The 57,671-nt window shown below is 58.2% G+C and carries 46 protein-coding genes and 1 tRNA gene (2 of these 47 cut by a window edge); 11 read left to right on the top strand and 36 right to left on the bottom strand.

Annotated features, from left to right (window positions below):
• Window positions 1–46: the 3' portion of a site-specific integrase gene (locus WMO46_RS02950; RefSeq protein WP_118065239.1), read on the top strand. It extends 1,178 nt beyond the left edge of the window; 46 of the gene's 1,224 nt are visible here — the last part of the coding sequence; the start codon falls outside the window, past its left edge; the stop codon is at window positions 44–46.
• Entirely contained in the window at window positions 43–417 is a 375-nt protein-coding gene (locus tag WMO46_RS02945; protein WP_118065237.1) for a hypothetical protein, read from the top strand. The genes WMO46_RS02950 and WMO46_RS02945 overlap by 4 nt, the downstream gene beginning before the upstream one ends.
• 1,163 nt (window positions 418–1,580) lie before the next feature.
• Here WMO46_RS02945 and WMO46_RS02940 read toward each other — a convergent pair.
• The 12 genes from WMO46_RS02940 to WMO46_RS02885 form a co-directional block, all read right to left on the bottom strand.
• Window positions 1,581–2,198, bottom strand: a complete 618-nt coding sequence (locus WMO46_RS02940; protein ID WP_118065235.1) for a radical SAM protein — start codon at window positions 2,196–2,198, stop codon at window positions 1,581–1,583.
• A gap of 1 nt (window position 2,199) precedes the next feature.
• Complete coding sequence (locus tag WMO46_RS02935) at window positions 2,200–3,282, bottom strand: energy transducer TonB (protein WP_118201777.1); 1,083 nt, start codon at window positions 3,280–3,282, stop codon at window positions 2,200–2,202.
• 689 nt (window positions 3,283–3,971) lie between these two features.
• Window positions 3,972–4,232, bottom strand: coding sequence for a membrane protein insertion efficiency factor YidD (yidD, locus tag WMO46_RS02930; protein WP_044118777.1), 261 nt, complete (start codon window positions 4,230–4,232; stop codon window positions 3,972–3,974).
• Window positions 4,189–4,497 (bottom strand): ribonuclease P protein component, encoded by a 309-nt coding sequence (locus WMO46_RS02925; protein WP_019151747.1) that lies wholly within the window; start codon window positions 4,495–4,497, stop codon window positions 4,189–4,191. The genes yidD and WMO46_RS02925 overlap by 44 nt, the downstream gene beginning before the upstream one ends.
• Window positions 4,498–4,582: 85 nt before the next feature.
• Window positions 4,583–5,377, bottom strand: a complete 795-nt coding sequence (locus WMO46_RS02920; protein WP_019151746.1) for a uroporphyrinogen-III synthase — start codon at window positions 5,375–5,377, stop codon at window positions 4,583–4,585.
• Between the two features lie 102 nt (window positions 5,378–5,479).
• Window positions 5,480–6,463 (bottom strand): DUF4271 domain-containing protein, encoded by a 984-nt coding sequence (locus WMO46_RS02915; RefSeq protein WP_349093752.1) that lies wholly within the window; start codon window positions 6,461–6,463, stop codon window positions 5,480–5,482.
• Window positions 6,463–7,638: a sensor histidine kinase gene (locus WMO46_RS02910; protein ID WP_019151744.1), complete on the bottom strand. Its 1,176-nt coding sequence runs from the start codon at window positions 7,636–7,638 to the stop codon at window positions 6,463–6,465. Before WMO46_RS02910 ends, WMO46_RS02915 begins: the two co-directional genes overlap by 1 nt.
• 9 nt (window positions 7,639–7,647) lie before the next feature.
• Complete coding sequence (locus tag WMO46_RS02905; RefSeq protein ID WP_276714908.1) at window positions 7,648–9,309, bottom strand: S41 family peptidase; 1,662 nt, start codon at window positions 9,307–9,309, stop codon at window positions 7,648–7,650.
• Window positions 9,302–9,772: a hypothetical protein gene (locus tag WMO46_RS02900; RefSeq protein WP_019151742.1), complete on the bottom strand. Its 471-nt coding sequence runs from the start codon at window positions 9,770–9,772 to the stop codon at window positions 9,302–9,304. Before WMO46_RS02900 ends, WMO46_RS02905 begins: the two co-directional genes overlap by 8 nt.
• A gap of 19 nt (window positions 9,773–9,791) precedes the next feature.
• Window positions 9,792–10,658: a 4-hydroxy-3-methylbut-2-enyl diphosphate reductase gene (locus WMO46_RS02895; RefSeq protein ID WP_349093751.1), complete on the bottom strand. Its 867-nt coding sequence runs from the start codon at window positions 10,656–10,658 to the stop codon at window positions 9,792–9,794.
• 81 nt (window positions 10,659–10,739) lie between these two features.
• On the bottom strand, window positions 10,740–11,441 hold the full coding sequence (gene cmk, locus WMO46_RS02890) for a (d)CMP kinase (protein WP_349093750.1): 702 nt from the start codon (window positions 11,439–11,441) through the stop codon (window positions 10,740–10,742).
• On the bottom strand, window positions 11,428–12,105 hold the full coding sequence (locus WMO46_RS02885) for a LysE family translocator (RefSeq protein ID WP_019151739.1): 678 nt from the start codon (window positions 12,103–12,105) through the stop codon (window positions 11,428–11,430). The genes cmk and WMO46_RS02885 overlap by 14 nt, the downstream gene beginning before the upstream one ends.
• 361 nt (window positions 12,106–12,466) lie before the next feature.
• Here WMO46_RS02885 and WMO46_RS02880 point away from each other — a divergent pair, with 361 nt between their 5' ends.
• Window positions 12,467–12,772, top strand: a complete 306-nt coding sequence (locus tag WMO46_RS02880; RefSeq protein WP_019151738.1) for a DUF3467 domain-containing protein — start codon at window positions 12,467–12,469, stop codon at window positions 12,770–12,772.
• 57 nt (window positions 12,773–12,829) lie between these two features.
• On the opposite strand, the gene WMO46_RS02875 is transcribed toward WMO46_RS02880, so the two are convergent.
• Window positions 12,830–14,119, bottom strand: a complete 1,290-nt coding sequence (locus WMO46_RS02875; protein WP_196016857.1) for a bifunctional folylpolyglutamate synthase/dihydrofolate synthase — start codon at window positions 14,117–14,119, stop codon at window positions 12,830–12,832.
• A gap of 12 nt (window positions 14,120–14,131) precedes the next feature.
• Entirely contained in the window at window positions 14,132–15,721 is a 1,590-nt protein-coding gene (lnt, locus tag WMO46_RS02870; RefSeq protein ID WP_349093749.1) for an apolipoprotein N-acyltransferase, read from the bottom strand.
• A 95-nt stretch (window positions 15,722–15,816) separates the two neighbouring features.
• Between lnt and WMO46_RS02865 the strand changes: the two genes are divergently transcribed.
• Window positions 15,817–17,214 (top strand): Gfo/Idh/MocA family protein, encoded by a 1,398-nt coding sequence (locus WMO46_RS02865; protein WP_349093748.1) that lies wholly within the window; start codon window positions 15,817–15,819, stop codon window positions 17,212–17,214.
• Window positions 17,215–17,274: 60 nt separating this feature from the next.
• Here the strand turns inward: WMO46_RS02865 and WMO46_RS02860 are convergent, their stop codons facing one another.
• From WMO46_RS02860 to WMO46_RS02840, 5 genes are read right to left on the bottom strand one after another with little or no spacing between them, the layout of a single operon-like run.
• The gene (locus WMO46_RS02860; RefSeq protein WP_302590084.1) at window positions 17,275–18,780 is read right to left on the bottom strand and encodes a hypothetical protein; all 1,506 of its coding nucleotides are present in this window, start codon (window positions 18,778–18,780) and stop codon (window positions 17,275–17,277) included.
• A gap of 15 nt (window positions 18,781–18,795) precedes the next feature.
• Entirely contained in the window at window positions 18,796–19,701 is a 906-nt protein-coding gene (locus tag WMO46_RS02855; RefSeq protein WP_195497244.1) for a DUF4843 domain-containing protein, read from the bottom strand.
• A gap of 13 nt (window positions 19,702–19,714) precedes the next feature.
• Entirely contained in the window at window positions 19,715–21,181 is a 1,467-nt protein-coding gene (locus WMO46_RS02850; RefSeq protein ID WP_349093747.1) for a RagB/SusD family nutrient uptake outer membrane protein, read from the bottom strand.
• Window positions 21,182–21,194: 13 nt separating this feature from the next.
• The gene (locus WMO46_RS02845) at window positions 21,195–24,518 is read right to left on the bottom strand and encodes a SusC/RagA family TonB-linked outer membrane protein (RefSeq protein WP_349093746.1); all 3,324 of its coding nucleotides are present in this window, start codon (window positions 24,516–24,518) and stop codon (window positions 21,195–21,197) included.
• Between the two features lie 52 nt (window positions 24,519–24,570).
• Window positions 24,571–27,243: a zinc-dependent metalloprotease gene (locus tag WMO46_RS02840; RefSeq protein ID WP_349093745.1), complete on the bottom strand. Its 2,673-nt coding sequence runs from the start codon at window positions 27,241–27,243 to the stop codon at window positions 24,571–24,573.
• 380 nt (window positions 27,244–27,623) lie between these two features.
• Here WMO46_RS02840 and WMO46_RS02835 point away from each other — a divergent pair, with 380 nt between their 5' ends.
• Both WMO46_RS02835 and WMO46_RS02830 read left to right on the top strand, forming a co-directional pair.
• The gene (locus WMO46_RS02835) at window positions 27,624–28,673 is read left to right on the top strand and encodes an endonuclease/exonuclease/phosphatase family protein (protein ID WP_195497242.1); all 1,050 of its coding nucleotides are present in this window, start codon (window positions 27,624–27,626) and stop codon (window positions 28,671–28,673) included.
• A gap of 192 nt (window positions 28,674–28,865) precedes the next feature.
• Complete coding sequence (locus WMO46_RS02830; protein WP_349093744.1) at window positions 28,866–30,815, top strand: sensor histidine kinase; 1,950 nt, start codon at window positions 28,866–28,868, stop codon at window positions 30,813–30,815.
• Between the two features lie 142 nt (window positions 30,816–30,957).
• Here the strand turns inward: WMO46_RS02830 and WMO46_RS02825 are convergent, their stop codons facing one another.
• The 3 genes from WMO46_RS02825 to WMO46_RS02815 form a co-directional block, all read right to left on the bottom strand.
• Complete coding sequence (locus WMO46_RS02825; protein WP_349093743.1) at window positions 30,958–31,608, bottom strand: lysozyme inhibitor LprI family protein; 651 nt, start codon at window positions 31,606–31,608, stop codon at window positions 30,958–30,960.
• 24 nt (window positions 31,609–31,632) lie between these two features.
• Window positions 31,633–32,340, bottom strand: coding sequence for a hypothetical protein (locus tag WMO46_RS02820; protein ID WP_242493145.1), 708 nt, complete (start codon window positions 32,338–32,340; stop codon window positions 31,633–31,635).
• 896 nt (window positions 32,341–33,236) lie between these two features.
• Window positions 33,237–33,308: transfer RNA gene (locus WMO46_RS02815), tRNA-Thr, on the bottom strand.
• A 128-nt stretch (window positions 33,309–33,436) separates the two neighbouring features.
• Here WMO46_RS02815 and WMO46_RS02810 point away from each other — a divergent pair.
• Window positions 33,437–34,909 carry a carbon starvation CstA family protein gene (locus WMO46_RS02810; protein WP_129651250.1) on the top strand — a complete coding sequence of 491 codons (1,473 nt, stop codon included), beginning with the start codon at window positions 33,437–33,439 and terminating at the stop codon, window positions 34,907–34,909.
• The gene (locus WMO46_RS02805) at window positions 34,890–35,582 is read left to right on the top strand and encodes a tetratricopeptide repeat protein (protein ID WP_349093742.1); all 693 of its coding nucleotides are present in this window, start codon (window positions 34,890–34,892) and stop codon (window positions 35,580–35,582) included. The genes WMO46_RS02810 and WMO46_RS02805 overlap by 20 nt, the downstream gene beginning before the upstream one ends.
• 6 nt (window positions 35,583–35,588) lie before the next feature.
• On the opposite strand, the gene WMO46_RS02800 is transcribed toward WMO46_RS02805, so the two are convergent.
• The 12 genes from WMO46_RS02800 to murA form a co-directional block, all read right to left on the bottom strand.
• Window positions 35,589–37,259, bottom strand: a complete 1,671-nt coding sequence (locus WMO46_RS02800; RefSeq protein ID WP_349093741.1) for an arylsulfatase — start codon at window positions 37,257–37,259, stop codon at window positions 35,589–35,591.
• Complete coding sequence (locus WMO46_RS02795; protein ID WP_349093740.1) at window positions 37,256–38,449, bottom strand: sialidase family protein; 1,194 nt, start codon at window positions 38,447–38,449, stop codon at window positions 37,256–37,258. Before WMO46_RS02795 ends, WMO46_RS02800 begins: the two co-directional genes overlap by 4 nt.
• Window positions 38,450–38,474: 25 nt before the next feature.
• On the bottom strand, window positions 38,475–39,191 hold the full coding sequence (locus tag WMO46_RS02790; RefSeq protein WP_129651256.1) for a FadR/GntR family transcriptional regulator: 717 nt from the start codon (window positions 39,189–39,191) through the stop codon (window positions 38,475–38,477).
• A gap of 87 nt (window positions 39,192–39,278) precedes the next feature.
• Window positions 39,279–40,835 carry a calcineurin-like phosphoesterase family protein gene (locus WMO46_RS02785; protein ID WP_349093739.1) on the bottom strand — a complete coding sequence of 519 codons (1,557 nt, stop codon included), beginning with the start codon at window positions 40,833–40,835 and terminating at the stop codon, window positions 39,279–39,281.
• Window positions 40,836–40,906: 71 nt separating this feature from the next.
• Window positions 40,907–43,147 carry a fimbrial protein gene (locus WMO46_RS02780; RefSeq protein WP_349093738.1) on the bottom strand — a complete coding sequence of 747 codons (2,241 nt, stop codon included), beginning with the start codon at window positions 43,145–43,147 and terminating at the stop codon, window positions 40,907–40,909.
• Between the two features lie 12 nt (window positions 43,148–43,159).
• Window positions 43,160–44,443 carry a sialidase family protein gene (locus WMO46_RS02775; RefSeq protein ID WP_278818072.1) on the bottom strand — a complete coding sequence of 428 codons (1,284 nt, stop codon included), beginning with the start codon at window positions 44,441–44,443 and terminating at the stop codon, window positions 43,160–43,162.
• Window positions 44,444–44,456: 13 nt separating this feature from the next.
• Window positions 44,457–45,926: a RagB/SusD family nutrient uptake outer membrane protein gene (locus WMO46_RS02770; protein ID WP_349093737.1), complete on the bottom strand. Its 1,470-nt coding sequence runs from the start codon at window positions 45,924–45,926 to the stop codon at window positions 44,457–44,459.
• 23 nt (window positions 45,927–45,949) lie between these two features.
• Window positions 45,950–49,177 (bottom strand): SusC/RagA family TonB-linked outer membrane protein, encoded by a 3,228-nt coding sequence (locus WMO46_RS02765; protein WP_349093736.1) that lies wholly within the window; start codon window positions 49,175–49,177, stop codon window positions 45,950–45,952.
• Window positions 49,178–49,271: 94 nt separating this feature from the next.
• On the bottom strand, window positions 49,272–51,827 hold the full coding sequence (locus WMO46_RS02760) for a sodium:solute symporter family protein (protein WP_242493147.1): 2,556 nt from the start codon (window positions 51,825–51,827) through the stop codon (window positions 49,272–49,274).
• A 26-nt stretch (window positions 51,828–51,853) separates the two neighbouring features.
• Window positions 51,854–52,768 carry a dihydrodipicolinate synthase family protein gene (locus WMO46_RS02755; protein ID WP_276714936.1) on the bottom strand — a complete coding sequence of 305 codons (915 nt, stop codon included), beginning with the start codon at window positions 52,766–52,768 and terminating at the stop codon, window positions 51,854–51,856.
• Between the two features lie 150 nt (window positions 52,769–52,918).
• Window positions 52,919–53,488 carry a thymidine kinase gene (locus tag WMO46_RS02750; RefSeq protein WP_129651269.1) on the bottom strand — a complete coding sequence of 190 codons (570 nt, stop codon included), beginning with the start codon at window positions 53,486–53,488 and terminating at the stop codon, window positions 52,919–52,921.
• A gap of 20 nt (window positions 53,489–53,508) precedes the next feature.
• On the bottom strand, window positions 53,509–54,846 hold the full coding sequence (murA, locus tag WMO46_RS02745) for a UDP-N-acetylglucosamine 1-carboxyvinyltransferase (RefSeq protein ID WP_019151722.1): 1,338 nt from the start codon (window positions 54,844–54,846) through the stop codon (window positions 53,509–53,511).
• A gap of 47 nt (window positions 54,847–54,893) precedes the next feature.
• Between murA and WMO46_RS02740 the strand changes: the two genes are divergently transcribed.
• The 3 genes from WMO46_RS02740 (at window position 54,894) to WMO46_RS02730 (ending at window position 55,956) form a co-directional block, all read left to right on the top strand.
• Window positions 54,894–55,070: a hypothetical protein gene (locus tag WMO46_RS02740; RefSeq protein WP_349093735.1), complete on the top strand. Its 177-nt coding sequence runs from the start codon at window positions 54,894–54,896 to the stop codon at window positions 55,068–55,070.
• A gap of 37 nt (window positions 55,071–55,107) precedes the next feature.
• Window positions 55,108–55,269, top strand: a complete 162-nt coding sequence (rpmH, locus tag WMO46_RS02735) for a 50S ribosomal protein L34 (protein ID WP_010261331.1) — start codon at window positions 55,108–55,110, stop codon at window positions 55,267–55,269.
• A 189-nt stretch (window positions 55,270–55,458) separates the two neighbouring features.
• Window positions 55,459–55,956 (top strand): GNAT family N-acetyltransferase, encoded by a 498-nt coding sequence (locus tag WMO46_RS02730; RefSeq protein WP_129651271.1) that lies wholly within the window; start codon window positions 55,459–55,461, stop codon window positions 55,954–55,956.
• Window positions 55,957–55,980: 24 nt separating this feature from the next.
• On the opposite strand, the gene WMO46_RS02725 is transcribed toward WMO46_RS02730, so the two are convergent.
• On the bottom strand, window positions 55,981–56,544 hold the full coding sequence (locus tag WMO46_RS02725) for a DUF4924 family protein (RefSeq protein ID WP_019151720.1): 564 nt from the start codon (window positions 56,542–56,544) through the stop codon (window positions 55,981–55,983).
• Window positions 56,544–57,671 carry the 3' portion of an inorganic phosphate transporter gene (locus WMO46_RS02720; RefSeq protein WP_129651273.1) on the bottom strand. Its footprint extends 1,098 nt past the window's final position, so only the last 1,128 of its 2,226 coding nucleotides appear in the window; the start codon falls outside the window, past its right edge; it ends in the stop codon at window positions 56,544–56,546. Before WMO46_RS02720 ends, WMO46_RS02725 begins: the two co-directional genes overlap by 1 nt.

The raw sequence follows: 57,671 nt of genomic DNA, 5'->3' as shown, positions 1-57,671 counted from the left end.
AAATCGAATCAAGGGGCATTTGCCAACAATGGGAGGAATGGCATGAAAAGAACTGTAATCACTATGGACGGAAATGGAGAGTTTTCCATTCCGTCCAACTTGCAAGACTTGTGGATGATTGAGGGTGAATTGGTTGATATGCTTCATGTCACCGCCCCGAAACTCCATGCTGTGATAAGGTCAATGTACAAGGAAGGCTTGTTTTTGGTGTCGGATGTCCAACAGAAAAAGGAAACTTCCAAGGGCATTTGGCAAACGCAGTATGGCTTCCCGATGATTGTTGCCCTTTGTTTCCGTATAAATTCATACGGTGCTGTTCGATTTCGTGACACAATCATAAAGAGGTTGTACGGGGCAAAAGAGAAAGGTAGTGTCATTATCCTACAACTCAATGGAGGGACAAACGCTATTAACTGAATGTCCTCTTGTCGTTGGCTTAATGCTGTCGTTCTGTCACGAAGAAGTACAGAAGCATTGGTATGAAGCAGCTTATTTGATGGGGATAGTCCTAAGCCATTAAAAGGGCGGACTAATCCCCTTATTTTTGTTGATTTGTTGAATATACAGAAAGTAGTGTTGAATATCAAGTATTTACGGCTCTACATACTCTCAACAAATATCTCAACAAAAGAAAGAGAATGATGAAAAGAGAAATCCTCAATGTTCATGCCTATGTTTCTCTTTTGCCCAGTGAAGTGTTGTGTAGAAACTTTTGTTGAGAAATTGTTGATAAGTTAAGTCTTTGATTTTCATTACCATACAACATATTCTCAACTACTCAACTGAAAAATACCCATCACTTGGTCTGCCGTAGAATGTACTTGTGGATTTATTGGCAACCGCTCTATTCTCCGAAATGGTTGCAGCAACGTTCCTTGGAGGCTTTGCGCCTCCAGCCACTTGGGCAAACCTCCGCAGTGTTTTAGCATGGCATTAGATTTATGCAGACTATACCGAGGACACACAGCGCATATAACACACTCGGCATAGTTCACAAAGTAAAACGACAAAACACAATTACTACACTTGGCAAGTTGCGCACTGAATATTATCACCTTGTCCTTTGCACACTTCAATAACAAGGTAGTTTGTATCTGTGACCTTATTCTTCAATGTGGCAGCTTTGATTTTTGGTGCAAATTGCGAGAATTAAGGTCTGCAACCTTGGGCATGGAGAGCTGAAAGGCAAATGTCTCGTCTTTTGTTCTTAGAGGAGGGAGCGAGGTTATGTTTTGGGAACCCCAAAACTCCTCGCTCCACCATAAGGGCGGAGAATTTTTGTTCCCAACGGTCGCAGAAAGTGAGTGTACCAACTATAAACAGTATGTCGAATTACAAGCATGCATGAACAAGCCAGGAGAAAGGGTGGAAAACTGCCCACTAAAAGGATTCGCAAGCTGTCAAAGTTTGACACGAAGAAATTCTCTCTGCCAAGCTACGAGGTATTGAAATTGATGGCGAGAAAAACCAATCGCAAGTTGGCTGAGTATATCCGTGAGTCCACCTTGAACGGCAAGATAGTCCGTAGAAACAACACTGAAATGAGACCATAGTCTCGGTAGGGCATAGATTTAACCAGTTTATCCTCTAATCACATATTCAAATTCATCAAAATTCTCATACCCTAATTCTTCTAAGACTTGACGACTGTGTTTTCTGTCCTCTTCAGTGTTGAACTTGGGTATAATGGGGAGACGGAGGGTGATTTTATCTTTATGTTTGGCATGGGAGTAGAGCCAGACAAGGTTCTCAATAACTTGCTGATTGCCCTTGCCGGTATAGGCTTGGTAGATGGCAGGTGTCATGTCCTTGATGTCGATGATGAAGGAGTCGATGAAGGAGATGACTTCCTCCAAGTGATGGCGAGGCACGTTGAGGCTCGTCTCCATCGTAAACTGCCATTCCTCAGGACATTGCTCGCAAAATTCCTTGATGAATGCGCTTCGCAAGAGTGGTTCGCCTCCACCAAAGCAGATGCCGCCTCCTGTCGCCAAGAAATAAAGATTGTCCATCTCCACGTTCATCATCAGCAGTTCCGTGTCCATCTCCTGCCATACGCCGTCGGCTTCGAGGCATTGGGGATTGAGGCAATACTTGCAATGGAGAGGGCATCCGTGGAATGCCACGAGGGTGGTGACACCCTCGCCGTCTATCGTAAGGCGGTGGCGGTCGATGCAAATGAGTGGGGCGGTCTTCATTTTATTCTAATCTAAAGGTAACGGGGACTGTATATTTCGTTTTTACGGCCTTGCCATTTCGCTTGGCAGGATTCCATTTCGGCATACTTTTCACTACCCGAATGGCTTCCTCGTCGAAGGTAGGGGAAATGCTTTTCATCACCTTGATGTCACTCAGGGTTCCGTCTTCATTGACAGTGAAACCAACAATGACTCTTCCTTGTATATTGCAATCTCCTTGTATGTTTGGATAGCGGAGATTTTGGGCGATGTATTGCATCAATGCAGCTGAACCGCCAGGGAATGATGCCATTTCCTCGATTGCTGCGCCAAATAGCTTGCTGCTCTTGGTGGAGTCTGATGCGACGGTTTGTTGGATGATGGCGGTCTTACCATCATTCGTGTACTTTTCTTGCTTTGCTTCTTCTGAATGAGTATCTTTCTTGATGATAGGAGCTGTTCCTCTGATAACTGCGACTTCCCCCAAGACATCTCTGCTTTCTGTCAAAGTGATAATATTGAGTTTCTCTTGGCTCATTTTTGTGATTTTGATGATTCTGTCTTGCATGCCAAGATATTTCACGGTGATTATATCTTCTTTCTCCACCTCGATAGTAAAGTTTCCATCTTTGTCAGCAATAGTCTTGCTGCCAGAAATTTTTGCCGTAATCGTGGCTCCTACTTGTGGATCTCCTTGCTCGTCAATGAGATGCCCTTGTACAAAAAGTACTCCTTTCTTGTTTAGTGCTTCTTTTTCTTTGAGGAGGACGGAATCGTTTGGCGTATATTCTTGAAATAGAATAGGGAGGGTTTTCTCTGATATAGAACTATAATATCCCTTCTGGGTGGCGCATGATGTGGTGGATGCGGCGAGGGCGGTGATTCCCAATGCCACTCCTGCGACCTTGATGGCTTTCCCGGCCATTTGTCTGATTCTCAACTCATGTTCCAGGTCTCTCACGTCTTGCTCACATCTTGGGCAAGTTCCCTTGCATTCGCCCTTGAAGTGGCATTCTTCGGGTGAATAGTCTATCCCATTGGCATCCGCTATTTGTTTGCGAATAGCCTTGAGGGTATCGCATATGTTGCGTCCTTTGGTTTTCATAAATTGATATTTTTAGGTGTTCAACATTCCCTTTATTTACAAAATGGGTATATTGTTACTCCTTAGTCATAAATTCTAAAAATACCCATTTTTATAATTCTAATTTCAAAAGTACGAAAAACAATCTACAAACGAGAAAATTTTGCTTTGAATTGTTAGAAAGGGAATTGCATTTAACATTTCTCATGTTTTTAATGCTGTATATGAAACTTATATGTGTTTCTTTAGATATTGTACAGTTGCATTTCTGAGACATTTTCCGACCATAATTTAATAATCTATAAAAACAACGCAAAAGATGTTATTTCTCAGATTTTAAATTTATCTTTGCAATCGTAACAGAGTTGTTTGACAAGCAAGGCAAACTTATGTATAATGAAGAAGTTGGTACTATTGCCAAGTCATTACCTCTATTGAGGTGAACTATTCATAAATAGCTCATTTTAAGCTGTTCAGTAGATTTTAGCAGAATTTTCTGAAAAAAGCGTGCAATCTTTGTCCCCGGAAGAATGAATTCGAAGAAGAGTAGAAGTGACGCAACTTTCATGAAGGGGGACGGCCGGCTGTAAAGCCGGTCGTCCGCTTAAGAAGCGGATTTCAGAGGCGGCGGTAGGGCGGGCGTTTTAGAACCGCTTCTGCGCTTCGACCGTTTTCCCGTTTTTTATTGCCCGCCTGCTTAGACGCGGAACTCAGGGCACCGGGTCGTAGCCGCTTCCGCCCCACGGATGGCATCTGGACAGGCGGCGCACGGTGAGCCACAGTCCCTTCAGGGGGCCGTATTTGCGCAGCGCTTCGAGGGCATATTGCGAGCAGGTGGGGGTGAAGCGGCACGACGGGGGCGTGAGGGGCGAGATGCAGAGTTGGTAGAACCGCACCAGCACGATCAGCGGAAAGGCGCACACCCGCTTAAAGATGCTCCACGACCGATTCCAGAATCCTGCGGACGGCATTTGCGACGGTTTTATACGGCAGCACCTCTTTCGACGAGTAGATCAGCGCCAGGTCGAGGTTGACCGGTGCGCCGTTGTGTACGATCTGTTTCTGCAAGCGGTAAGCCTCTTTCGTGCGGCGGCGCAGGAGGTTGCGTTTGTTGGCCCGTTTGTGGAACTTCTTGGGGACGGAGAACAGCACTTCGACCGACTGTTCGGTGTCGGGCTCCGCGAACCACACGTAGCGGAACGGGAAGATGAAACCGCTCTCGCCGCTCTCGAACATGCGGCGCACGGCCCCGAGCGAACGGAGCCTTTCGGTGCGGGGCAGTGAGTTTGCGGACATGGCGTCGGGGGGGGCTTTCAGCCCCTTATTTGCGGGTTTCTGCGGCGGGACGGCGCGTGCGGCTCTTCTTGGCCAGCTTGTTTTGCTGGTTGCGGATGAACTCCTCCTTGCGGGCGTCGGTCACCAGTTCGACGGGGGCCGGTTCTTCGCCTTTCTGCACTTTTTGCAGGAAGATGTCGATGGCCTTGACCATCGAGGGGGCTTCCGGCGTCGGGGCGTTGGCCAGCACGGTGATTCCGGCACCGATGGCGGCCCGCAGCGTGCTTTCGCCGAATACCGCGATGGCCGGCAGGTTGTCGGTGCCGAATTTCTCGACGAGGGTCTTGATGTCCGACGGCGAATAGAGCGCCAGCAGGCCGTAGTCGTCCAGCTTCACGTCGTCCAGGTCTCCGGCGACGGTGCGGGCCAGGATGACCGGGCTGACCGACAGCTTGAGTTTGGCGAGCGTTTCGGGAAGCTCCGGACGGTGGGGTTCGCTCAGCGCCAGCAGGAGTTTTTCCTCCTTGTGCTTGATGATCAGTTCGACGAGCGAGGTGAACGACCCGTCGGCGAACGATATTTTACGTTTGCGGTAGACGATGTATTTTTGCAGATAGAGCGCCACGGCCTCCGTCTGGCAGATGTATTTCATGGTTTCGGGCACGGTGATGCGCGCCTCTTCGCAGATGTGGAAGAAACTGTCTACCGTCGTGCGCGATGTGAAGATGACGGCGGTGTGCGAGAGTATTTCGACCCGTTGGGCGCGGAATTCCTTCAGGGAGACGCCAACGACGCGGATGAAGGGCTTGTAGGCTATCTCCACGTGGTATTTCTGGGACAATTCGTAGAACGGGGATTTTTCGATAACTGCGGGCCTCGGCTGCGAAACCAGTACACTCTTTACTTTCAACGTTGCGAATAATTTAGGTTTGTTGTTGCAGGGTCATCTCACCGTGAGCAGCCACAAAAGGCTGATTGGTAAGATTTCCACCATGCAAAGGTACAAAAACCAATGCAAAATCGAAATTTTTTTGGCAATAAACAGATTTAGTGTCTCCCGGAGGTATAGACCGGCCGTAACGGCCAATTCGATGATAATGATGCAGAACCAGACGTTTCCAGTGCCCCGGGGGCAGAGTGCGAATAGCAGCAGCGCGGGGGAGGTGACGATCACGCCCAGGGAGAAATAGGTGCGTTTCAGCAGTACGAGCTGCGAGATGAAGGGCTGCGAGAGCGTGACGGCTCCCGTCAGACGGACCACGGTCATCTGGTAGAGGACCACGCCGTAGCAGGCCGCCGTCGCCAGCAGGCTCAGGGCCAGCACGGCGCCGTGCGACAGGGTTTCCAGCTGGCTCGGCATCAGCGAATCGCCGTATTTGACCGCCATGACCCCCATGAAGAGCATGCCGATGGTCGTTGCGATGTTCAGGAACCGCGAAAAGCCGCTGCCGCCCGGTTCTTCCGAGAGCCGTTGCCCGGTGGCCGTGTCGCGCGAGATGCGGTCAAGCAGTGTGCGCACGTCGCCCAGATTGCGGTAGAGCAGCATGGCGTAGATCGCGGCGAGCAGCAGGACGAAACTTTGGAAAGCGGCGTTTTCGGTGAGTGAGGCCGGAGGTGCGGCTTGCATCCGCGGCGGTTGGACCGTGACCGACGCCTCTCCGAAAAGGGCTGCCGCCGTGGTGTCGCGCCAGACGGAGGGCGTCTCCGTTTCCGCCGTGCGGAAATCCGCAAAGAACAGCGTGTCGGCCGGCGCCAGTCCGATCGAGTCCGCAGCCAGTCCGATCGAATCTGCTGCCGGCCTGGTCGAGTCCGCCGCCGGCGCGGGAATGCTGTTCGCGATTCCTGCGAATGCCGTGCTGTCCGGTGCACTTGCCGTCGGGGCCGCCGCAGGTACGGTTGTCACGCTATGTGCCAGCGAGTCGATCATTAGGCGTAGATGCGTTTGAGGGTGATGCGGATGGTGGTTCCCTTGCCGATCTCGGAGTCGATGACCGCGATCCGGCCTTGGTGATACTCTTCGACGATGCGGCGCGAGAGCGACAGTCCGAGGCCCCAGCCGCGGGTCTTGGTCGTGAATCCCGGTTCGAAGATGCGTTTCCAGTTGCTCTTGGGGATTCCTTTGCCGGTGTCTTTGACGTCGATGATGACGTGCTGGTCGTCCGAGGAGATCCTTACGTCGATGGCCCCGTGTCCTTGCAGGGCGTCGAGCGAGTTCTTCATCAGGTTTTCCACGACCCATTCGAACAGCGCGGCGTTGATGTTGGCCTGTACCGGGGCGATGGCCAGCCCGTTGTAGTCGAGGGTGACGTTGCGGGGAATGCGTTTGCGGAAATACATGACCGATTCGCCCACCACCTCGTTGATGTTGGCGGGAGTGAGGGGCGTTTCGGACCCGATCTTCGAGAAGCGGTCAACGATCTTCATCAGGTGCGTGAGGTCCTTGTTCATCTCCTCCACGGCCGTCTGGTCGATGTTCTGCGAACGCAGGTATTCGATCCACCCGAGCAGCGACGAGGTGGGCGTGCCCAGCTGGTGGGCGGTCTCCTTGGCCAGTCCGATCCACACGCGGTTCTGCTCGTCGTGCTTCGACGAGCGGAAGGCGATGAACCCCAGCGCGATGAAGGCCGTGATGACGAGCAGCTGCACGTAGGGGAAATAGTAGAGCGATTTGAGCAGCGCCGACTGGCCGTAGAAGATGATGTGGTAGTGCTGCGACGACCAGAGGAAATTCACCGGGATCGGAGTGTTCTCCTGGGTGAACTTGTCGATCTGCTTCCTCAGCCGGTCGGGATGGTCGATGATCTTGTCCGGAACGAGGTGCGAGTTGATGACTTCGAGGTTCTCGTTGGTGATGATGAACGGAATGTTGTTGCCGTTGGACATGATGTCCGTCACGAGCGGGTCCTGAATGGTGCCGCCCAGCACATCGCGGCTCACGCGCTCGATGGCGTGGGCCCACAGGGCCACGTCGTGCTGCTCCTTCCATTTGAGCCGCTGGGCCATGTTGTTGGTGTAGAGCAGCGACACGGCGCCGAGCGTCACCCCGACGACGATCACCACCAAACGGTTGCGGAACGAGAAGTATTTCGTGCTGAGCTTCATGGCGCGGGGTTATTTGCGCTGGGTGTCCTGCTCGCGGGTGATGCGGGCGTACTCTTCGGGATTTTCCAGCACCCCGATCGCCTGCTTCACCTCCTTGTCCCCGGGCAGCGAGTGTTCGATCACACCCGCCTGATAGCCGTAGCGCATCACGATGTCGTTGTTGATCGCCTCGACGACCTGCTTGCGGTAGGTTTCGAGATTGGTCTGCGTGTCGTCCTTCAGCTCGGCCTCCACCTGTTCGAACTTGTTCTTGAGTTCGGCGAAACGGTCGTCTTCGGCGGCTTTTTTCAGCACTTTGAGCGCCCGGCGGGTGTCCGATTCATAGGGCACCTTCTTCCCTTTCATAAACTCCGCGAAGTCGGCGTAGTCCCGGTCCGTGATCGAGAAGGTGCGCACGTCGATCTCCCGGTCCGGGTTGCGGCGCATGTATTCGTCGCCGAAATCCTCGATGAATCCCAGCGTGTAGAGCGTCATGGCGAAGCGCGAGATGTACTCCGGATCGGTGCGGATGTCGGGCATCACGCCGCCGCCGTCATAGACCTTGCGGCCCGCCTTGGTCGAGAACTCCGAGATGAGCGAGTCGGGGATCACGCGTACCGAACCCTCCTGCGAGTGGGAGTAGTCGATGGCCTGGATGCAGCGGCCCGAGGGGATGTAGTATTTTGCCGTCGTGAGTTTCAGCATGGTGTTGTAGCCCAGCGGGCGGGTCGCCTGCACGAGCCCCTTGCCGAAACTGCGCTGGCCGATCAGCACCGCGCGGTCGAGGTCTTGCAGGGCTCCGGCGACGATTTCGGCCGCCGAGGCCGAATTGCCGTTGACGAGCACGGCCAGCGGCAGGTCGGGGAGTATGGGTTCCGAGTCGGTGCGGAACGTCTGTTTCGAATCCTCCGAACGCCCTTTGGTGCTCAGCACCTCCGTGCCCTTGGGGACGAACATCCCCAGAATCTTGACCGCCTCCTGCATGATGCCGCCGCCGTTCGAGCGGTAGTCGAGAATGAGCCCTTTCAGGTCGCCTTCCCGGCGCAGCCGTTCGACGGCCGCACGCATCTCCTCGTAGCACCCTTCTGTGAAATCGCTGTGGCGGATGTAGCCGATCCCGTCGGCGGCCCATCCGACGTAGGGCACGCCCGGGATGGCGATGCGTTCGCGGCGGATCGTCGCCGTCTGCTGCGTGCCGTCGAGGTGTTCGACGGTCACCCGGACCTTGCTCCCCGGTTCGCCTTTGAGGCGCGTGGAGACCTGTTCGGTGGTGAATCCCTTGGCGTCCTTGCCGTCGATCGAGAGGATCTTGTCGCCGATTTTCAGCCCGGCCTTGTCCGCCGGCGAACCCTCATAAGGCTGGGCGATGCGCACGTAGTCCTCCTTCTGGCGGATGAGCGACCCGATGCCGCCGTACTTGCCCGTGGTGAGCAGTTCGAAATCCTGCATCCCCTCTTCGGGAATGTACTCCGTGTAGGGGTCCAGGTCGTTGACCATGCCTGCGGCGGCCCCCTCCATCAGCTTGTCGGGGTCTACCGGATCGACGTAGTTGAGCGACAGCTCGCGCATCATGTTGACGGTGATCTCCATGTTGCGTCCCAGCCCGAAGTCGTTGCGGGCTGCGAAGGTCAGGGCTCCTGCGGCGGCGACAGCCGCGGCCGCGATGAGCAGGTAACGGTATTTTCTAATCATTGCGCGTCATGTGTATGTACGAATCGAGGCGGTATTGCACCCGGGCGACGCCGCGGCGGATGCCGTCGAGCACGATCCATTGTCCGTACTGTGAAACTCTTATTTCGTCTTCGCCCAGCAGCATGAGTTTTTGCAGGAGGGTGTCGGCACGGAAGACCATCACCCCGTCCTCTTCGCTGCGGAGCGAGAATCCCGACGAGCGGAATGCGTTGACGATTTGTTCGCGGTTCTCCTCCACGTCGCCCTCGACCTTGCGTTCGACGAACCCGAATCGGGGGTAGAGGGCCGCCAGCACCACGATCGCCGTGAAGAGCATCAGGTAGCGGTCGGTGTGGAACATGGCATAGAGCGTGTCGTCGAGCGACAGCGCCGAGGTGCCGGTCATCAGCATCAGCCCCATCAGGACTATACAGAGAACGCACAGGGCGCAGAAATATTTTAGCGAGCGGACGAAGTATTTCATAGCGGAAATTTTTAATTTTTCATTTTTCATTGAAGTTGCCGATAGCATCGGCAACCTCCTGCATCAGCCATTTGGGAGTCGATGTGGCGCCGCAGATGCCTACCGAGGCTGCGCCGTCGAACCATCGGGGTTCGATTTCGCTCGCCTCCTCGACGACGTACGTCCGCGGATTGGCCCGCCGGCACACCTCCGAGAGCACCTTGCCGTTCGACGACTTGCGGCCGCAGACGAAGACCACGGCGTCGAAGCGTCCCGAGAACTCCGCGAGGTGCTGTTCGCGGTTCGATACCTGCCGGCAGATCGTGTCGTCGATGCAGACCTTGTCCGGATCGGCGGCCCGGCGGCGCATCTCGGCCCCGAGTTCCTCGAACAGCGCGATGCTCTGCGTGGTCTGCGAAAGGAAATAGACGGGGCGCGCGAAGTCGATCAGCGACAGGTCCTCCGCCCTTTCGATCACGATCGTCGGCTCCGCCACCTGTCCCGTGAGCCCCACCACTTCGGCGTGGCCCCGCTTGCCGAGGATCACGACCTGACCGCCCGCCGGACGCATCCGTTCGTGGGCCTCCTTCACACGCCGTTGGAGACGGGCGACCACCGGGCAGGTGGCGTCGATCACCTCGATGCCCAGTTCCCGGGCCGCGGCGTATGTCGTGGGGGGCTCTCCGTGGGCGCGGATGAAAAGCCGGCAGCCCGCCAGCTGCGGCATGTCGGCATGGGTGACGGTCCTCAGCCCCAGCCGTTCGAGACGCTGGACTTCGATGCGGTTGTGAACGATGTCGCCGAGCGAATAGACCGTGGCGCCCCCTCCGAGGGCTTGTTCGGCCTTCGTGATTGCGCGGACAACGCCGAAGCAGAAGCCCGATTTATCGTCGATCTCAACACGCATAGCTGCGTAATTAAGAATTAAAAATTGATTGTGCGCCGACCCGGATAAACAGCAATCTGTGCGGGAGCTGATTTTTAATTCTTAATTTTTCATTTTTAATTGGAATTCATTCATAAACCACGCCATCTGTTCATCGACGGTCATGTGGCTGTTGTCCAGTACGATGGCGTCGTCGGCCTGGCGCAGCGGCGAGACGGCCCGGCTCATGTCGGCCATGTCGCGTTCGCGGATGTTGCGTTCGACCTCCTCCATCGTCACCGTCATTCCCTTGCCCGTCAGCTCCTTGTAGCGGCGGTCGGCACGCACGGCGGGGTCCGCCGTCATGAACAGTTTCAGTTCGGCGTCGGGGAAGACCACCGTGCCGATGTCGCGGCCGTCCATCACCACGCCGCGGCGGCGTCCCATCTCCTGTTGCATGGTCACCAGCTTGCGGCGCACCTCGGGGATGGCGCTCACGCGGCTCACGCAGTTCGAGACCTCGATGGTGCGGATCTTGCCCTCGGCCAGGTCGCCGTTGACGTAGATGTCGCTGGCGCCGCGTTCGGGATTGAAGCGGAAAGTGATCGTGATCTGGTCGAGCAGCTTCACGACGGCCTCTTCGTCAACGATGCCCGAGCGGATCGCCCCGTGTTCGAGGGCGTAGAGCGTCACGGCGCGGTACATGGCGCCGGTGTCGATGAAGATGTAGCCCAGGCGGGCCGCGATGGCTTTGGCGAAGGTGCTCTTGCCGCACGACGAGAATCCGTCTACGGCGATGACGATCTTATGTTTAGTGTCCGACATTGGGGAAAATATCAAAGAAAGTAGACAGTATGGTGTAAATTCCTAATATGCCGATGATAAGGCCCGCGACATGGTTGATCGTGAGCATGTGCCGCGGGCGGAACCGGCGGCGGAACAGGTTGATGACGAATGCCAGCAGGGTCCACCACGCCGCGGCGCCGCCGAAGAACCCGGCGATGACGAACAGCGAGCGCATGAATCCCCCGAAGGTGTGGTCGGCCATTTCGCCGCCCGAGATTTTGAAGACGGCGAAGAAGGCCAGGATATAGGGGATCACCATGATGAAGTTGGCGATCGTGAGTCCGAAGATCGAGACGAAATCCTGCCACAGCGAGGTTTTGCCGGCTCGGTTGCGGCGTATCTGCGGCACGGGGTTCTGGGCGAAGATGAAGACCCCGACGATCACGACGAAAATGCCGCCGATGACCCTCAGCAGCGTGTCGTACTGCTCGATCCGGGCTTGGAGCATCGAGTAGAAGAACAGCGCGGCCATGGCCATGAACGTATCGGCGCAGGCGACGCCGATTCCCGAGACGATTCCCGAACGGCGGCTTTTCGACAGCGTCCGCTGGATGCAGAGCACCGCCACGGGACCTACCGTGATGGAAGCGGCCACACCTACGCAGATGCCGCGGAACAGGGTTTCGACGATTTCCAGTGCCATTTTTCCGGTTCGTAGTTTTTTTTTAGACGACAAAGATACGAATAAGCCGAGAGAAAAAAGCAAGCTCGCTTGCATTTTTTCCGAGGCGGAGTATCTTCGGTGCAGCCAAAGTTACGAATAAGCGAGGGCAAAAGCAAGTTTACTTGCATTTTGCCGAGCGGGAGTGTCTTCGGCGAAGCCAAAGTACGAATAAGCGAGGGCTTTTCCGGGCGGGAGTATCCGAAAGGGATTCGGAAAGCCTGTCGGCGGGGGCTCCGGCGAGCCCGGAAGTCGGATATGTTGATAAAATATCGAAAACTTTGGCTCCGTGCTTGCATATTCTCCCCTGAAAGTGAATATTTTTGCACAAACACCCCGCATTATGGCAGAGATGAAACAATTCGGCATCGACCTCGAACTGGACGACGCTGTGGCCCAGGGCCATTATTCCAACCTGGCGATCATATCGCACTCTACTTCGGAATTCATCATCGACTTTGCGACGGTTCTTCCCGGCGTGCAGAAAGCGCGCGTCAAAAGCCGCATCATCCTCACTCCGGAGCACGCCAAACGCTTGTTGCGTTCGTTGCAGGAGAACATCGTGCGCTACGAGAGCAACGTGGGCAAGATCGAGATCCCGACCCCTTCGCCCACGCCCGAGGCGGGGCCCAAGATGGGGCAGGCATAGAAAGAAAAAGTCCGGAGCGCGGCCGCTCCGGACTTTTTCTTTTCGTTCTGCGCTCCGTTACAGCGCTTCGCCGACGACGTAGGTGCTGCCGCCGATGAAGATCATGTCGCCCTCCGACGCCAGTTCCCGGGCGCGGGCCACCGCGGCCGTCACCTCCTCCACCGCTTCGCCGTGCAGACCGTAGATCGCGGCTTTCGCCGTCAGCTCCGCGGCCGGAAGCGAACGCTCCGAATGCGCCTGGGTGAAGATATAGTGGGCTTCGTGCGGCAGCAGGGGCAGAATGTGCGCCAGGTCCTTGTCGCGCACGAATCCGATCACGCAGTAGAGTTCCTTGTGGGGCGTCGCCCGGATCTGTTCGGCCACGTAGGCGATGCCGTGGGCATTGTGCCCCGTGTCGCAGACCGTGAGGGGAGCCTCTGCGAGCGTCTGCCAGCGGCCCATCAGCGCCGTGTTGGCCGCCGCGCAGCACATTCCTTCGAGATAGGCGCGGCGGGAGATCGTCAGCGGCGTTTCTTCGTGCAGGAAGTCGATCGCCGCCGAAGCCGTCACGATATTGCGGCATTGGTAGCTGCCTTGCAGATCGAGCAGCACGTCGAAATCCCGGTTGTCGCGCGTGCGGCGCAGGTGGAAGAACTGGCGGTTGCCTTCGGGACGGCACTCTTCGCAGACGAACTCCCGTTCGGCGTAGATCACGCGCGATTTGTTGGCCGCTGCGGCCTGTTCGATCACCTCGTTGTAGCGGACATCCGCTTCGCCGACGATCACCGGAATGCTCTTTTTGATGATCCCTGCCTTCTCCGCGGCGATCTTCTGGAGCGTGTCGCCCAGCAGGGCCGTGTGTTCCAGCCCGATGTTGGTGATGACGCTCAGGATCGGCACGATGATGTTCGTGGCGTCGAGCCGTCCCCCGAGCCCTGTCTCGATCACGGCCACCTCGACATCGCTCTGCGCGAAGTAGTCGAAGGCCATGGCGGCGGTCATTTCGAAGAACGAGAGCTCCGATTCGACCATCTTGTCGTGGTGCTTGTCCACGAAGTTCACCACCTTCTGCTTGGGGATCATTTCGCCGTCAACGCGGATGCGTTCGCGGAAGTCCTGCAAGTGGGGCGAGGTGAAGAGCCCCGTGCGGTATCCCGCCTGCTGGAGCACCGAGGCGATGATGTGGGCTACGGAGCCTTTGCCGTTGGTGCCGGCCACGTGGATCGTGAAGAAGTTCCGCTGGGGGTTGCCCAGGTGGCGGCAGAATGCGGCGATACGCTCCAATCCCGGTTTGTAGGCCATTGCGCCGCTGGTTTCGAACGCGGGCAGCGACTGAAAGAGGAATTCGAGGGTTTGGGTGTAGTTCATGACATCGGGGATTTATTGGACGAGATGGTTTTTGCGTTTGACCCGGTAGGCGACGTAGTAGAGCAGACACAGCAGCAGCACATATTCCGAGATGCGGGCCGGATAGTCGCCGTAGCGGGTGTAGAAAGTCAGTTCCGAGTTGAGGGGTACCCGGGCGGAGATCACGCCGCGCTCCTCCCAGCCGAGGGTCTCGCCCACGTCGCCGCGGGCGGAGATGAATCCCGAGCGGCCCGTGTTGGCCGAGCGGGCGATGGCGCGGCGGTGTTCGATGGCCCTCAGGCGCGAGATGGTGAACAGGTGCTTGTAGCCCGGCGTGTCGCGCCACCAGCCGTCGTTCGAGATGATGGCCATGAACTGCGCGCCGCGGCGCACGAAATCGCCGTAGAAGTCGCCGTAAAGCCCTTCGTAGCAGATCGCGGGGCCGGTTTTGATTCCATCGTGTTCGAAGGCCGTGCCGTGCTGTCCCTTGCCGATCTGCCCGAGCGTGCCGCCGAGGTCGATGACCAGAAATTTCAGCACGTCGAAAACCCACGTCGGGGTGTTCTCGACGCCGATTACCAGCCGGCCTTTGTGATGAAGCTGCGTGCGGCCCGCGGAGTCGAGCCCCACGGCCGTGTTGAATACGTCGTAATAGCCGTTTCCGAAGCGTTCCGCACGGGCCGTTTCGGTCTGCGCTCCCGCCGGATAGTGGCGCGTGGTGTTGGCTCCGGCAATGAGCAGGGCCTCGGGATGGCGGCTGCGGAGCGTGTCGGCCAGCACTTGCCAGAATTCGCCCGGCGTGTCGGCCGCCCCCGGCCAGAAATCGCTCAGCGCGGGTTCGCGGTAGTAACCCGGCACGGCGGTCTCGGGCAGCAGGATGAACTGCGCCCCGGCGGGTACGTCGTCCAGCAGGTCGAGGATATTTTCCTCCTGCCGCTCCGTGTCGCCGTGGAATTTGTCGTAGCAGTCCACATTGGGCTGGACGATGCTCACCTCGGCCGCCCCTTCGTCGGGCTGTTCCCAGCTTCCCCAGATGGCCAGCGATACGGTTATCGGCACCGCGACGACGCACGCCGCGGCTGTCCATCGCCGCACGGTGCGCGCCCGGAGGGCTTCGAAGATCAGGATATTCGAGAGCAGCACCCACAGCGTGCCGCCGAAGACGCCCGTGTATTCATACCACTGCACGGCCCACACCTCGTGCGAGAATCCGTTGCCGAGGATGAGCCACGGCCACGAGAAATCCCCGACGGTGTACCAGTATTCGGTGGCGATCCACGCCGTGACGAGGGTGGTGTAGGCGAGGGCCTTGGGAGCTTTTTTCGAGACCGTGTGGAAGAGCATGAAGGCGATCATGTTCATCGTCGTCGAGGCCAGCGTGGCGGCCGGGGGGCCTACGGGCGTCGCGTACCAGATCCACCAGATCGTCAGGGCGTTCCACAGCGCGAAGGTCAGCGCCGCCCAGCCGAAGACCTTCCACCACGAGCGGCGCGAGGCGTCGTACGAGGCGCTCACCCACAGCAGCGGGACGAATCCCGCGAGGAGCGTCAGCCCCGTCATGCTGAGCCATCCCGGGGAGAGCAGGAGGGCCGAAAGGATTACCGCCGCAAGTCTACGCAACATGGAAGGAGATTTTATGACCGCAAAAGTACTCAAACGAGCGCATTTTTCAAAATATTTCCTACTTTTGTCTTGAAACCAATCAATCTGCTGTACAAATGAAGAAATTCCTCGTTTTATCGGGAGCTCTCGCGGGTATCCTCTTGTTTTCGGGTTGCGGTTCGAAAGGCTGGAAGACCATCGACGGGGTGATCGTGTTCGACACGCCGGCGCGCGAGCCGGGCCAGGAATCGGTGCTGGGGCTCAGGACGGCTCCGATGGAGACGGTCCGGGTGGGCTTCGTCGGGCTGGGCATGCGCGGTCCGGGTGCTGTGGAGCGCTTCACTCATCTCGACGGCGTCGAGATCAAGGCCCTCTGTGACCTTTATCCCGAGCGGGTCGATAGCGCGCAGGCGATCCTCGCGCGTCGCGGATTTCCCGAAGCCGCGGCTTACAGCGGCGAAGAGGGCTGGAAACAGCTCTGCGAGCGCGGCGACATCGACCTCGTCTACATCGTCACCCCGTGGCAGAAGCACGTGCCGATGGCGGTCTACGCCATGAAGCAGGGCAAGCACGTCGCCGTGGAGGTTCCCGCCGCCACGTCGCTCGACGAGTGCTGGCAGCTGGTGAACACCGCCGAGAAGACCCGGCGCCACTGCATGATGCTCGAAAACTGCGTCTACGACTTCTTCGAGCTCACGACGCTCAACATGGCCAAACAGGGGTTGTTCGGCGACATCCTCCATGTCGAGGGATCGTATATCCACAATCTGGATGCCTTCTGGGACTACTACGAGGGCAACTGGCGCCTCGACTTCAACCAAAAGCACCGCGGCGACGTTTACGCCACGCACGGCCTTGGTCCCGCCTGCCAGGTGCTCGACATCCACCGCGGCGACAAGATGAACTACCTCGTGGCCGTGGACACCCGGTCGGTCAACGGCCTGAAACAGGCCGGGGAGAAGATGGGCGCCACGGAGTTCGCCAACGCCGACCACACCTCGACGCTGATCAAGACCGAGAGGGGCCGCACGATCCTGCTGGAACACAACGTCTACACGCTGCGTCCTTACAGCCGCATGTACCAGCTGACCGGTACGAAAGGCTTCGCCAACAAATACCCGGTTCAGGGCTACGCCTTCGATCCCGAACAGCTCACGGAGTCGGGCGTGCCCGACCACGAGGACCTGAGCAGCCACCGCTTCGTGCCCAGGGAGGTGCGGGAGGCGCTGATGGAGCGTTACAAACATCCGATTGCTATGGAGATCGAGGCGAAGGCCCGGGAGGTCGGCGGCCACGGCGGCATGGATTTCATCATGGACTACCGCCTGATCTACTGCCTGCATCACGGCCTGCCGCTCGACCAGGATGTCTACGATGCTGCCGAATGGTCGTGCATCGGGGCGTTGACGGCCATGTCGCTCGAACACAACAGCGCTCCGGTGGCTGTGCCCGACTTCACGCGCGGGGACTGGGACAAGACCGACGGTTATCACCACGCGATGTTGGTTCAATAGAATGCAATTCGGCCCTCCCATGCGGGAGGACCGAATTTTTGATACTTGTCGGACCGGGCGTCAGTTCGACGTCGGGAATTTGTAGGCCACGGCCACCGGCTTTTCGCAGATGCCGATCCACTCCTTCTCCTTTTTCATCGTCCGCAGATCGTAGAGGTACAGACTGCCCGGTTTGCGATCCGTCGCCGTGGGGTTATAGGTGGCGATCAGCAGTTTGTCGTCGTCGATCACCGTGGACGAAGTGGACGGTACCGCATTGGTGCAGATGTCCATGATCTGTTCGCCGTCGGGCAGCGTGATGTCGGGCTGGTCCCCTTCGGCCGGCACCCGCGGCGAAGTTCCGGTCATCGACCAGTGGTAGATTTTGTTGTCGTAGTCGTAATAGGCGTTTCCGTTGAGCTTCGTCGTCACGATTCGCGAATGGGCGTTCATCAGCATCGGGGCCGACTCGGTGTATGTCAGGAGTTCGGTCGGTTCACCGAACGAATCATTTGTTTTGAGTATCTTGATCTGTTTGGGAGAACCTTCGATTGACTGTGCAATGTAGTAGAAATAGCTGCGGTCATACTGTCCTTCTCCGACTCGTGCAGCAGCTATATTGACGAACTTATATCCGCTCGGCGCGGCATATCCTTTCGTGCTACGGCCGTTGGGGAATAGATTCGCACCCTCTTCGGAGAATGTGAGTACGCTGCGTACTCCTTTGCTTTTCGAGGCAAAGTACCCCTGCTGGCTGTATTTTGCCGGATAGGGCGGGTTCCGGGAGATGAGCATATCGACCGAGAATTCGTAACGATAGGCTTTGAAATCCTCGCCGATCAGATGGACGTATTGCTCGGTGCTTCCATAGGTCTGTTCTCCCAGAATCGTTCCGGTCTGAACACCGTATTCCTCCATGCTCTTCGTGCGGTGGGTGACGGCGAGCGATGCGGCGTCGAGACGATAGATCGAGCTTTCGTCGTCATTCGACGAGATCAGAACGCCCGACCAGAATCCGGGGGTGGAGAAGACGTAAACGTCGTTCAGGTTCCGGAATTCGTACTCCGGATTGATCAGATTCAGCAGATCGTCCCACACCTCCTGTGCATTCTCGGTCTCCTCCTGGGGCGTCCGTATCTTGACGAACGCCAGCGAACCGCGATTCTCCTCGTCGTTGCAGAGGATCAGATAGCCTTCGTCGAATCCCGACTGCACGCGCAGGTCGTAGTAGTAGAAGCCGATGCTCTCGCCGTTGTCGATCCGCAGGCGCAGCACATAACTGCCGGACTTTTCGAAGGCGTAGTCGAGCGTGGGCGAACTGGAAATGAAGGTCGTATCGATCATTCCGGGGAAGTCGCCGTCGGGACGGCCGTAGGACCACTCGTAAGCGATCTCGTGATCGTTGCCGCTCTCGACACGCAGGCTGTTCAGCGTCAGCTTCTCGGTTGCCTTGGCATAAATGGTCTGTTCCAGACCGCTGACCGTAATCGGCGCCAGTTCGCGGTACTCCTCTTTTTCAAGTCCGTAGCAGGAGATCAGTACGATGCCGCAGCCGACGGCCACGAAATATTTCAGTAACTTTTTCATGGTGCGTTTGTTCGGTTAATAGATATTTACCGGATCTCTCCATCCGGTGCCCGTACCTGAATTATAGGTGCCGTAGGTTTCCAAATCGGGGTAATTGGTCTTGTAGTATTCGTATAGTGGGCTGAGCACATATCGGTTCCAGGCCATTTTATAGGGGTTGTTGCTGTTATGGAAAAAGCCTGTACGGATTTCGGTCACTATTCCGTTTTTGTTTACATAGGTTTTGTTGTCGATATTTTCGCCGAACTGCTCGACCATCTCGGCGTAAAGCGACGGATTGAGTTCTTCGATACCGTGGTAGAGTTCCAGCAGCTTCCGGTACTTCTCCTCGCGGAATTCGCCCAGATACATATACCACTGAATAGTGGCGGTATGGTACCACCAGTTGGGGCAGGCGGCGATACCGTCGGAGATCAGGATGCGGTGAACATTGCGCGGAACGCCTTGGAATTCGTCGCTTTCGGCGATTTGAAGCACCAGCGAAGCCGTTTTGTCCTTGAGTTTTTCGGTACGCTTCACCGTGACCTCGATCCGGCCCTCCACGGACCCTGCTGGGACGATGAGTTCGTCGATCGTGTAGTCTTCGCCTTCGACGGCGTCGTAGAGTTCGCGTGCGACACCGCCCGTCGTGTAGTTGGTCGTCGTGTCGTGGATGGCCTGCACTTCGAAGGTCCGGTCATGGTCGGCGACCATGCCCAGCAGTTTCACCGATATGGTTTGCCGGAGCTCCTTCACCGATTCGTCCAGCAGGGCGAACGGCGCTTCGGTCGAGAGATAGCGGTCCAGACTCTGGGCTCCGTCGCTGAAATAGAGTTTGTCCTTCTGCGAGGTGTCGTACATCAGCCACGTATCGGAGCAGGAGAGAAATCCGCCCGCCGCGCTCAGGACGATGAGGATGTTGAATATGAGTTTGCGTTTCATATGCCTCGTTTTTTTATTGTCTGTAATTGTCTTCCACGCTTGCCGGAATGGGCATCGTGTAGGTCGCGTCGTCGTTGCCGGCGAAAGTTCCCATGCCCGAAATGGTGAGGTCGCGGGCAAGGCGCTTCATGTTGTGGAAATCGTCTCCGTCGGCGAAGAACTCCTTGCGGCGGTCGTTGAAGATATTCTCCTCGGTGATTTTGCCCGCTTCCCGGTCGGCGAACGCGGTCTGGTCGCGCGACGTGACCACGTAGTCGAGATACTCGGTGGCCTTGTCGGGATCTTTCGTGAGATTGGCCTCCGCGACGATGTAGTACATCTCCGGAATGCGGATCAGGCTCACGCCCGGGATTGAATTGCCGTTGTAGGTCGCCGTCGAACCGGAGTCGTTGCTGGAAGCGTACATCACATTGTAGTGCTTCGTGCACCAGTTGTTGTTCCGGTCGAACCACGCCACGTAGCGCCGGTCGGCATTGCCCTCCTGATCCGCTTCGAAGATCGAGGTGTATTGCTCCGCGAGTTTCATGGAGCCCATGCTCGTGGAGCTGCGGATCAGGTCGAAGTAATAGTAGTACGTGAAGGTCGTCGAGTAGAGACCGACGACGGTTTCCTGCATGTCGAGCGTACCCGTTTCGAGACTGTTCCAAGCCCCGGCGGTCGTTTTCAGCGGGAATTTGCCGCTGTCGATGACCTCCTGCGCGTAGCCCTCGGCCTTTTCCAGATCGTTCATCGTCCAGTATGCGCGGGCCAGCAGCGCCTTGACGGCGTAGAGGTTGAAATGGGTGATGCGGTTGCTCGTGAAGTCGCCCATGGCGTTGTCGCGCACCACCGGCAGCAGGGTCGCATCCTCTTCGAGGTACTTCTCGGCTTCGGTCAGGTCGGCGATGATGAATTCGAACACCTTGTCGAGCGAACTGTACGGAGTGACCTGAATGCCGTAGCTCTTCACATAAGGAATCGCCTTGGCTTTGGCCGCGGCGTCACCCGAGGCGAACGATACGGCGAAGATGCGCGCCATCTCGAAGTGGAGGAAGGCCCGCAGGGCGAGAAGTTCGCCCTTGTAGAGCCGCGTATGGCGGAATTCGCTGTCGTCTTTCGGCAGGATGTGGGACAGGGCCTTGTTGACATGGCCGATGACCTTGTATCCCGTGGTCCAGATCTTTTCGGCGATGGCGATGGCATTGTCGTGCGTCCATTGCCGCTGGACGACGTAGGCCATGTTGTCGCTCTGGTTGATGGTGAAATTGCCGGTCATCAGCTCGGGATATTTGTAGGCGAGCATTTGTCCGTAGAGTCCGTTGCGCTCGCCGCCGATCTCGGCATAGATTCCGTAGATGGCGTCTTCGCAGCCTTCGGCCGTGGAGAAAAGTTCCTTGTCGGTTACCTCCGATTTGGGGTTGACATCGAGGTAAGCCCCGCAGCCGCTCAGCAGCAGCGTCAGCAGCAGCAGGGTCTGACTGTATTGTTTGATCGATTTCATAGTCTTCGGCATGTTAGAAAGTGGGACGGAACATCAGGTTGATCGTACGGCTGTACGGATAGCTCGTACCACGTTCGTACTTCACACTGGAAAAACGCACGAGGTCCGTGACGCCGACGCCGACGGCCAGGCGTTTGAATCCGAGCCGTTTGAGGAACTTGGCCTGGAACTCGTAGGAGATCGTCGCGCTCGACAGCCACAGTTCGTTGAGGCGTTCCACGAAACGTTCCGAGTTGTACGTTTGCGTGGTTTGGCGGATGGCCAGGTAGCGCGACAGGTCGCCGGGGTTCTTCCAGCGGTCGGTGAAGGCGCGTTCATCGACATTGTAGCGCGGGTCGATGTTCTCGACCTTCTCCCAGAGGGTCTTGTTGTAGGTGTCTCCGCCGAACGTGTAGCTGAATACGAAATTCAGCGACCAGCCCTTGTAGCGCAGCGTGTTGAGCCATGTGCCTTGCAGTTTGGGCTGCGTGTTGCCCACGACCACTTCGTCTTCGGTGTCGTATTTGAAGGTGTATTCGCCGTTCTTCTTGATGAAGATCTCCTGTCCCGTGGCGGGGTCGATGCCGGCCGAACGCACGGCGTAGATGTCGTACTGCGAGCCGCCCTCCCGGAACCGCAGCATCAGCGGGCTGTCCAGATCGACCTGATAGGAGGTGTTTTTCAACGTATTGCTGATGCGCTTGATGCGGTCCTTGACGTGCGAGCCGTTGATCACCGAGGTCCACGCCCAGTTGCGGTTGCGGATGATCTGTGCGGCGACCGAGAAGTCGTAACCCGTGTTCTGGTTCTCGCCGAAGTTCACCGTGATGTTCTCGGCGCCGGTCGAGGCCGGGAGCGGAATGCTCATCAGCTGGTCCTTGGTCGTGTTGCGGAAATAGTCGAAACTCAGGACCAGACGCTCCTTGAAGAGCGTGAGGTCGATGCCGATGTTGTTCTTCAGTACGCGCTGCCATTTCAGTTCGGGATTGCCCATGCGGATCGGGACGGTTCCCACACCCGTGTAGTACATGTTCTTGTTGTCATAGCGGTACGTGGTGATGGCCTGATAGGGGCTGCCGGTGGTCTGGCCGTTGTAACCCCACGACCAGGTGAGGCGCATTACGTCGATCCACTCCACATCGTCGAGGAATTTCTCCTTGTGGAGGTTCCAGCCCAGACCGAACGACCACATCGGTGCGAAGCGGTTCTCCGAGCCGTAGGCCGACGAGCCGGAGGTCCGGTAGGAGATGTCGGCGAAATAGCGGTTGCGGAAGTAGATGTTGCCGCTGGCGAAGAATCCCACTTTGGCCAGCAGCGTCTCGCTGCCGGAGGGCAGGTTGCTCGGATCGTACCCCAGCGCGTATTTGATGTCCGAAAGTTCGTCTTTCAGGAAGCCCATGGCTGTGACGTACGACGAGGTGAGGTTCGTGTGCTGGATGTCTGTTCCGGCGTTGATCACGAATCCCGATCCCTGGCTGTCGAGCGAACGGCCGTAGTTGAGCACGATCTTGCCGTCGTAGTTGAATCCCTTGCTGGTGCCCAGGCGGTAGGTTCCCCGCTCCGAGGGCTCCGACTTGCTGAGGAACTGTGCGTCGTCGGGCGAGATGTAACGGTCGGACTGGCTGCTTTCTATATCGACGTTGAACTGGCCGCTGACGTAGAAGTCGGGCGTAATCTCCCATTTGGCATCGACCGTGTTGCGCAGATTCTGGGTCCGGGCGGTCGAGAAGCTCGACAGCGTGGCGTTGTAAAGCGGGTTGGCCTGGAATCCCTGGCTGGTCGTCGAGGGGTCTTCGGGGTTGAAATAGAACGCCTTCACCAGATCGCCGTATTCGTCGTAGGGCGATTCGTAGGGATTCAGTTTCGTGTAGGCGCTGAAATTGCCGTAGGGCGACTCTTTGGAGTCGGTCAGCGAATAGTTGGCCGTGTAGCGCAGCGTGAGTTTGTCCCGCGAGTGGTAGCCCACCGAGAAGTTGAGCGTGTAGTTGCGGCGGTTGTCGCCCTTCATGACGCCGTATTTGTCGCTGAAACGCAGCGACGCGCGGTAGTCGATCTTCTGGGCGCGGCCGCTCAGCGAAAGCGAATGGGTGTGGCTGAACGGCACGCGCAGCGGGGCGCGTATCCAGTCGGTGTTGATGCCGCGGCGGACGTTCTGCAATTTGTAGGCGTAGGCTTTGTCCATCGACCCGTCGGCCGTTTCGTAGAAGCCTGCCAGCCGTTCCAGCTCCAGTTTCTGAGCGGCATTGGTCAGGTTTATCGAACTCAGGTCGGGGATGCTCAGTTCGGGAACGAAGTTGTAGCTCAGACGGGGTTTGCTGTCCGTCACCTGCTGGCGTTCGATGACGATCACGCCGTTGGCGGCGCGGTCGCCGTAGACGATGGCGGCCTGAGCGTCTTTCAGAACGTCGATGCGCTCGATCTCGTACATGTCGAGGTCGTAAAGCTCCTCCATCGAGATTTCGGCGCCGTCGAGGATGATGAGCGGGTTGTTGTAGGCTTTCTCCTCGGCCGAGGTGGCGATGGAGTTCGAACCGCGGATCAGGATTTCGGGAATGGCGTTGGGGTTCGAGCCGAGGGCGTTGTTCTGTACGACCACCATGCCCGGGGTCACGGCGCTCAGGGCCGTCATAAGATTGGTGTTCGAGATCGAAACGAGCTCTTCGCCCTTGACCGTGGTCACCGAACCGGTGAACGTGCTCTTGTTGCGCGAGAACATACCGTTGACCACCACGTCCTCGATCTGCGTGCCGCCCTCCTTGAGCTTCACTTTGAGCCCTTTCATCGAGCCCGTGACCACTACCTGGCGTGTCTCCATGCCCAGGAATCCCACTTCCAGCAGGGCGGGGCTCGTCTTGGTCGTGAAGGAGAAGGTGAATTCACCCTTTTCGTCGGTCGAGACTCCCTGTCCCGATCCGTTTGCCAGCAGCACCGTGGCACCGGGCAGCACCGTATTGTTCGAGTCGTAGACCGTGCCCGCTACGGTGAAGCGGCGCGTCTTGACCATCGTGTCGTAGACCAGCACGACGTTGTTTTCGATCTGGTATTTGAAACTCGATCCGGCGATGCAGCGGTCGAGCACGTCCGAGATCGCCGCCTTTTTGAATTCCCCGCTTACGGGCGGGAGCCGGCGGATGTCTTCGGGATCGTAAGCGATCTTGATCCCGGTCTTTTTGGTAATTTCATCCAGTATCGTCCCGACGGGTTGTTCCGTCGCCGCGATACTCACCGTGGCGTTCAGGTTGATCGGATTTCCCCCCCCCTGCGCCATTGTCACGGTAGTCGCAGTACAGACCGCTGCTGCGAGCAATACCAGCCGGAGCGCCCGTGCCCGGCTGAGAAAGTGTAGAATTTTTTGCATAGACTTGGGTGTTTAAGCAGGCCGGTCCGGATGAACCGGCCTGCCCGGGTTCTTAGTTTTTCTGTGACGGGAACATGCTGCGTTCGAGCACGTAGATCATGCCCTGATAGTGGGCCCGGGTTTCGCCCGAGGCGCTCTTTTCGCGCGACCGCAGCAGTTTCAGGATGCGGTCGTTGACGCTGACGAACAGGGCGCGCGACTCGTCGATCGACCGCAGCTGGACGTTGTACTGCCAGCCGTAGCCGTGCGACAGCGCGTCGGCGTTCCAGAGTTTCGACGCCACGAAGCCTTTGCCGTGTTCCTCCTCGGCTTCGCGCAGCGGGGTGAGGTAGCGTTCCACCAGCCCCGTGTCGTCCAGTCCCAGCAGGGCGATTTCGTCCACCGAGGGGGCATAGGCTTCGGCGATGCCGCCCAGCTTCAGACGCTTGGCCTCGCTGGCTGCCACGTCGGCGGACGCATCGACGAACATCCGCTGGATGAGCCGTTCCGACGGCGAGAGCGAACGCCCCTTGATCGTGTTCTCGAAGACGATGTTGTAGAGATCGTTCATATACTCCTGCGGGGTGTAGGGGTTGTCCGAGATGTGCGACGAGAGCATGACGTTCTTATAATAGGTGAAGAACGCGCGGCAGAAGTTGAAGCGCAGGATGGACGAGAGGTCCACGTGCAGCGGCAGTTTTTCGGTCAGCGCGGGTTGTTCGAGCCACGACGAGTCCTTCATCTGCGCGAGCACCCATTTCAGCGCGGCGCGCTGGCGCTCTTTCGGCACGGCGACGGCCTGGGGGCCTCCGGGGGTGTTGCTGTTCACCTGTTTGAGGTAGATGCCGCCCACGTTGAGCATCGCGGCGTTGACGTAGCGGGCGAACTGTCCGGCGATCGCTTCGTAGAGCCGGATGCGCTTCGTCAGATCGGGGTCCTCCTCGTCGGGAATCCACTCCTCCATGTGCGAGAGGATGTATTTCAGGTTGGCGATGCCGTAGTCGCCGGCCTTCATGGCGTCGTCGCCGAGATCCTCCTCCAGGGCGGTCGGGTCGTAGCGTGCGATGAGCTGCTGACGGCCGTAGCGGTAGATCGGATCGCCGACTTTTTCGTCGATCCATCCGCGGATGGTTTTCTCTTCGTCGAACATGTCTTTCTTGTCGGGCAGCGGCGTGTAGGCGTACTTGATGACGTATTCGTCGTAGGGGCCGAGGTCCGGCGGAGTCACCTTCACGCCCCGGTCGCCGGGCTGCGCCACGTAGTTGAAACGCGCGTAGTCCATGATCGAGGGCGTGGTGCCGTGCTTCTGCGTGAACGAGGCGCTGCGCAGCGAATCCACGGGGAATGCGCTCGAGGCCGCCATGTTGTGCATCAGGCCCAGCGTGTGTCCGATCTCATGGGTGAGGATGTATTCCAGCGTCTCCTGGAAAACGTCGTCGGGGAGCTCCTTGCCGCGCACGCGCTCGTCTACCTGCGAGGTCTGCACGAAGCGCCACGTGTTGGCCAGCCGCACCACGTCGTTGTACATCAGCACCGAGGCATTGATGATCTCGCCCGAGCGCGGATCGACCCACGAGGGGCCCATGGCGTTGGCCACGGCTGCCGGGACATAGCGGATGCAGGAGTATTTCAGGTTGTCGGGGTCGAATTCGGGATCGTCTTTCGGGAAGTCCTCGATGTGCATGACGTTCTTGAATCCGATCTTCTCGAACGCCTTGTTCCAGCGCAGGACGCCGCGGCGGATCGGGTCGCGCCACAGCGCGGGGAATGCGTCGTCGAGGTAGAAGACGATGGGTTTGACCGGTTCCACGAGTTCGCCGCGTTTCCATGCCTCCACGTCCTTGGGCTGGAGGTCCCAGCGGTTGATGACCGAGAAGTCCTCGATGGTCTCTTTCTTGCCGTCGATGCGCGACAGGCCGGTCAGGAAGATGCCGATCCGGTCATCGGCCAGACGCGGCCGCATCGCCTCCTCGGGCAGCAACAGGATCGTGCGCGTCACCTTCATGGTCATCGGCTCGTCCTTCTTGAGCGATACCAGACCCAGCAGGCTGGCCGATACCGAGTAGGAGAGGTACGACTTGATCGTGACGTTGTCCTCGAACGCCTTGATCTGGTCGATGGCCGAGCCTTCGCTCTTGAACTTTCCGGTGATGCTGATCAGGCCGTTGTTGCTGTTGCTCATGGGAGCCAGCTGGGCGTTGTCCCCGGCGAAGAACTTGGTCATATCGACGACCAGCGCCGAACTGTCGCGGTTGTAGCAGACGAAACTGAACGACGTGATGATGGCGGGCAGCGAGCTGCGGCTGATGGCCTTGGCCATGTGGGGGTCGTTCTTGTCGTAGAGCGGGGGCACGGGGGCTTCGGAGAGGTAGAGCGTGGTGTCGATCCGCGTGAACTTGACGTGGATGGGGTCCTTCGGTTTGTAGCCGATGGTTCCCAGATTGGTGTCGCTGGCTTCGGAGATGGTCGAAGCGATGAGCATCTCGCGGCCGATCGTTTCGAGGGGAACTTCGGCGTAGAGTTTGCCTTTGAGTTTGTGCAGTGTCAGAAAGGGTCCCTTGGCCGTTACGCACGACTTGTCGTTGACAAACATCTTGGTGTATTTGTCGGTTTTCGGTTTGGCGACCTCCTCTGTCTTCGTCTTTTTCTTTTTGGATTTTGATTTGGAGGCCGCCGCTCCTGACGCAGGGAGCGCGAGCAGTCCTGCCGTGAGCAGCAGGACACAGAATTTGGAAAGTGAACGCATATAAATAAATTTGGGCATTTATTGGTTTTCTATAAGCAAATCGTGTCTTTGTGTTTCGATTTATCGGGAAAAAGTCGTTTCGCGTTGCAATTCGTTTACGGCGATCAGAGGGCTGACGGACAAATATATTGAAAACGATTCGATTTTGCAATACGCGAACGGACCGAAACGATTATTTTACGGACGGACGGTGCGATGAAACGGATGTCGGGACGGAGGTCCGCTCCGGCTTGATCCGCCGCAATGGAATCCATCGGCGTCAGAACGGTTGTGGCCGTATTTTTGCACCGGCCGGATGCCGCTTTTGCGGTCGGCAAGGCGGTTGCAGGAAAAGTGACTATCTTTGCCGACGGAACAAACGAATCGAGTCGAAATAATTTATGGGCCGGAAAACCGTATCTGATCTGTTAACGGGTCTCGCAGTCGTCTTTACTGCGTTGTTGCTGGTCGCAGCCGTTCTGAGCTGGCGCGCGTCGTTCGTCTCGCCCGAAGCCGGGAATTTCTGGGCTTCGATCGGGTTGCTGATGCCCGTCATCCTGCTGCTGAACCTCGCGGCGCTCGTCTGGTGGCTGTTGCTCCGCCGGTGGGGCGTGGCGCTGATGCCCGTCGCGGCGCTGGCGCTCAACCTGGGCTACGTGTCGGCCATGATCCAGCTGCCCGATTTCGACGACGAGGGGCCCCATGACATTCGCGTGGCGACGCTCAATGCCTACGGGTTCCGCCGTCTCGGGCCCACCTCCGTCACCGCCCGCGCCATCGCGTCGATGATGAACCGCGAGCATATCGACGTGGCGTGCTTTCAGGAGTTCATCGACGACCGGGCCTTTCCGCCCGACAGCATCGCCCGGCTTTTCGCTCCGCAGATGCCCTATTTCGTTTACCGGGCCGGTCAGGCCGTTCTGAGCCGTTTCCCGATCGTGGACCATCGCTACGTCCGCTTTCCCGACTCGGGCAACGACTATTTGCAGGCCGACGTGAAGGTCGGCGACGACACGGTGCGCATCTTTTCGGTGCACTTGCAGACATCGGGCATTTCGGGCCTCCGGCAGCGTTTCCGCAAGGATCACGGCCGCGACGTTCCGGTCGAGCGCGTGATCGGCGAATTGGAGCGCAACAGCCGTATCCGGGCGCAGCAGGTCCGCGAGATCCGTGCGGTGATCGACTCCACGCACTATCCGGTCATCGTGGCCGGGGATTTCAACGACACCCCTTCGTCCTATACCTACCGCCGGCTGAAGGGCGGCATGACCGACGGATTCCGGGCTGTCGGCAACGGATTCGGCGGCACGTTCCGTTATCTGGGCGGCGTGCTGCGGATCGACTATATCTTCTATGACGACCGGTTTGCGGGCGTGGGTTACTACATGCCGCAGGACGATGTGAGCGACCACAAGGCCGTCGTCGCCGAACTGCGGTTCCGGCGGATATGACGATTCCGTTCAATGAGCCATGCAAAAACGGTCTGTTTCGGCATGCTTCTGCCGTCGGGCGGATTATTTTCGATTTTTTTTGGTATTTTTGTACGGATCTCCCCGTTTCATGCGCTTGTTTCCGAGTGCTTTCTTCGGGCGGAAGGCTCCGGATACGGAGCGCGTCTCCGCCTGCGGGGTAAAATTGAATTTATGAACCGAAACAACGTGATCAAGCCGGGCTGGGGGCTGTTGTGCCTTTGCATGCTGTTGGCGCCCCTGTTCGTACGTTCGCAGGAGACGCCGGAACGCGAGTGTATCCTGATCGTCTCGTCGTATAATCCCGATACGCGCCGCATGGCGAGGTTCATCACCGAATTCGAGCAGCAGATACTGGCTTTGGGCATCCCGTGCGACATCTGTATCGAGACGCTCGAATGCAAGGGAATTGCCGATGCCGCACTGTGGATGTCGCTGATCGACAACATGATCACCCGCTACGAGAGCCGTTCGTTGCGGGCCGTCGTGCTGCTGGGGCAGGAGGCGTGGGCCTCGTTCGTGTCGCTGGGCCGCATTCCCGAAGGGGTCATGTGCTTCTGCGGGTTCGTCAGTTCGAACGGCGTGATGCTTCCGCCGCCGCCCGATTCGTTGCAGACGTGGAAGCCCCGTTCGGTCGAGTATCAGGGCATGACCGACAGTTTGAAAACGGTGGGCGGCATGCTCAACCGATACAATATCCGCCGAAATGTTGAACTGATCCGCTCGCTGTATCCCCAGGTGGAGAACATCGCCCTCGTCACGGACAACACCTACGGCGGCATCTCGTTGCAGGCCCTCGTGCGCGAGGAGTGGAAGCACTATCCCGACCTCAATCTGATCCTCGTGGACAGCCGCCAGGGCGAGGAGGCGGTGCACGAGGCTTATGCGTCGCTGCCGCCCCGTTCGGCCGTGATGCTCGGCACGTGGCGCGTGGGTTGCGACGGGGAGTATCTCATGCAGCGTTCGCTGATCGAGCTGGTCCAGAGCAATCCCCGCATCCCGGTCTTCTCGATCACCCGCACGTGCATCGGCGACGTGGCCATCGGCGGTTACGTTCCCGAGTATGAGAGCGGCGCTCCGCTGATCGCCACCCAGATCAAGAAGTACTACGATACGGGCAGGATCGACGACGTGCATTTCCATACCAGCAAGAATGTCTACCTCTTCGATTCGCGCAAGCTCAAAGAGTGGAAGATCGCCGAATACGCCCTTCCGAAGGGCAGCGTCGTGGAGGATACGATAGCCGCCAAGCTCTCGAAATACTCCCATTACATCGAACTGCTCATGCTGGGCATCCTGTTGCTGGTCCTGTTGCTGCTGTTCGTGACGTGGCTGCTGTTGCGTGTGCAGCGGCTCAAACGGACGCTCGAAGAGCGCGAAGGGCAGCTGGTCGTCGCCCGGGAGAGGGCCGAGGAGTCGGATATGCTCAAATCGGCGTTCCTGGCCAACATGAGCCACGAGATCCGCACGCCGCTCAACGCCATCGTGGGCTTCTCGTCGCTCATGCAGAGCGAGGAGTTGTCGCAGGAGGAGCGCGCCGAATACTGCGACATCGTGGTGAACAACTCCGAGATGCTGCTCACGCTGTTGAACGACATTCTCGACATTTCATCGCTCGAATGCGGCAAGATACGGTTCAACTACGCCTCGGAGGAGATCGTGCAGATCTGCCAGCACGCGCTGATGACCACGGCCCATACACGTCAGGAGGGGGTCGAGGGGCGTTTCGAATGCGCCGTCGATTCGTTCATGTTGACCACCGACGCCCATCGTCTGTCTCAGATTCTGATCAACCTGCTGACCAACGCCGGAAAATTCACCTCCGAAGGCAGCATCACGCTGGGCGTCGAGATCGACAAGGTGCACGGCGAGGTGCTTTTCTCGGTGACCGATACCGGTCCGGGCATCCCGCCCGACAAGCAGGAGATGGTCTTCAACCGTTTCGAGAAGCTCGAGGGTAACAAGAAGAAGGGTACGGGTTTGGGTTTGGCCATCTGCCGTCAGATCGCCGTGATCATCGGGGGCCGCATCTGGGTAGACCCGACCTATACGGGCGGTGCGCGTTTCATCTTCGCTCATCCCCTCGACATCGGCACCGGTCGGAAGGGCCGCAAGGGCAAATAGTTCCGGCGGATTGCGCCGCGCGTTTGGCTGCGATTTCTCTTTCGGCTCTCCGAGCGTAAAAAAGGACAGGCTTGGACCAAAGGGCTGATTGATCCTTTGCACAAGCCTGTCCTAATGCACAGTTATTATGTTTATTGTCTAATTATTGTCTAAATTCGACCTCGTCTACAACAAGTTCTTGATTGCCGAAAGTATAAAATCCAAATCCACTATACTGCAAAGGCATATGGCGAATTGTTAATATAGATACTCCATCTATTTTGAATATTAAAGTCTGACCGTCGCTAATCAGGAGCCAATCCATATCAGAACGGCGCTTGCCTGGCCATTTGATGCCTTGCATAATATCACCGACGATCATATTATCTTCATATCGAGTAAATTTAACGAAATCGTCATTGAACGAGAACGCATAAAAATTACCTCCGTCTCGATAATTGAATACCAAACCGACTAATCGATCCTCTGCTAATTGTTTGATATTAACTTTTGCTTGTATCTCAAAAGGTTTCATCATATCAATCGGAGCGTAGCAATGAGTTTCAAAAAAGGTATTTTCTCCTGCTTTTACAGCCGTACCGGTTGTGGCGCTTAACACAGCAGATAGACCTTTTTTTTCACCTTTTGATTTAATGGTCATCACACCTTTGTCGATAATGGCTGTTCCGATACCATTTTTATATGCACATTCCGTCCACTCCAATGAGTTGGAATCAAATGTTTCTTTATATCCTTGTGCGTTTGCTGATACCGATGCAGAAAAAAGAACTGCACATAAAATAAGTTTTTTCATATTTTTTAAGTCTTGGATTTATAATTACAAACTGTGCATTTTTCCTAATCTTGTCTGTAATTCCTGTAACATCGGTTCCAACTCTTTCACGATACGATCTACATTCGTAAACTCACCGTGTCTTGCAGCCATTGCACTCGCCACTTCTGAAGAAACCTTTATTTGAAATGCAACTTGTGTAGGAGTAGAAATATCTCTTACCGTTACGCGTGTTCGCATTTGTTTGTCAGATAACTGGAACGTCTTATAATGCCATGGGGTTTGTAAGTATCCGCCGCTGTAATCTGTGGCTGCAATTTCCTCAAAATAATTCAAGAGAATTTGATGCAACAGTTTCCATGCTTTTGCAACATTGATCGTCCCTTGTTCATCAATCGTATATAGAGAGTTGTCGAGTGTGACAGTCATAAATTTATTGACTAAACCCGAAGTTGCAGTCGCTCGATAAAAACCGTCATCTTGTAGCGTGTAAGAAACCGAACTCCGAACATCGTCGGCATATATTTTTGTTTCAAGAGGTTTATATCCCTCGCACTCGATTCGAATTGCGATAACATCCGTTTTCTTTTTGGGCCTGTTGAATTCTGCAAAACCATAACCGACGAACTGGTTATTGACAAAAATGGAGGCTTCTTTGGGCTGTGCCATTACTTTGAATGTTTTGCTTTTGGCACCGTTGGCAAGATTTAGCCCACCTAATAAAAAGATGAGCAGTAAAAATAGATTTTTCATTGGAAATGTATTTTAATAAGTTGATAGTGTTTTAGGATCAGACGAATAGGTTTTATATTCATCCAAATAGATACTGATCTCAGATTTTATCCCTTTTGTGAGAAATCTGCGATTTACGAATGACACCCCGTCTTCGGTACAAGAAACAATAATATATTTTTGTTTTCGGGGAATGGAATAATTGATAATACCATTGCCTTGATATTGGCCGTCTATGTAGATTGCCGCTTGATGCGGTTCACAGTAGACTGTAATTCGTTGAGGCGCACATGAAGGCAAAAGAAAAGTCGTAAGCGTACAACTCCATAAGATCAGTTTTTTCATAGTAAGAAATTCTTACTATCCGCACCTCGATAGTGATTATAAAAAAGCAGAAAGCGTGGTGCTGAAAACTTACTCAATGATTGCAGGTCGTAGGAAACCTTGAAGATTAAATAAGCAACAGCCCCACGCCTGTACCCACGAATGGATATGACGCGAGAAGATGTCGGCCTATTCTCTCTTCTGTCGAATTTCCTACGTTCGCAATCAGAGAACAAGCTACACTTTCCGTGTATTCAATATGTTACCGCAAAAGTAACGATATTCATGGAAAATGCAAAACATCTTTCCGATTTCTCGGTGCTGTTGCCATTATTATGCCACAAAGTTCTCAAAAACAAAGTTTTCATGCAATAGGCGAACCTATGGAATCACAACTTTGTTTTTTATAGATTGAGGAAAAATATGAGACCGGGGTTGATTTCACTTGCATGCTGTGCAAGCAGTCGGAAGTAGCGATTTGGAGACAATAAAGAGTACAATAAAGCCTCGTAAATCACCGTTTCAGCCTTGTTTTTCCTCGCCGAACGGCATAAAAAAAGAGATTACAAAAACTGTAATCTCTTGATTGTTAGAGCCGAAACCGAGATTTGAACTCGGGACCCCTTCATTACGAGTGAAGTGCTCTACCGCTGAGCTATTTCGGCCTTCCGGGAACCCGAAGGTTCTCTTTGGGACTGCAAATATCTGAAAAAAATATTTTTCTCGCAACAATTTTACGAAAATTCTCTCTTTTCTTGCTATATTCGCGTCAAAACTGACCCGAAACTGCATTATGACTACTTTCTTGGTGTGCCTTGCACTGCTGGTTGCCGCCTATTTTACCTACGGACGCTATCTGGAACGGCTCGTCGATATTGATCCGGCGGCCGAAACTCCCTGTAAACGACTTTATGACGGTGTGGATTATGTGCCCCTGCCGCGTTGGCGCATTTTCCTGATCCAGCTGTTGAATATCGCGGGCCTCGGCCCGATCTTCGGTGCGGTGCTCGGTGCCGCCTACGGCCCCGTGGCGTTTTTGTGGATCACCTTCGGGGGTATCTTCATGGGCGCGGCGCACGATTTCATCGCCGGGGTCATCTCGCTCCGCCACGACGGCGCGAGCCTGCCCGAAACCGCAGGCCACTATCTCGGCAGCGGGATGAAGGTCGTCATGCGCCTCTTCTCCGCGGGGCTGATGATCCTCGTGGGGGCCGTGTTCCTCTCGCAGCCCGCGTCGCTCATCGCCAACCGGCTCGACGTTCCGGCGCTCGAAGGCATTGCGTTCGGGAATTTCTCGTGGCTGTTGCTCATCATCCTGGGCGTCATCCTCGTCTATTACATCGCTGCTACGCTGCTGCCCGTGGACAAGATCATTGGCCGCATCTACCCCGTTTTCGGCTTCGCGCTGCTGTTCATGGCCCTCGGTATCCTCGTGGTGTTGCTTTTCGGCGGTGAATACACCATTCCGGAGTTCACCTCTTTCGAAAACTGCATAGCTGATGCGAAGAACTTCCCGATCGTACCGATGCTCTTCACGACCATCGCCTGCGGGGCCATCTCGGGATTCCATGCCACGCAGTCGCCGCTGATGGCCCGCTGCATGCGCAGCGAAAGCGAGAGCCGTTCGGTCTTCTACGGCGCCATGATCTCCGAGTCGATCATCGCCCTTATCTGGGCCGCCATCGCTATGGCTTTCTGGGGCAATGTCGAGGGGTTGAACAACGCCATCGCCGAATACGGCGGGCAGGCCGCCGTGCTGGTCGATGTGATCGCTAACAAGACGTTGGGTCCGGTGCTCGCGGCGTTCGTCATCCTCGGCGTCGTGGCCTGCGCCATCACTTCGGGCGATACGGCTTTCCGTTCGGCGCGACTGATCGTCGCCGACTTCATGGGCGTCGAGCAGCGCTCGCTGCGTAAGCGCATCTACATCTGCGTTCCGTTGTTTGCATTGGGGCTGCTCATCATCTTCGGGCTGCCGTTCCAGACCATGTGGAGCTATTTCGCGTGGATGAATCAGACCCTCGCGGCCGTGACGCTCTGGATGATCGTCGCCTACCTGCGCCGTCGCGGGCGCACCGTTTGGCCGGGGTTGATTCCGGCGCTCATTATGACTTATGTCTGCGCCAGCTATATCTTCGTTTCGCCGCTGATGTTCGGCATGCAGAACCGCACGGCAGCCTATCTGCTGGGCGGTGCGGTGACGCTGGCGGTCCTTGTCGCAATGATCTTCAAACTCCGGAACAACGATGCAGAAAGCCTCTCTTAACCCTACGCCCGACCAGACCTTCGAGGTGGTCGGCGAGGGACCCTATAATTTTGTCAAGGTCCTCGCTCGGAGCCGCGAAATGCAAGCCGCCGGCGATGTCCGGGAAGCCTGCAACGAGCGTTTTCAGGCATTCCAGCGCCTTGCGGAGCTGATTCCCGAGGACGAGGAGGTCAACCTCGAGTGGAACCACCGCAATTCGCGTGCGGCGCTGGAGTTGATCCACGCCTCGGCCATCGACCACTTTCTGATCAACGATTTCGAACTCTCGGCGGCATTGTTGGAGATGTTGTTGGAGCTCGACCCCGAGGACCATCTGGAGGGTAGCGAATTGCTGGCTTTCGATTACCTGGCTATGGACGAACAGGAGCTTTTCGACGAGGTCGTCAACGACATTTCGGACAAGTATCCGGGACGCGGCATCCTGTTGCTGTGGTCGGCTTACCGCCGCGACGGCCGGTTGCCCGAGGGGGAGTTGCAGCACTTCCGCACGCGCTTCGCTCCGTGGTTCGCCGAGTTCACGGCCGACGAGCACCCGGCCGACGACACTTACCTGCGCGACATCGAGGGCGAGCACCCTTCGTCTGCGGCGCAGGCCCGCGAATTGTGGCTCCGGACCGAGAATCTCTGGGTTCTTTGTCCGGGATTCATCGACGCCCTGCGGGCCGCGCGGTAAGATTTTTTACCGTTCGTTGTAAACCTCCATCTTCTGTCCGCCGTATTCGTTCATCAGCTGCGGATAGGGCAGTACGCCGTTTGCATCGGCCCACCGGAAATAGAGTTGCGCCATCCGTGCTACCCTGCGCGGATGCCGGGCCGCCAGGTCGTGCTGTTCGGTGCGGTCGTGCGCGATGTCGTAGAGTTCCCATCGCTGTCCGTTGTAATAGGAAGCCACGAGTTTCCATCGTCCGAGACGCACCATGCGGTTTCCCTCGTGTTCGGCGAAGATCGGACGGACGGGCAGCCGCCGCCCTTCGGCGAGGGGCAGGAGCGAGATGCCTTCGGCCGGTACCGGCCGGCGCCCTTCGTACTGCGCGGGATATTCTGTCCCTGCGGCATCGAGGCAGGTGGCCATGATGTCGATGAGATGGCAGGGCTGGTGGTCGATGCCGCCCGGGTGTTTCACCCGGCCGCCCCACCACAGAATGCTCGGAGACGAGATCCCGCCCTCGTGTGCGAAATGTTTGTAGAGGCGGAACGGGGTGCAGCAGACATTGGCCCAGCCGGTGCCGTAGTGGTGGTAGGTTCCGGGTTGTCCCATGCCGGCGAGTTCGTCGGCGGTGTGGATGCGATAGTTCGTGCCGCTGCGGCCATCGAATCCGAATTCGTGCCATTCGGCGCAGGCTCCGTTGTCCGAGAGAAAGAGCAGAAGCGTGTTTTCCAACTGTCCGTTGTCGCGCAGCGCTTCGACAAGGCGTCCGATGTTGCGGTCCATGATGTCGATCATGGCCGCATAGATGGCCATGCGGCGCGCCAGGTCGTGCCGCTGTTCTTCCGGGAGCTCTTCCCAGGCCGGCACCGGGCGTGTGCGGTCGATGAACTGGCTTGCCGGCACTACGCCCCGGCCTGCGGCCTGCTCCTCGTCGGACAGCAGGCCCAGACGGCGCAAACGCGCCTCTCGCTCCTCCCGGATCGTATCCCAGCCTTTCAGATAGATTTCCATGTAGTGATCGATGCGTTCGCGGGGGGCTTGCAGCGGGAAATGCGGGGCGTTGTATGCCACGTGCAGGAAGAGCGGTTTATGCAGTTCGCGCGCCCGGGCGGCGAAGTCGATGGCGTAGTCGGTGATGACATCCGTGGCGTAAAATTCGCCCCGGGCATACTCCCGCCGGGGTGCCGTTTCGGGCAGCCGGACGTAACGTTCGGGATTCCAGTAGGTCATGGCGCCGTTGAGGAATCCGTAGAAATCGTCGAACCCGCAGTCTACGGGGGTGTATGCCTTTCCCATGTGCCATTTGCCTGTCATGGCGGTATGATAACCGGCCGCTCGGAGCGCTTCGGCGATGGTGAGGTTGTTGTCCTGGCGATAGCCTCGGTAGCCCTCGGGCCACGCTTCCCGGTGATCGCGCACCATCTCGCCGATACCTACCCGATGGGGATATAGCCCCGTCAGCAGGCAGGCCCGCGAGGGGCAACTGCGTCCCGAATTGTAGAGTTGCGTGAGACGCAGGCCCTCGGACGCCAGCCGGTCCAGCACGGGCGTCTCGATTTCGCCTCCGAAGCATCCCGGATCGGAAAAACCGAGGTCGTCGGCCAGAATGACGACGATGTTGGGCTGTGTTTGGGCGGGTCGGGCCGATGCCGTTCCGGCGGCGGTCAGCGCGGCCGGGAGGAGGAGAGTCCGGGGATTCATGGGCGGAGCGTGATGACGGTGAATGAGATGCGGCGGTAGAGATCGTCGGCGTCGCCGTTTTCATAGAGCACGCCTACGCGGTTGCGGTCGAGCCGTACCAGATCGGAATAGGCCGACGGCCCGGGGCAGACGGTCGCCAGATGGAGCCATGTCCGGCCGTTGTCGCGGCTCTCGCACAGCGAAAGGTTGTGGCGCCGGCGCGGGTCGTGGGGGTTGCAGAAGAGCAGCCGCCGGGTGGGACGGCCGCCGCGCGTGAGGTTCAGCAGGCTTCCCTGACAGCGGGGTTCGACCAATTCGGGATGTTCGCCCCGGACGCTCCAGCTTGTCCCGCCGTCGCGGCTCACGGCGTACAGACGGAGGCTGTCGCCGCGTTCGTAGTGCCGCATGTTCAGCAGCAGCGAGCCGTCTGCGAGTTCGGCGACCGTGCTTTCGTTTCCGCCGCGTTGCGAAACGGCTCCCAACTGCCACGTGCGGCCCTCGTCGTCGGAGAAGAGCAGCTGCGAATAGGATTCGACCCGGCCGTCGTTTTCCAGCCGTTTGTGGTTGGCCGGAACGACGATCCTCCCTTTGTGAGGCGCGCGGCGTTTGACGACGGCGTGGCACGGACCGGTGGCGTACCAGGTCCACTCCGGGTCCTTAACCCCGGAGGTGATCTCTTCGGGACGGCTCCAGGTTCGTCCGTGGTCTTCGGAGCGGAGCACGAAAACACGCCGCGTATCGACGCTCGTGCGGCTTTCGATCTGCCGTTCGCGGTCGCAGCCGCGGTTCCACGTTGCGAGCATGACGATCCGTCCGCCGCCGAGAACTGCGGGAGCCGGATTGCCGCAGGTGTTGCCGCCGTCGTCCCAGACCGTCGTGATCGGGCCCCAGGTACGCCCGTCATCTTCCGAACGGCGCATCACGAGGTCGATGTCGCCGCTGTCGCGTTTGTCGTGCCGGCGCGCTTCGGCGAAGGCTATCAATGCGCCGTCGTCCGTGCAGATGACGACCGGAATTCGGAATCCCGCATAGCCCGCCTCTCCTTCGGTGAAGACCGTGACCGCTTCTCCGACGACGGGGGCGGCGGACGCGGAGTTGCGGACGGACCTGCCGGACTCTCCGGCGGCGGTGGATGCGGCAGCCGCTTCGGCGGCCAGCGCCATGCCGAGGAACACAACTCCCCCGACAAGGCTTCGCAAAGTCTGTTTCATGCTAATCGGTATGTGGCCGGGTTGTTTACCGTTTGTGGCGTTCGAGGTAGATCGTGTAGAGCTTGAAGTGCTCGACGATGGCGTGTTTGTAACCTTCGAGATCGCCGCGTTTGATGTATTCCAGCAGATGACGGTGGGTGACCAGCTCGCTGTTCTGGATAAGCTCCTGCTCGATGGGTTCGAAGAAGTCGCGGTATTTCTCCTTGACGAAATCCAGCACCGGGTAGATGATGTCCTGAAACTCCGAGATGATGCGGTTGCCCGTGATTTCATAGAGCTTCGTATGGAAACGGTGCTCGCTGATGGGGGCGTATTTGTTGTTGCCGATCACCTGGCTCATCTCGACGATCTGTTCCAGCTCTTCGATGTCCTGCGGGGTGAGATTGCTGAAAATGTTGTTGCTGATGCCGATTTCGAGCGCGATGCGGAATTCCAGAATGTCCCGCAGCGTCGATTCGTTCATCAACAGCGGATTGATGCAGCGCTTCATGCCGCCGAGCAGCGACGGTTCGCCCAGAATCATGCCTTTCTTGGTGCGTGAAACGATCATGCCGGTCATCTTGAAACGGCTCAGCGCTTCGCGCAGGACCGGACGCCCGACGCCCAGCGATGCGGCCAGTTCGATTTCGTTGGGAATGCTGCTGCCCGGGCGCAGGCCCTTCTCCTTGAAAAAACGGATCAGGCTCTCTTCGACGCTATCGACGAGCGTGGTGTTGCGATTGTCCAGTTTCAGTACCTCCATCTGCGGTAATTTTCCGTAAAGATACGAATTATTTCTTTTGTCATGTCAAATTATTCGGACAAATCGGGTCCGGATCGCTCCGGCTCGTCATTCCGTCCGCCAGTCGAATCGCTTGGGGCGTTCGACCGTTTGGCGGTATTTGCGGCCGAAACGGTCCGTGACGGTCACTTCGAGCGGCGTGTCCGGGGCCGAGGCTTCGACCGCGAACATGTGCGGATTGGCCACGGCGCGGAAAGCCGTGGGGCGCGTGGGCAGCGCATCGCGGCGGATCAGGATGTAGAGCGGGTCTTTGGCCCACACCTGCTCGACTTTCAGGTCGCGGCTGTTCTCGCGCACGCGCACCGTCCATCGTTCGTCCCAGTTGTAGACGTTGATCAGACAGCGGTTGCTGCCCGGCTGGCCGCCGAACTCTTCGGGAACCCGGTTCAGGTCGTAGACACGGAACTGGTTGCGGTCGGCCCGGTAGCCGTTGGGTTTGAACTGCCAGTCGGCGCGGCCGCCGCGGTAACGCAGGATCAGGTAGCCGCCGGGTGAGCCGTCTTCGCTCACCAGCCGGCTTTCGGGGCCGTTGATCTTCCACGACACGGCCGACGCCGAGACGAGCGTGTGTTGGAAAATGCGGTCGGTCAGCGGGATGTTGATGAACCGGTGGTTGTGCCCCGTCAGGAAGCGTACGTCGTCGAACCGCGCCAGCAGCGGCATGATCTGGTCGTACATGGCCTGCTGGCTCTCTTTGGCCGCAAATTCGGGGGTGCCGTCGCTGCCGATGCCCGTCCAGTCGGCGACGGGTACGTGCATGCAGACGACGAGCGGAGTGCCGCTGCCTACGGTTTCCAGGTCGCGGCCCAGCCAGCGGAGCTGGCGTTCGTCGAGCTGATAGTCGTTGCGGGAGGGGCGCCGGCCGTTTTTGAGCGCTCCCTTGCGGACGATGATGTTGTCGAGCATGACGAAATGCACCTTTCCGAGGTTGAACGAGTAGTAGTTCGGACCGATGATCTGGCGGTAAGGGCGTTGTGCGATGCTGTCCCACTGCGCGTCGGGAATCTCCGGATCGACGAACCGCTCGTTGTCGTGGTTGCCCGGGATGTGGAAGACGGGCGAAGGATAGGTTTTCATCACGTCGAGGTACTTGCGCAGCGCGAAGTCGTTCTTGTGCCACATGATGTCGGTGGTCATGTCGCCCAGATGGAGCGAATAGACCGGACCTTTGGTGCGCTCGATTTCACGCGAGATGTCGGGCAGGTACCATTTGCGGAACTGCGGCAGGTCGAGTTCTTCGGGGTCGCCCCGAAGATGGGTGTCGGTCGAGACGAAGAGCGTGAAGTTGTCGTTGCTGCGTTTTTCGAGCTGGAAATCGATCACGTCGAGGTCGCAATGGGTCGTGTAACCGAAAAAGCGCGGGATCAGACCGTCGGCGGCCGTTTCGTAGCCTCCGGGGATGGACATGAACACATATCCGCAGGGTTTCGAGGAGGACATTTCGTAACGTCCGTCGGAATCGGTCCGGACGACCAGTTCGCCGTCCGAGACGACGACTCCGGCGACGGGTTTCCCTTTGCAGGTGACCCGGCCCACGATGTTGGGCTTCTGTGCCTGCGCGCACCAGGCGGCGCAGAGCGCGGTTAAAAGGAGCAGTTTTTTCATTTTCGTTTCGGTGAGCGGAACGAGCCGGGGAGAGACGCTTCGGGGCGTCTCCCTCCGACCGGTCCGGTTTTTTATTTTTCTTTCACGCAGCGGATCTGCATCGCCTGATTGCGGTAGCCGAGGTCCTCGGTGTCGGCATGAACCTGGGCCGTGCCGATAGCCGGAGCGTACTGGAACGTATAACGGCCTGCCGGACGGAAATAGAGCAGTCCCGAAGCATAGGTCGTGGCCGTCTTCGAATATTGGTTGTCCCCGCCCGTGAACATCGAGCGCGACCAGTAGAATGCGGCGTTGTTCAATTCCACCACGGTTCCCGTGGCGTCGCGGCGTCCGCCGCAGGGGAAGATCAGCGTCTCCACGCCGGGATCGGTTTCATGCTCCGTCCAGAAATTCCGGGCGTCCGCCACCTTGGGGAAGTCGGCCGATGCGTCGGCTTTGAGCCGGTCGATGCGCAGGATATTTTCGCCGCCCGTCATGTAATTCTGTGTATCCTTCTCATGGGTCTTGGTGTAGGAGGGCGGCGTCGTGGTCTGCGTGCCGCCTTTGTTGATCCACAGATAGCGGACGTACCAGGCATCGGCCGTGCCCTTTTGTTTGATGCCCGAGTGGAACATGGTCTCCGTATCCGTCGTGATGGCTCCCGATCCGAAACCTACATAGGGGTGCGTCACTCCGTTCGGAAGCACTTCGGCCGCCTTTTGCTGGCCGTTTGCGAAGATCAAGGCGTTGTTGCGATAGGGCATGACTCCGGCCAGTTCCTCGTAGGTCGGCAGCCGCCATCCGGCGGGGCAGGGATTCGGCGTGACGGATTCCCAGTATTGGTCGAAGGAGCCTTCGACACCCTGGGAGTTCCAGTCTTGCGTTTCGCCCGTGTAGGCGATGAACGCCGGGCTGGCGAGAGCCTCTGCGGGCGTCATCTGCGTCGATACGGTCTCCACGTCGCCGGTTGCGGGGAAGGGCATCGTGCGGCCCCACTGGTAGAGGTAGCCGAAACTGCGCACGTCGTTGGCAAAAGCCTGCGAGGCCCTGAGCGTGGCGCCGATCGAACGGTCCATCCATTCCAGATCGCCGAATTTGATCGTCTTGATGCCTGCGAGACCCTGTTGGACGACCTTGACATTGCAGGTCGCACTGCCGGCGTTGACGGCGAACGATGCCGTCCGGTCTTCGCCGGGATTCTCTTTCAGCGTGCGGATACGGATGGTGCCCTCCTTGACGATGACGGCGTCGTACCAGTCTTCCGATATGGTCCCGATCTCGGCCGCTCCGTCGATGTTGAGGATGTAGCCGATCGTGAAGCCGTAGTTCGGTTCGGGGGTGAAAGGCAGCGTCACGGTGTTCTTGTCCGAGAGCCATTCGCCCGTGATCTGGATGGCGTCCACCTCGGCCGCTCCGCTGAAATCGGGCGACAGCACGGCCGTCACTTCCCCGCCCCGGTTGCGAAGCGTCAGTTTGTAGTCGTAGTCGGCGTAGAGGGTGCTGGCGAGCGTGGTCTTGCAGACGAAGTCGCTCCCCGAGAGAGTGCCTTTCACCGTGACGGCCGTTTGGTTGGCTGCCGCCGGCAGCAGGTAGAAAGCCCCGGCCTCTTCGCCGGCAGCGAGATCGGCGGCTGCGGTGTAGTCGGCGGTCGGCAGATCGACCGAAATGGTCTTTACGAAAGGATAGACGCTCGCCGAGGCTCCCGAAACGGAGACATCCGAGAGGACGATCTCTCCGGGAAGCGGGTTGCGAAGCGATATTTTGGCGACGGTCCGGGCCAGACATACCGGCACATGGGCGTTGGCGGCACTGGCGATGAAGGTCGTGCCGGCCATGACGAAGGGGGCTGCCGGGGCTTTGGGTCCGGCAGGGGTCACGACGACGCTGCTGCGGAAATCGTCGAGCGCCGTGGCCGGGGCGCTTTCGGTCGCTTCGTCGAGCGTGACGAGTGTCGGAAGCGTGACGCTGCCGCCGGCATTGCCCAGCACGAAGACATGTTTCTGCCCCGAGGTCGGAAGCACGATCTGCTCGCTGCCGATGCGGTAGTTTTGTGTTCCGGCGATCTTTTCCGGTTCTGCGGGAACGATTCCCTGCTTGTAGTATTGCAGGGCATTGGTCGTAACGTCGAAAATATAGATGTCGTAGCTCGTGACGGCCCGTTCTTCGGCCGAAGCGGCCGAGCGGGTCGAGATCATCGTACCGTTGACCTGCACTTCGACGCTCATTTCGGCCTGTTGCCGGTTGTTCTCCAATACGCTGTTCTCGTCGTGCAGATTGGGGGAGCATGCCGTGGCGAGGAGCCCGCAGAGGAGGCTTATGATTCGTTTTTTCATGACTCGGAGGGTTTATTCGTTGATGTATTTTGCGATCGTCGCTGCCGGAATCCTGCGGAACGAGATCTGCTCGCTGTAATGCGTCGGTCCGTTTTCATAGAGTATGCCGACGCTGCCGTCGTCGAAGACGACCATGTCCGAATAACCGGATTTGCCGCCGGTGATCTGGTAAACGTCCTCTTTCCAGGTGGCGCAGTCGTCCAGACTGGCCCGGATCGAAAGATGGTCGCGGGTCGTGCTGTTGTTGCTGCTGGCCAGGATGACCGACGAAGGAACGCCGTTCGTATTGTAGTTTACGATCGACCCCTGGCATCCCGGGTCCGTGCGCAGCGGGTTCGGTGTATAACGGCTCCAGGTGATGCCGCCGTCTTCGCTGACGCTCCAGCCGCGCTGCTTTTTGTAGACTCCCGTGCTGCGCATATCGAGATAGATGCGGCCGTCGGACAGTTCGACCGGTACGCACTCGTTGCCGTAATGCAGCTCTTCGTCGAGTTCGAGCATGTGCCAGCTCTCGCCGTTGTCGTCGGAGTAGGCGACGTGCGAACCGTAGTAGTTTTCATCCTCCGAATCCGCGGGCACGGCCGTTCCGCCGAATACCTGATATTTATGATCGCAGCCGACGAGGATGCGTCCCTTGTGTTCGCCGGTCTTCAACTGAATGGCGTGTCCGGGGCCCGCTTTGAAAAAGCCTGTCCACAGGTAGCGGTCGGGGTCCGAATTGCGGTTTTCGGTGAACCACTTGAACGGCCCCGACCAGGTCGCGCCCTCATCGTCGGAGTAGAAACTGACCACGTGGTTGTGGTATCTCTGCGACTCCTCGAACGAGAAGTAGTTGCTTTTGAATTTCGCTTCGGTGGTTCCGGTGCGCGCCCAGCAGCAGAACACCACCAGACGGCCGCTTTCGGTCCAGACGGCGCAGGCGTTTCCGCAGGTGTTGTCCTCGTCGTCGAACAGTACCTGCGAGGGGCCCCAGGTCTGGCCGTCGTCGGTCGAGACCCGGTAGACCAGGTCGATGTCGCCGCCGTCCTTGTTGGTCGAGCCGGTCTCTTCGCGGGCCTCGCAGAAAGCGATCAGCTTGTGCGGGGTCCGGACCAGCCCCGGAATGCGGAAGTTATGGATGCGTTTGGTGGGATAGACGGCTCCCTTGTTTTTCCACAGCACCTGTGTCGTCCCGGCCGAAAGGTCGGTCCCTTCGTCGAGATCGTGGGTCGGCGTGCCGAACTCGAAGGAGTCGCCGCAGGCGGCGGCCGTCAGGGCCAGCACGGGAAGTAGGAGGTTCAGTATTCTGGTTTTCATCGTGGCGTGTTTTTTAGTTGTAACCTACCGTTTGACGGATATTCGGATTTTCGTTCATGCAGGCGGTCGTGATGGGCCACAGCAGGATGTTGGTCTCGTTCTGGCGGCCGCGGAGCGATTCGATCTTCGTGAAGGCGTAGCCCAGGCGGATGTAGTTCCACCAGCTCTTGCCTTCGCCGGCGAACTCTTTCAGATACTCGGTCATCAGCGACTCCTTGAAACTGTGGTAGTCCGAGGCGGTGTAATAGTTGTCGATGCCGTAAGCCCGCTTGGCGACACGGTTGAGGTATGTGAGCGCCGCCGGGACGTTGCCCCGTTCGTTCTCGATCTCGGCCTTGAAGAGCAGCGCTTCGGCATAGCGGTAGAGCGGCAGGTCGGAGATGAAGTAGCGCTTGTTGTCGGCCCACTTGCCGGCGAACTTGTTGACCCACGTGTAGCGGTAACCCTCCTCTTCGTCGGTCCAGTCGCCGTAGCTGACCGGGGTGCGGGTGTCGCGTTCGTCCTTGTAGAGCAGCTCCACGAGGCTCGGCGAGAAGATGAAGCGCTGGTCGTTGGCTGTCATCAGCTTGACGTGCGTTTCGATATGTTCGCTGGCCGAGTGGAAGCGGGTTTGCGGGATGAGATAGGTCTCGGCGTAGCCGCCTTCGTATTCGCCCTGTCCGAAGTGGAGCGTGAGGATGATTTCGGCATTGTTCTTTTTCGTGATGTCGAAGATGTCGGCATAGGAGCCGATCAGGTCGAGCCGTGAATCCTTGAACACCTCGGCCAGAGCTTCGTCGGCGGCCGTGAGTGCGTCGTCGCCGCCTTCGCGGGTCTGGTAGAGCCAGAGATTGTAGTCGGCCTTGAGCATCTGCACGGCGCTGCGCGTGGCGATGGTGCAGTCGGCGGCCGATGCGGGCATCAGGCGGAGCGCATCGTCGATGTCGCGGGCGACCTGTTCGTAGATCAGCGCCGCGTCGCTGCGCGAAGGTTGCAGGTCGTTGTCGCTCGACTCGAAACCCTCCAGAAGCAGCGGTGCGTCGCCCCATACACGGGCGATGTTGTAATAGGTGTAGGCGCGCACGAAATGGGCGTTGGCCAGGATGAGGTTCTTTTGGTTTTCGTCCGAGAACGCGATTCCCGGCACGTGGCGCAGGATGAGGTTGGCGTTGTTGATCGTCGTGTAGCTCGATCCCCAGTTGGTGCCTTTTGTTTCGCTGCTGTCGAGTGCGTTGTTGAACATCTTGTCGGCCGATCCCGAGCCGCCGGCTCCGTTGGTGAAGGTTCCGGCACGGTAGTCGCCCCAGTAGATCATGGCGGTCTGGAACGTTGCGCGGAACTGGTGGTACATGCCGTAGAGGGCTCCCGTGGCGTCGCCTTCGTCGAGCCACATGTTCGAAGTCGTGATCTTGCTTTTCTGGATGATGTCCATGTCGCCCAGGCACGAAGCGGAACCCGCTGAGACCGCGGCGAGCAGCACGAATTGTATGAGTCTGTTTTTCATGACGGTTCTTGCTTGAAGTTGAATTAAAAGATCAGACGTACGCCGAACGAGAAGCGGCGGATCGGGGGATAGTTGTAGTATGCGTTGTCGCCCGATCCTTCGTAGGTGGTCGAAGCTCCCGTTTCGGGCGAAATGCCCTTGACCTCGGTGAGATAGCAGAGGTTGTTGCCCGATACGGTCAGCGTGACGCCTTTCAGGCCGACTTTCGTGAAGAGTTTCGACGGCAGCGAGTATTGCAGCGTGATTTCGCGCAGACAGAGGTAGTCGCCCTTGTAGGTGAACGTGTTGGTCGGACTGCGGTTGTAGTTGTCGTTGCCCCAGTTCGAGTCGTTGGCGTAGAACTTGGCGTACTTGGTTTTGTCGCCGGGCTTTTTCCACGCTTTCAGCACATCCTTGGCCAGCGCGTAGTTGTTGGTGAAGGTGCCGTAGAAGTAGCGCGAATAGGATTCGTCGAAGATCGAGTGTCCCGTGGCCCAGTCCAGATAGAGCGACAGGGTCCAGTTTTTGAGCCGGAACGAGTTCTGCAAACCGCCGGTGAAGGGTGGGACGGTGACTCCCAGACAGAACTTGTCGGCCGTGGTGATCTGTCCGTCGCCGTTCCGGTCGGCCCATTCGTAGTCGCCGACACGTTTGGCGCCTTTCTGGGGCAGGCGCGACAGGGCGTCGTAGTTGGCGTTGGCGGCCTGCTCTTCGGTCTCGATGATGCCCGTGGCGACATAGCCGTAGAAGCGGTTGAGGGGTTCGCCTTCGGCGATGCCGCCGAAGAACGTGCCGTCGCCCAGGGCGATGCCGCCCGTGCGGTTCTTGTCGATCCCGTTGTCGGGCAGTTTGAGCACTTTGTTCTGCTGGTAGCTCAGCACGAGTTTCGACTCCCAGCTGAAATTCTTCTTCACGATGTTGCGGGTGGTCAGTTCCAGTTCATAGCCCCAGAAGCGGACTTTGCCGAGGTTGGTCCAGAACTTCGAGAAGCCCGTCGTGTTGGGCAGCTTTTGTTCGTAGAGCAGGTTGCGCGTGCGCTTGTCGAAGAAATCGGCGCTTACGTAGATGCGGTTTTTGAACAGGCCGGCTTCGATGCCTATGTCGAGCTGGTTCGAGGTCTCCCATTGCAGTCTCTCGTTGGGCATCTCCGAGGGTTTGATGCCCGAATTTCCGTTGTACATGTAGCTGGCGCCGTAGGAACCGTAGGCGTCGTAGATCCCCACCGAGGCGTTGTTTCCGGTCGAACCGTAGCTGGCGCGCAGTTTGAGGAAATTCAGCTGGCGGATGCCGTTGAGCCAGGGCTCTTCGGTCAGCACCCAGCCGCCCGAAATACCCGGGAAGAAGCCCCAGCGGTCGTCTTTGGCGAATTTCGACGATCCGTCCTCGCGGAAGGTGGCCGTCAGCAGATATTTGCCCTTGTAATCGTAGTTGAGGCGTCCGAAGAATCCGATCTGGCATTCGGCCTGCTCCGACGAGGTGATGTCGTCGGGTTCGAAGACCGAGGAGCCGTTGATGGTGGTTACCTTGTCCGAGGTGCCGCCCGATCCGGCCACGCTGACCGTTTCGTAGTCGCGTTTCTGGTAGGAATAACCGCCCATGATCGAGAAGTTGTGATTTTCGGCGAACGTCTTCTTGTAGAAGACGTAGGCTTCGAGCTTCTGGCGTTCGGTCATGGTCTGGCCCCACGACGATTTCCGCGTGGCGTCGAAGACGTTGGCCTTGATGAACTGCTTGGTCTTCGAGTCGGTGCGGAAGAACGAACCTTGCACGTTGGCCGTCAGGCCGTCGATGATCTCCCATCTCAGACCTCCGATGAGCGACAGGTAGTTTTTCTGGTTGCTCCGGTCGTAGTATTTGTCGTAGAAGAGCGGGGTTTGCGACGAGGAGTTGTAACCCTCGACCGGCGTGCCGTCCTCGTAGTAGGCGTTCATCGTCGGCGGATTGGCCAGCGCGCGGGAGATGGTGTTGCGCTGGTTGGCATAGGCTTCGGTGTCGGTGCGGGCGAAATCCACGCCGAAGCTGGCCGTCAGCCGCTTGGTGATCTTGGCGTCGAGGTTGCTCTTGAAGTTCACGCGGTTGTAGCCCGTCGAGAGAGCCACGCCTTCGTCGTCGGTGTATCCCAGGCTGGCCGAGTAGCGGACCCGTTCGCCGCCGCCGTCGATTCCCAGGTAGTAGTTTTGCCACCATGCGCCGTTATAGAGCAGGTCCTGCCAGTCGGTGTCGCGGTACATGATCGTTTTCGAGGGATTGATCGGGTCGGGCATGGTTCTGTATCCGGCGGGCAGCACGTCCGTTGCGGGATCGTAATAGCGGGTCGAGAAGATGCCGTTGGGTTTGTTGCCGACACCGGCCGAGTGGGCTCCGTTCAGGTAGCTCAGGGCGTCGGATGCACGCGAAGGGATGCTCAGGTATTCGGCGACAGCCGTGCGGACGACCTCGATGTATTCGCGGGCGTTCAGGAATTCGATTTCGGTCTCGGTGTCCTGCCAGGCCCAGTTGGCCTCGAACGTGATGCGGGGAGCCTTGTTGTAACCGCCGCGCTTGGTGGTCACGAGGATGATTCCGTTCGAAGCCTTTGCTCCGTAGATGGCCGACGACGCGGCGTCTTTCAGCACGTCGATCGAGGCGATGTCGTTGGGGTTGATGGCCGAGAAGTCGCGTTCGACGCCGTCAACGAGCACGAGCGGGGAGTTCGAGCCGTTGATTGATGAGCCGCCGCGGATCTGGTAGGAGAATCCGCCGCCGGGCGAAAAGTTGGTCTGCGTGACTTTCAGACCGGCGATCTTGCCTTTCAAACCTTCGCCGACGGTCGAAATCGGGATGTTTTGCAGCGCCTCTCCGTCGAGTTTGGCGATCGAGGAGGTCACCGACCGGCGCGACTGTTCGCCGTAGCCGACCACCACGACCTCGTCCACGGCGATCGACTCGGGAGCCAGTTCTATGTCGATGCGGTTTTGCGAACGGGGGATGGCGACCTCCTGCGTCCGGTAGCCGATGAACGATACGACCAGCGTGATGTCGCCGTTCGCCAGGTCGAGTGCGAAGCTGCCGTTCGAGTCCGTGGTGATGCCCTGGGTCGTGCCTTTGACGATGACCGAGGCTCCGACGACGGCCTGGCCCTTGTCGTCCGTGACCCGGCCCGTCAGACGGTGGGTCTGAGCCCAGACGCTCATGCCTGCGAGCAGAAACGCCAGACAGAGGAGGCATCTCGATGCGACGCTCCATCCTCCGTATCCGGAGTCGAAACGCCTCTTGGTAGTAGAGTTTTTCATTTGGCGGAAATTTTTGGTTGCATGATATAGGGTTGGTTGTTATTCATTTGTTTAATAAGACAAATATGCCTGTGAAGAAGCGGTTCCGGCCGGGTTATGTCCGGGGTTTTCGTTTTCCGTAGATGGTCAGCGAATCGGTGTCGCGGTCGCTGCGGGGTGCGCAGAGGCTCGCCAGATAACCGACGATGAAACACGAAAGGAATCCGGTCGTGGAGTAGAGCAGCAGGTTGACATACCCGCTGCGGGCGACGAGAATCTGCACGACGATGCTGGCCGCGATGCCGCACAGGGCGCCGAACGTATTGGCGCGCCGGGTGGTGAGGCCCAGCAGAAACAATCCGCCCAGGCCGCCGAGCAGGATGCCGAGGATCTTCGAGAATTCGTCCCACAGCGATTTGATCTCCCACGAAGCCATCATCAATGCGAATCCTACGCCGACGAGCCCCAGTACGAGGGTGGAGAGGCGTGCCGTGCGCAGTAGCGCGCGGCCGTCGCGTGCCGCGGGGCTGAGTTTGCGGTGAATGTCCGTGACGAAAGCCGTTGCGGCGGAGTTCATGCTGCTGCTGAGCGTTGACATGGCGGCGGCGAACAGGCCGGCGATGATCAGTCCCAGTACGCCCGACGGGAGCTGGGTGCTGATATACCACGGCAGGATGGCGTCGCTGTCGCGGACGGCCATGCTCAGCTCCGTCGGATAGTGGCGGTAGAAGGCCCACAGCGCCGTGCCCACCAGAAAGAAGAGGATGGTGGCCGGAATGGTCAGTGCGGCGTTGACGTAGACGCCTTTGCGGGCTTCGCGTTCGGTGGCGGTGGTCAGGTAGCGCTGAACGATGGTCTGGTCGGTGCCGTAGGTGGTGATGTTGGTGAAGAAGGTTGCGATCAGCACGGTCCACACGGTCGGCTGACGCAGGTCGAAAGCCGTCGATCCGAGGTTGAACTTCCCGGCTTCGGAGGCCGTTGCGACGATGGTTCCGAGATCTTCGGGGAGCTGGAGGCAGACGATGACCAGCACCGTGACGGCGGCGCCCAGGAGCACGACGACTTGCAGGGCTTCGGTCCACGCCACGGCTTCGATACCTCCCATGAGCGTATAAGCGAGGCTCAGGATGCCCATCAGGGTTATGCAGAGGAAGATGTCGAAACCCGTGACGACGTTGAGGGCGATCGACGGCAGCAGCAGCACGACGCCCATGCGTCCGATCTGGAAGAGGATGAAAGCGATGCTGCACAGGATGCGCACGAGGGGATTGAACCGTGCTTCGAGGTATTCATAGGCCGTGGTGACATTGAGCCTGCGGTAGAAGGGGATGAACAGCAGTACGATGACCGGTACGGCCAGCACGATGCCCGAGTTGAAGAGCAGGTAGCTCCAGTCCGTGGCATAGGCTTTGGCCGGAATGGCCATGAAGGTGATGGCGCTGAGCGCCGTTCCGAAGATGCTCAGCCCGACGATGAACCACGGGATGCGTCCCCCTCCCTTGAAGTAGTCGTCGGAGGTCTTCTGGTTTTTCGAGAAGTACCAGCCGATGAAGGCCAGCGAAAGGAAATAGAGGGTGATGACGCCGATGTCGAGCCCCGTCAGGCGGTGGATGGTGCTTTGAAGCGTTCCCCGCAGCAGGACGGGGGTGCGCACGCCCGGGCGGATTTCGCCGCTCGTGATCAGGATGCCGTCGTCGTCCGGGAGAACGTTCGTCGTGACCGGAAGGTCGATTTCATCGGAGACAGGAACTTCCGTAAGGGTTTCCGTGATCGTGTGGTAGAGCCGCAGCATCCGGTCGTCGGAATTGGTTCCGTTGCGGCCGCCGATCAGCAGAATGTGATTGGTGCCGAATGGCGCCGCCGTTCCGGCCATGACCGGAAATTCCCCTGCGAGGCGGTCCCAGCTCCCGAGCCGCGGGTTGTAGCGGTACCCGTCTTTGTGAACGGTCCAGGGCGAATCGCCCGAGAAGTCGCGGCCGCTGAACAGGTAGAAACAGTTGTCGAATCCGTCGCTTTGCGAGGCCGCTACCGCAAACGCCCGGGCCGGCCCGGGCCACGGCGGCAGCTCCTGCCATCCGCGTCCGCGGTCGTGGAGATCGAGCATGAAGAAGTCGCGGGTGGCGGCGGTTCCCCCCCCCACCTGTTCGATGCCGCCGGCCACGTAGATGCGGTGGCCGACCAGAGCTCCTGCGGCATTGGCCAGGGGACGCGGGAGCGAGGGCCAGGGCGTGAAACGGGGCCGGTCGCCGTCGAGTGTCAGAAGCGATACCTGATCCGTGCAGTCCGAGGCGTCGCAGCCGCCGATGCAGAGCACGCCTTCGGGCAGTGTGACCGAGATTCCGTAGGCCCGGGGTGCAGGCAGGGCGTCGCGGATGACTTGCCAGCCCCGGGAGGCGTCGTAGAGGTATAAATCCCGGTGATAACGTTTCTCTCCGTTCGCCTCGGGGGTGCGGTCGGGGAAGTTGGCGCCGCCTGCGATCAGCAGTTTCCCGTCGATACGTCCCGAAAAGACACCGGCTATTCCGATGTTGGGCGTCCCGTCGAGTTGCGGCAGGCTGAGTGAGGTGTCCCAGCGGATGACATCGGTTTCCGTCAGCTGCGTCGCGGGGACCCCGGCCGTCGAAACTGCCGTGCCGAGGAGCAGGAAAAGGGTCAGTGTCAGGTTTTTCATAGGTCGGAAGAGGTTGGCGGGTGTCGTTATTTCGCAAAGCCGATCCGGTCGAGCTCTTCGCCCAGCTGGTGCATCTCGGACTCGGTGTAGGGTGCGAAGGGCAGCCGGCAGTCGCCGCAGTCTATTCCCAGATGGTTCATGATGGCTTTGCCGCCGCGGACGCCGCCGCCGTGACGGATGATGACGTGCACGATGTCCACCGATTCCTGCTGGAAGGCGCGGGCGCGTTCGATGTCGCCTGCGAGGAATGCGTCGTAAAGGTTCCGGTAGGTGGACAGCGAATAATTATAGGTGCTGCCCACGCCTCCGCGGGCGCCTGCGGCCATGCCGCAGAGCAGCATTTCGTCGAAACCGTTGAGAATGTCGAAACGCCCGTCTTCGAGACGGATACATTCGAGCATCTCCATGAAGTTATTCGAGGTGAATTTGATGCCGTTCAGGTTGGGAATCGCGCGCGAGCCTTTTTCGAGGAACTCCTTCATCGGCAGGTTGACGCCCGTTACCGAAGGCATGTGGTAGGTGTAGAACGGAATCGGATCGACGGCTGCGGCGATCGGCTTGTAGAAGTCCACGAGCTCCTCGACGGATGCGGGTTTGAAATAGAACGGAGCGATGGCGCCTACGGCGTCTACTCCCTGTCCGGCGGCGTGGCGCGCGAGTTCGATGCAGTCGGCCTGACAGGTGCCGCCTACGTGCGCGATGACGCGCATGCGGCCTGCGGCGGCTTTGACCCACGCTTCGAGGACGCTTTTGCGTTCGGCGACGGTCATCGAGGTGCATTCGCCCGTCGAACCGCAGACGAATACGCCGTCGGCACCGTCGGCGGCGAGTTTGTCGGCATAGGGCCGGATTTGCGGGAGGTTGATTGCGCCGCTCTTGTCGAACGGTGTGAATACGGCTGGAATGAGTCCGGAGAGTTTGATCATGGTATGGGCGTTCATAAGTTTTTTTAATAATAGACTGAATAATCCTATTTGTATGACAAATATAGTGAGATAAAATGAAAATCCAAAAAAGTCGGATGTTTTTTCGGATTTTCAGGGAATTTTCTGCGTAGGGCGTTTCCGCGAGCGGCCGCCGACCGACGACGGCTACGGTTTTTCGGTCAGTTTGTTGAAGCAGTGGCGGCAGATCGCTTCGTAGGAGTCCTGGGCGCCCAGCATCACCTGCTTCTCGTCGCTGGTGAGACGGTGCGAATGGTGGGCGAGGTTGCCGCAGCGCACGCAGATGGCGTGCACCTTGGTGACGTACTCCGCCGTGGCCATCAGCGCCGGCATCGGGCCGAAGGGCTTTCCGGTGTAGTCCATGTCGAGTCCCGCGACGATCACCCGCACGCCGTTATTGGCCAGCTGGCGGCATACGTCCACGATGCTGTCGTCGAAGAACTGCGCTTCGTCGATCCCCACCACATCGACGTCGGAGGTCATCAGCAGGATGTTCTGCGGCGATTCGACCGGCGTGGAGCGGATGGCGTTCGCATCGTGCGACACGACCTCCTCCTCGGAGTAGCGCACGTCGATGCGGGGTTTGAAGATCTCGACCCGCTGGTGGGCGAGTTTGGCCCGTTTGAGGCGGCGGATCAGCTCTTCGGTCTTTCCCGAGAACATCGAGCCGCAGATAACTTCGATCCAGCCTTTGCGGCTGGCGTTTTCCAAAAACATAAGCTGTAAGAATCCTTTATTTATAATCCTCCCGTCTTAAGGGAGTCGCATTCGTCCACGCGGGTGATCCGGGCTCCGAGGGCGTTCAGGCGTGCGTCGATGTCCTTGTATCCGCGGTCGATCTGGTCGATGTTCTGGATCGTCGAGACTCCTTCGGCCGACATGGCTGCGATCAGCAGCGCCACGCCCGCACGGATGTCGGGCGAGGTCATGCGCGTGGCCCGAAGGCGCATCTGATGGTCGTGGCCGATAACCGTGGCGCGGTGGGGGTCGCACAGGATGATCTGCGCCCCCATGTCGATCAGCTTATCGACGAAGAACAGGCGGCTTTCGAACATCTTCTGGTGGATCAGCACGGCGCCCTTGGCCTGTGTGGCCACCACCAGGAAGATCGAAAGCAGGTCGGGCGTCAGTCCCGGCCACGGGGCGTCGGCGATGTTCATGATCGACCCGTCGAGGAACGTCTCGATGCTGTAATGGTCTTGCTGGGGGATGTAGATGTCGTCGCCCCGCTGTTCGAACCGGATGCCCATGCGGGCGAACTGTGCGGGGATGATGCCGAGATTTTCGAACGACACGTTGCGAATCGTCAGCTCCGAGCGGTTCATCGCGGCCATGCCGATGAAACTGCCCACCTCGATCATGTCGGGCAGCAGCGTATGTTCCGTGCCGCCCAGTTCGCCGACGCCCTCGATCGTGAGCAGGTTCGAGGCGATGCCCGAGATGCGGGCGCCCATGCGGTTGAGCATCTTGCACAGCTGCTGGATGTAGGGTTCGCACGCAGCGTTGTAGATCGTCGTGAATCCCCGGGCCATCACGGCGGCCATGATGATGTTGGCCGTACCCGTCACCGAGGCTTCGTCCAGCAGCATGTAGGTTCCCCGCAGCTCCCGGCCCTCGACCATGAAGAACTCGTCGGCAACGTCGAAGTTGAATTTCGCGCCGAGTTTCTGGAATCCGATGAAATGGGTGTCGAGCCTGCGGCGGCCGATCTTGTCGCCGCCCGGCTTGGGGATGTATCCCACGCCGAAGCGCGCCAGCATCGGGCCGATCAGCATGACCGAACCCCGCAGGCGGGTGCAGCGCTGGCGGTAGTCGTCCGACTGGAGGTATTCGAAGTCGATGTCTCGGGCGCAGAAGGCATAGGCATCCTCCGCGAGTTGTTCGACGACGACGCCCATGCGCCGCAGCAGTTCGATGAGCTGCATGACATCGAGAATCCGGGGAATGTTCCGCACGACGACCCGCTGGGGGGTCAGCAGCGTGGCGCAGAGTATTTGCAGAGCTTCGTTCTTGGCGCCCTGGGGCGTGATCGCTCCGTGGAGACGGTGTCCGCCTTCGACTTTGAATATGGCCATAAGTTAGAGTATCGTTACGAGTCCAAAGGTAGTAAAAAGCCGGGAGGATGCAAAACAAAATTGCGGGCGGTCCGGCAAAACGTTCCGGCTTTCTAAAAGTGCCGTTACGGCACCGTTACGGCACCGAAGTTCGTGAGATTTCGGGCTTTTTGTCCGGCTTTTCGAAATATTTTCGTGAAAAACTTTTGCGGATAACTTTTTTGTTGTACTTTTGCAATCCGTAAAAATGTCTGAAACAATAAAAACTATATAGCTATGGCAATGAAGAGAACATACCAGCCTTCGCGTCGCAAGCGTATCAACAAGCACGGTTTCCGCGCTCGTATGGCTACGGCCAATGGTCGCAAGGTGCTGGCTGCGCGCCGCGCAAAGGGTCGCAAGAAGCTGACCGTATCGGACGAATCGACGTTCAAGTACGCTTAGTTTCTCTGCGGAGAAGAATTGAGGCCGGCTCTATTAAGGGCCGGCCTTCTTTCATTTCCGGTTTTACAGGGCACCTTTCGTACTTCGTTCGCGGGCCGAAACAGTCACATACTTCTGTATGCTCCTGCTTCGTTCCGCTTCCCGAAGCACAAAATTTGTCCCTCTGAAATCAAAAATTGGATTTTGTTCATGCTTACCATCCGACAAGCCTCCGAAACCGATTGCCCGTTGATCCGCCGCATGGCGGAAGAGGCATTTCCGGCCACCTACCGCGAGATTCTGACCCCCGCGCAGCTGGATTATATGATGGAGTGGATGTACTCCGACGCGAGCCTACGGGAGCAGTTCCGTGCGGGCCACGTCTGGTTCATCGCCTCGTCTGACGGCGAGCCGTGCGGCTATCTTTCGGTCGAACGGCAGGGCGAGACGCTTTTCCATTTGCAGAAAATCTACGTCCTGCCCCGTTTTCAGGGCATCGGCGCCGGGGCGTTCCTCTTCCGGCACGCCGTGGAGTATATCCGGAGCGTGCAATCCGTGCCTTGTCTGATGGAACTCAACGTCAACCGCCGCAATCCCGCCCTGCATTTTTACGAACGCATGGGCATGCGCCGGCTGCGCGAAGGGGACTTCCCCATCGGCGGCGGTTACTACATGAACGATTATATCATGGGGTTGGAGATACGATGAAGGGTTGGCCGCGGCCGACCCTCTCTATTTCCCGTCCGTCTTGAACAGGTCCACTTCGCCCCGTTCGACCTTGCCGTACATGTCGGCCAGTTCGGCGATCACCGGGGAGATGTATTCGAGCGTGTCCGTGACGGCCTGTTTGCCGCCCTCGCCCTTGATGCGGTAGAGCATGGCGGCGTAGAGGGCCCGGAAGCAGAGTTCCGTGTCGCTCATCCCCGGATTCCCCAGTACGGCGCGCAGGCGCGGCAGCTCGGGTTCGAGATGTGCGTAGGTGGCGCGGTAGTGCTCGCCCACGGGGAGTTTCATCAGCTGGAGGTGCAGATCGTGCATGTCCTGAATCAGGTGCAGCGTGTGTTCCAGATGCCCCTTCTCCTCCTTGCCCTCCTGCCGGAGCAGGTTCGCAAGGTCCATGTACCAGAGCAGGAATACATGCTTTTGCTCCTCGCCGATGTCCTTGCGGGGGGCGATGAGCGTCGAAAAGATCGCTTCGGGACTGAATTGCAGCGCCCGGAGCAGGTCTTCCAGCTGCCACAGATAGAGAATGTATTCGGCGATGTTCTCCCGCCGTTTCGATTTGGCGATGTCCATTACTTGATCCAGGTTTTGGGCCCCGTGAGGTGTTTGAGGAAATATTGCTGCGATTTCAAAAGGTTGCGCGATTGCAGCACCATGTTCTTTGTCTCGGTCAGGATCGTCAGGTAGAGCATCGAGGCTTTGGTGTTCGAGCGGGCCTCGTTGATGCGCGTGAGTTCGGATTTGATCGCGTCGGCGATCGACTCGAACAGCTGGTCGCGCATCGTCAGCACCGTTTCGATCTCCGAGAAATCGCCGTCGCGCAGCATCAGGTTGATGTGGCGGTAGATCGACTCCACGTCGTCGTTGATCGCCATCAGGTCCTTGGCCTGCTCTTTCGACAGCCCTTCGTGGTTGTTGTCGATGTGTTCGAACGCCGGGCGGGTGATGTGCATCAGCGCCTTGGTCATTTCGTTGAGGTAATCCACCACCTGCACGTAGTAGTGGGCCGTGTTGACATCGCCGCCCTGGAGCTTCTTGAGCGTCGGGAGCAGCGAATATTTGCGTTCGCGCGACTGGTAGAAGAGGTCGTTCGACTCCTTGACCATGTCGCGCAGGACCTTGCGGTTCTCCTTGAAGACGGCGATCAGCGTGCGGTCGTAGATCTTCGTGGCGCACTCCATCGTGCGGCACACCTCGTCGCGCAGGTTGGCGATGATGTCCTCTTTGGTTTCGGCCTGCTCCTTGACGATGTTGCTCTCCTTGTTCTTTTTGAGGAAGTTGCTGTGGACGAGCATCCAGCCGCAGAGCAGCGTGATGACGATGAAGACCGGCGTTCCGCCGTAGATCAGCGCCAGCCCCACGACGAAGGCGATGAGGAATCCGCCCAGCGCCGTGACGAACCATCCGGCCACGACGGTCATGACGCCCGAAATGCGGTACACGGCGCTTTCGCGGCCCCAGGCACGGTCGGCGAGCGACGAACCCATCGCCACCATGAAGCAGACGTAGGTGGTCGAAAGCGGGAGTTTGAGCGACGTGGCCATGGCGATCAGCAGGGCCGAGGTCGTGAGGTTGACCGTGGCGCGGATCATGTCGTAGGGTGCGCCGCTGTGTTCGACATCCTCGTATTCGAAACGGCGCGAGATCGCCTCCCGCAGGTGCTTGGGGACCACGCGCTCGACGCCGGCGCTGACGTTGAG

The sequence above is a fragment of the Alistipes intestinihominis genome (assembly GCF_040095975.1).
Lineage (GTDB): Bacteria > Bacteroidota > Bacteroidia > Bacteroidales > Rikenellaceae > Alistipes > Alistipes senegalensis.
The sequence above is the reverse complement of the archived record's forward strand: the minus strand, read 5'-3'. Positions and strand labels throughout refer to the sequence as shown.

What these genes read in the sequence shown, in the direction of transcription:
- WMO46_RS02765 (WP_349093736.1), bottom strand. Translation starts at nt 49,177, where the DNA reads ATGAAAAACTCTACTACCAAGAGGCGTTTCGACTCCGGATACGGAGGA.
- WMO46_RS02725 (WP_019151720.1), bottom strand. Translation starts at nt 56,544, where the DNA reads ATGGACATCGCCAAATCGAAACGGCGGGAGAACATCGCCGAATACATT.
- WMO46_RS02760 (WP_242493147.1), bottom strand. Translation starts at nt 51,827, where the DNA reads ATGAAAAACCTGACACTGACCCTTTTCCTGCTCCTCGGCACGGCAGTT.
- WMO46_RS02915 (WP_349093752.1), bottom strand. Translation starts at nt 6,463, where the DNA reads ATGATCGACTCGCTGGCACATAGCGTGACAACCGTACCTGCGGCGGCC.
- WMO46_RS02925 (WP_019151747.1), bottom strand. Translation starts at nt 4,497, where the DNA reads ATGTTCGAGAGCGGCGAGAGCGGTTTCATCTTCCCGTTCCGCTACGTG.
- WMO46_RS02860 (WP_302590084.1), bottom strand. Translation starts at nt 18,780, where the DNA reads ATGAAAAAGTTACTGAAATATTTCGTGGCCGTCGGCTGCGGCATCGTA.
- WMO46_RS02865 (WP_349093748.1), top strand. Translation starts at nt 15,817, where the DNA reads ATGAAGAAATTCCTCGTTTTATCGGGAGCTCTCGCGGGTATCCTCTTG.
- WMO46_RS02885 (WP_019151739.1), bottom strand. Translation starts at nt 12,105, where the DNA reads ATGGCACTGGAAATCGTCGAAACCCTGTTCCGCGGCATCTGCGTAGGT.
- WMO46_RS02850 (WP_349093747.1), bottom strand. Translation starts at nt 21,181, where the DNA reads ATGAAATCGATCAAACAATACAGTCAGACCCTGCTGCTGCTGACGCTG.
- WMO46_RS02905 (WP_276714908.1), bottom strand. Translation starts at nt 9,309, where the DNA reads ATGATTAGAAAATACCGTTACCTGCTCATCGCGGCCGCGGCTGTCGCC.
- WMO46_RS02805 (WP_349093742.1), top strand. Translation starts at nt 34,890, where the DNA reads ATGCAGAAAGCCTCTCTTAACCCTACGCCCGACCAGACCTTCGAGGTG.
- WMO46_RS02835 (WP_195497242.1), top strand. Translation starts at nt 27,624, where the DNA reads ATGGGCCGGAAAACCGTATCTGATCTGTTAACGGGTCTCGCAGTCGTC.
- WMO46_RS02935 (WP_118201777.1), bottom strand. Translation starts at nt 3,282, where the DNA reads ATGAAAACCAAAGGACGCAACATATGCGATACCCTCAAGGCTATTCGC.
- WMO46_RS02755 (WP_276714936.1), bottom strand. Translation starts at nt 52,768, where the DNA reads ATGAACGCCCATACCATGATCAAACTCTCCGGACTCATTCCAGCCGTA.
- rpmH (WP_010261331.1), top strand. Translation starts at nt 55,108, where the DNA reads ATGAAGAGAACATACCAGCCTTCGCGTCGCAAGCGTATCAACAAGCAC.
- WMO46_RS02845 (WP_349093746.1), bottom strand. Translation starts at nt 24,518, where the DNA reads ATGCAAAAAATTCTACACTTTCTCAGCCGGGCACGGGCGCTCCGGCTG.
- WMO46_RS02940 (WP_118065235.1), bottom strand. Translation starts at nt 2,198, where the DNA reads ATGAAGACCGCCCCACTCATTTGCATCGACCGCCACCGCCTTACGATA.
- WMO46_RS02830 (WP_349093744.1), top strand. Translation starts at nt 28,866, where the DNA reads ATGAACCGAAACAACGTGATCAAGCCGGGCTGGGGGCTGTTGTGCCTT.
- WMO46_RS02750 (WP_129651269.1), bottom strand. Translation starts at nt 53,488, where the DNA reads ATGTTTTTGGAAAACGCCAGCCGCAAAGGCTGGATCGAAGTTATCTGC.
- WMO46_RS02825 (WP_349093743.1), bottom strand. Translation starts at nt 31,608, where the DNA reads ATGAAAAAACTTATTTTATGTGCAGTTCTTTTTTCTGCATCGGTATCA.
- WMO46_RS02875 (WP_196016857.1), bottom strand. Translation starts at nt 14,119, where the DNA reads ATGAACTACACCCAAACCCTCGAATTCCTCTTTCAGTCGCTGCCCGCG.
- WMO46_RS02810 (WP_129651250.1), top strand. Translation starts at nt 33,437, where the DNA reads ATGACTACTTTCTTGGTGTGCCTTGCACTGCTGGTTGCCGCCTATTTT.
- WMO46_RS02770 (WP_349093737.1), bottom strand. Translation starts at nt 45,926, where the DNA reads ATGAAAAACAGACTCATACAATTCGTGCTGCTCGCCGCGGTCTCAGCG.
- WMO46_RS02730 (WP_129651271.1), top strand. Translation starts at nt 55,459, where the DNA reads ATGCTTACCATCCGACAAGCCTCCGAAACCGATTGCCCGTTGATCCGC.
- WMO46_RS02945 (WP_118065237.1), top strand. Translation starts at nt 43, where the DNA reads ATGAAAAGAACTGTAATCACTATGGACGGAAATGGAGAGTTTTCCATT.
- yidD (WP_044118777.1), bottom strand. Translation starts at nt 4,232, where the DNA reads ATGCCGTCCGCAGGATTCTGGAATCGGTCGTGGAGCATCTTTAAGCGG.
- WMO46_RS02880 (WP_019151738.1), top strand. Translation starts at nt 12,467, where the DNA reads ATGGCAGAGATGAAACAATTCGGCATCGACCTCGAACTGGACGACGCT.
- WMO46_RS02910 (WP_019151744.1), bottom strand. Translation starts at nt 7,638, where the DNA reads ATGAAGCTCAGCACGAAATACTTCTCGTTCCGCAACCGTTTGGTGGTG.
- WMO46_RS02740 (WP_349093735.1), top strand. Translation starts at nt 54,894, where the DNA reads ATGCAAAACAAAATTGCGGGCGGTCCGGCAAAACGTTCCGGCTTTCTA.
- WMO46_RS02775 (WP_278818072.1), bottom strand. Translation starts at nt 44,443, where the DNA reads ATGAAAACCAGAATACTGAACCTCCTACTTCCCGTGCTGGCCCTGACG.
- WMO46_RS02840 (WP_349093745.1), bottom strand. Translation starts at nt 27,243, where the DNA reads ATGCGTTCACTTTCCAAATTCTGTGTCCTGCTGCTCACGGCAGGACTG.
- lnt (WP_349093749.1), bottom strand. Translation starts at nt 15,721, where the DNA reads ATGTTGCGTAGACTTGCGGCGGTAATCCTTTCGGCCCTCCTGCTCTCC.
- WMO46_RS02785 (WP_349093739.1), bottom strand. Translation starts at nt 40,835, where the DNA reads ATGAAAAAACTGCTCCTTTTAACCGCGCTCTGCGCCGCCTGGTGCGCG.
- WMO46_RS02780 (WP_349093738.1), bottom strand. Translation starts at nt 43,147, where the DNA reads ATGAAAAAACGAATCATAAGCCTCCTCTGCGGGCTCCTCGCCACGGCA.
- WMO46_RS02820 (WP_242493145.1), bottom strand. Translation starts at nt 32,340, where the DNA reads ATGAAAAATCTATTTTTACTGCTCATCTTTTTATTAGGTGGGCTAAAT.
- WMO46_RS02790 (WP_129651256.1), bottom strand. Translation starts at nt 39,191, where the DNA reads ATGGAGGTACTGAAACTGGACAATCGCAACACCACGCTCGTCGATAGC.
- WMO46_RS02800 (WP_349093741.1), bottom strand. Translation starts at nt 37,259, where the DNA reads ATGAATCCCCGGACTCTCCTCCTCCCGGCCGCGCTGACCGCCGCCGGA.
- murA (WP_019151722.1), bottom strand. Translation starts at nt 54,846, where the DNA reads ATGGCCATATTCAAAGTCGAAGGCGGACACCGTCTCCACGGAGCGATC.
- cmk (WP_349093750.1), bottom strand. Translation starts at nt 11,441, where the DNA reads ATGTCGGACACTAAACATAAGATCGTCATCGCCGTAGACGGATTCTCG.
- WMO46_RS02795 (WP_349093740.1), bottom strand. Translation starts at nt 38,449, where the DNA reads ATGAAACAGACTTTGCGAAGCCTTGTCGGGGGAGTTGTGTTCCTCGGC.
- WMO46_RS02855 (WP_195497244.1), bottom strand. Translation starts at nt 19,701, where the DNA reads ATGAAACGCAAACTCATATTCAACATCCTCATCGTCCTGAGCGCGGCG.
- WMO46_RS02900 (WP_019151742.1), bottom strand. Translation starts at nt 9,772, where the DNA reads ATGAAATACTTCGTCCGCTCGCTAAAATATTTCTGCGCCCTGTGCGTT.
- WMO46_RS02895 (WP_349093751.1), bottom strand. Translation starts at nt 10,658, where the DNA reads ATGCGTGTTGAGATCGACGATAAATCGGGCTTCTGCTTCGGCGTTGTC.